The following is a 57,671-nucleotide window of genomic DNA, read 5'->3' on the forward strand; positions in this document are numbered from 1 at the left end:
GCATGTGACTTCTGATTCCAGGACATAAAATCACTCATGTAATCCTTATATTGACGTTGGAGTTTCTTCCCGTTTACGCCATAGAAAAATCCAATAGTATGGAAGTCTGAAGCCTTAGTATCGACTAATTTCTTTTAAAAAAGCAGCAAACTCCTTTGTCATACGAGTGCCCTGCGCTACCAAATTCCAATCTCTTTCAATTACATTTCCACTATCCTGATCCAACCATCTCCTGCGCTTAACATGTAAAAAAACACGATGTCCTCGTAAGGGAAAATCTTGGATGGTAATCTCTTTATGGAAGCCCTTAGACATTAATCGACCGAAAGAGTTCTCTTTTGGAGGGGTGTTGCGCTCCTCAAAATAAAGATGCATTACTTCACCATGCTTTTCGCTTTTTATCAAATCAAAGTGGTCAACCAGAAAAGAGGGCAAGACCATTTTTATAAAGTCAAGATAATTGTCCAAGGTGTGTGTTTTTGCAAAGATCGAACCTTTACGCCAATTTCCCCACAACTTTTGAGATTGATCCAGATAAAGCCTACCTGGAGAAGGGTAAGGCTACAAATCCTCCAACCTTCTTTGTAAAATATTATATTGATTTTTCACTAATTTCTATTATGGGAATACATAAACAAAAGCTATATGTAAGGGAGGTTGTAATTTAGGTTCTTTCTAGTTACTTTATTTTGTATTATTTTATGATAAAAATTGCGTTATATTTCATTAATTATGTAGTTGTTAATTTTGCTATTAAAATATGAAAATGATTTTTTAATACCAATTTAAGTGTTGTTTTGATATTTTATAAAGTATATTATGTTGATATGTTTAATTTTTTATGAAATTAAATCAAATATACTAAATCGTTTTAGTATATTCGTTAAATGTTAAAAATATATTAACTAATCAAAACCACACTTTAATGAGAAAATTTAATATTTTGAATTCTGCATACGAAAAATGCAGAAGGAAAACTGCATGTCATCGCAAAAGGACTTTTCAGTGTTTATTGATCTTTGTTCTTTTTTTGTTAGGCAATAGCAAAAACGTTTTAGCAAGCAGCTTTCAACAAGATTCTAGGACTGTTACAGGTACAGTTAAAGACAGTAATGGAGTGCTCCTACTCGGTGTTTCCGTAAGGGAAAAAAACACGACTAATGGAGTGCAGACCGATTTTGATGGAGAGTATACGATAGAAGTGGATGGAGAGAGTTCGGTCCTGATATTTTCCTATGTGGGGATGCGTACTCAGGAAGTGACCGTAGGTAACCAAACGGAGATCGACATTCAAATGGAAGACGATGTTCAGTCGCTTGATGAGGTTGTACTCGTAGGGTATGGAACACAAAAGAAAATCAGCGTGGTAGGAGCTCAGTCTTCCGTCAAAGCAGAAGAACTGGAACAGCCGGTAGCTAATATAGGCACCATGCTTGCCGGTAGGGTAGCAGGTTTAACCGGTGTACAACGTGACGGCTTGCCTGGGTATGATGGAGCCGATATTTGGATAAGGGGTATTTCAACTTTTACGAATGCGGGGCCGTTAATACTCGTAGACGGGGTACAACGTTCCTTGGATAATTTAGATCCACGGGATATCGCCTCCTTCACAATTCTTAAGGATGCTTCGGCAACTGCTGTCTATGGTATCCGGGGAGCAAACGGCGTGATTCTTATTGAGACAAAAAGGGGCAAAATAGGAAAACCGGAAGTCTCAGTCGATTATAATGAAGGATGGACCTCGTTTACCAATATGCCCGATCTGGCCGATGGAGAAACGTATATGCACCTGGCCAATGAAGCCTTGATAACAAGGGGACAGGAGCCCAGATATTCTGAAACCTATATAGAGAATACAGTAAATAAAACTGACAAGTTTCTCTATCCTGATGTCGATTGGATGGATGCGGTTTTTAAGGACTTCGGACGGAACCGCAGAGCATCGGTAAATGTAACGGGAGGCGCTGAGGATGCAGTGTATTATGTTTCATTGGGATATTATGATGAAACCGGATTGTTTGTCACTGACGGACTGGAAAGCTATGATTCCGATACCCGGTTTAAGCGATATAACTTTACTTCCAATTTAACCCTGGACATTACCAAAACTACTAAAGTAAATGTTGGAATCCAGGGCTATCTCTCGGAAGGAACCTATCCGGGGGCGGGGGTAGGGAGTGTTTTCAGTGCTGCAATGGAAGCCCCGCCCGTGGAGTATCCAGTTTTATATCCGGGCGGTTATGTTCCCGGGAAAAGTTCAAACGGCGGACTCAGAAACCCCTATGCCGACGTTGCAAAACGAGGATACAGAAATGAAAATAAAAACCAGATCTATTCAAATCTTCGAATCGATCAGCAATTAAGTTTTATTACCGAAGGATTATCCTGGTCCGGGATGTTCGCCTTTGATTCTTATAATGAGCAGTTTATTACACGATCAAAAAGAGAAAATACATATTTTGTAGACCAGAACTTTCCATATACTGAAGATGGGGAACTTTTATTGAATGAAACCTATACAGGTCAAAATTTCCTTGGATATGGCAGAGATAATGGAGGAAATCGCAGGTTCTATCTGGAAACGAGTTTTAATTACAATCGCGATTTCGGGAAGCACAGCGTAAGTGGACTACTGCTTTTCAACCGCTCAGACTATGTAAATGCTTTTGCAGATGATTTCACGGAGTCAATACCATTCAGAAATCAAGGACTGGCCGGGCGTGCAACTTATAGTTATGATAACCGCTATTTTTTTGAGGTAAACGCCGGTTATAACGGTTCCGAAAACTTTGCTCCTGAAAATCGTTATGGATTTTTCCCTTCAATTGCAGTGGGATGGGTAGTTTCTAATGAAAAGTTTTTTGAACCTTTAACTAAATCGATTGACTATCTTAAAATCCGATATTCTGATGGTTTAGTAGGGGCTGATTCAGGAGCAGGAAGATTTTCCTATTTGAATCGGGTAGAAAGAAATAATGACTATGGATTTGATTATGGCGAAAGTATTCAATTTACTCCTGGGATACGAGAAACTTATTATGGAGTAGATGTAACCTGGGCCGAATCCAGAAAACAGGATCTTGGTTTTGAATTGAATATGTTCAAAAGTAAGCTCCAGATTATTTTTGACCTCTTTAAAGAACGCACCGAAGGAGCATTTCTTCAGAGAGGGGATCTTCCGAATTATATAGGCTTGACAACGGATCCTTATGGAAATCTTGGCATAGTTGAAAATAAGGGGTTTGACGGTTCCGTAACTTACAATCAGAACTTCGGGAAATTCCGGTTGGGTTTTCGAGGAAATTTTTCTTATAACCGGAATGAGATTATTGAAAACGGTCAGCCAGAACAATTATATGAATGGCAGAACCGACGGGGTACACCATTACTTGCGAGGTTTGGGTATGTAGCCGAACGTTTGTATACACTGGCAGATGATACAAATAATGATGGCTTCATTACGCCTGATGACAATGACTTCCCCGATCAGTTCGGACAGATCATGCCCGGAGATGTTAAGTATAAGGACCTGAATGGGGATGGACAAATCGATTCTTATGATCAGAGAGAGATCGGTCAGGGAGATGTTCCCGCCCTGACCTATGGTTTCGGAATCACCGGTGAGTATAAAGGATTTGATGTTAGTGTTTTCTTTCAGGGCCAGGCCGAGGCTGATATTATGCTAGGTAGATCTGGAATCCATCCGTTTGTCGGTGGTGGAGGTACTGGAAATCTTTATACCGTTGCAGTTAACCGGTGGACACCCGAAAACGATGATCCATATGCATTATATCCAAGATTATCCTATGGAGATACGGGATTAGGGCAGAACAACAACACCCAGGAAAGTACCTGGTGGATTAGAGATATAGATTTTTTAAGGTTAAAAACTGCCGAAATCGGATATACGCTACCTAAGAATATTGCGGATAAGATCAGTCTTGAAAATATCCGCTTTTACCTTAGAGGAACCAACCTTCTCACTTTTAGCAGTTTTGATTTGTGGGACCCGGAATTAAATTCCTCCGGGGATAATTCACCAAAATCAAACGGTGGTGTATATCCCAATATTTCTGTTATATCTATAGGTGTTAATGTTTTATTCTAAAAGGTAGATCATGAAAACAGCGCAAATAAAAACAACACGAATGAATACTTTAAATGATAAAGCAATGAAAAAAATAATAATACTATTGCTGGCGGTAATTACTGTATCGTGTAACGATGATTATCTGGACCAGGTTCCCGATGACCGTCTTACATTCGAAGAGACTTTCTCCAAGAGAAGTACGGTAGAAGAATATCTGACTGCTATTTACGATCACATACCCAGTGAGATGGATCAAAGATATACCGCCAGTAATTCAGGTCCATGGACAGGAGGGTCTGATGAAGCAGAATATGTATGGTCTTTCCATTTGGGAAATGCCCTGAATATTGGAGACTGGAATCCTACTACGGGACATGTGAGTTCTTTGTGGTCTAATTTTTACAGGGCCATTCGATCAGCTTCTACGTTTATGCAAAATATCGATCAATGTCAGGATTGTACGGAGGAAATTATAAAACGATTGGTAGCAGAGGCCAGGGTATTAAGGGCATTTTATTATTACAATCTCATCCGAATCTATGGCCCTGTGATCCTGATGGGAGAAGAACCTATTGCTCCGGACGCAAATCTGGCGGAACTTGGACTTCAGCGGAATACCATAGAGGAATGTGTAAATTATATTGTTAGTGAGCTAGATAAAGGAGCAGAAGAACTTCGAGGAGTTGCTTTTAGTGGAGATAGAGCTGGTAGGATGAGTCGTCCTTTTGCCATGGCTATTAAGGCAAAGATCTTACTTTTTTATGCAAGTCCTTTATTTAATGGCAATCAGGATTACGCCACCTTGCAGAATGGCGAAGGACAAAATCTTGTTCCACAAAGTTATGACGTAAACAAATGGCAGATAGCAGCTAATGCGGCCAAAACTTTTATCGATGAATTTACTCCCAATACATTCAGACTCTATAAAGTTTATAATAACGACGGATCTTATAATCCGTATTTATCCTGCCGGGAAGTTATGTATGATGATTTTAATGAAGAAATGATCTATTCAAGGCCTCGTGGTGGTATTGCTTATCATTACGATTGTACACCATATCACCTAGGGTATCCGACAGAAGTTCGCGGTGCCGGTGGACTTAGTGTTACTCAGGAAATGGTTGATGCTTATTTTATGAATAATGGAAAATCGATAGATGATCCTGGGTCCGGATACCTGGAAACCGGATTTTCAGATTTTCAGGCACCTTTTGACTTTCAGACAAGATCAACTTTTAATCAATGGATAAATCGTGAACCGAGGTTCTATGTCGGAGTTACATATAACAACAGTTTGTGGATCACCCGGAACTTTGGAGATGTCATAACTACTACCTGGTACGGAGGTAATTCAGGCAGGCAGGCAGGGGCAAATGATTATCCCCCTACCGGCTATATTGTAAGAAAGAATGTTCCCCCCAGAGATTGGAGAAACAGCGAACGCAGTATTCCATATATGAGGCTAGCCGAAATTTACCTGGATTATGCCGAGGCATTGAATGAATACGATCCGGGAAACCCGGATATCCTGGAATATGTAAATCTTATCAGGGAAAGAGCAGGTATTCCCGAATATGGCTCTGCAGACCTTGAAGTGCCTTCGAACCAGGAGGCTATGAGGGAGGCTATTCGCAAGGAAAGAAGAATTGAATTTGCCTTTGAAAGTATAAGGTATTTCGATGTACGAAGATGGAAAATAGCAGAAGAAACCTTTGCAGGATCATTCCATAGTATGGATATCAATGCCCCGGACGAAGCTGATTTTTACAATAAAGTAATTTTCGAAGAGCGTGTATTCAATAAAAGACATTACCTGTGGCCTATACCTCAGGATGAGCTTAATAGTAATCCGGATCTGATACAGAATACAGGTTGGTGAGATTTTGATTTGATATAGTTTGATTTGGTTCTTCATCTGAAAAGGGAAGGCCTCTTTTAAACTAAAATATTTTGATGAGAGAAAAATAAAATTGAAAATTAAGGTCTTTTATAACACTATTAAACAAAAACGATATCATGAAAAAATATATATACATGGTTATTGCTATAGGACTGTTTTCATTACCGTTTTCGTGTGCAGACGATAATGTTTTGGATATGGAAGGACGACCCGATTCTGTAGTAAACAATGATCCGCCGGGAGCTCCTATCAGAGGAATATCCGAAGAATGGAATGACCATGATTCGGATCTTAAACGACAATATTTTGATAGTTATGTGGCTATTTATTACAGTGGCGAAGTTGACAGGGAGATCACCTGGCCTTTTGATTTCATAAGTAAATCTTGGGAATATATACTTAACACTTATGGGACATTTGGAGATAATGACAGCAGATTGTTTGTTGCAGTTCATAAGGATCTTTACGCGGATAATTATTATGCCACATTTTTAGATGACGTACTGGATTTTGAAAGTCTGATTGATTTTTCCCTGGAAGGTGAAGAAATGAACACGATCAATACTGATAAGATAATACTAATTATGGAAGAACTTGTAGAAAATTCCGTTTACGGTGTAAAAGGAGCACCGGTAAGTGAAGTATGGCAGGATCAGTTCGTTTATATTTTCCTATACGACCTTTATAGAATTCTGGAAATGGAAGGTGATGCCCAGAGAATTTATGACAAGGCTATGGCAGCTTCGGTTTCGTATCCTTCCGAAGATACCTATTGGTTCAGAGACTGGTTTTATCCTCTTTATGAAGATTATGAAGGAGTGCGTATATTTAGTAATTTCTTTAGACTCCTCTCGGAGAAATATCCGATAAATGGAGATTCTTATGCCAGGAACCTTAATTTGGGAGAACTAATCCATTTTTTTAGTGGAGCAACAGGTAAGGATCTCCAATCCATGGCAGAAGCGGCTTTCGGTTGGACAGATGAGACTGAAATAGAACTACTCCGGGCACGTGCGGATTTTCCTGATCTCAACTATCCTTTCGACCCTGCCTCAGAAACAATAGACCTGACGGATGAGGCTACATTAACTGTTAGTCATGAAAATGGTGGAGGCTCCGATGGATCGGAAGGATCCTCAAAGTTGGTAGATGGTGATACGAACACAAAATTTCTTGTTGGTGGATTTCACGGAGACATAGATTTCTGGATGCAACAGGAATTTGTTATCCCTATGGTTATAAATAAATACTCTTTTACATCCGGGAATGATGCACCGGATCGTGATCCTAAGAATTGGAGACTCGTTGCTTCAAATGATATGGAAAATTGGGTCATACTTGACACACGTACCAATCACACCTTTGGGGAAAGAAACCAGACGAGGGAATTCAGTTTTGAAAATGAAACAGCATATCAATATTATCGCATTCATATTGAGGAAAATTATGGCAGTGATGCGATGCAGTTAAGCGAATGGAGATTGCTTGTAGTCCAAGCAATCATTCCTTCAGGGCCTGAAGATTTTACCGAAGATTCTAGCCTTAAAGTAAGCAAGGACAATAATGATGGGCCAAATGGTGAGGAAGGTTCGTTTAAAGTTATTGATGGGAATGTCAATACTAAATTTCTTGTAGGAGGCTTTTCTCCAGATATCAATTTTTGGATGCAACAGGAATTTACAGAAGCAAAGGCAGTGACGGAGTATACAATGACATCAGCCAACGATGCACAGGAAAGAGATCCTAAAAACTGGGAACTTGCCGGTTCGGATGACGAAGAAAACTGGACTGCCATAGATGTCAGAGAAAATCAAAGCTTTGGCGAAAGGTACCAGACCAAAACATTTACTATATCCAATGAAACCACATATAGGTTTTATAGATTGTATATCAAGGAAAATAATGGAAGTGATGGCTTACAACTGGCAGAATGGCGTTTGTTAGGAGAATAATTATGATTTTCGGTCCGTCGGGATATAATCCAAAATCCGGCGGACCCTTTTTACGATTAAATCAAACCAATTGATAAAAGCTACAGAACTTTGACCTCAGCTTTAAGATTAAACGAAAGGAATATATTCGAAAATATTCTGATGGTTAATATCTATTCCATTGATGGGTGGATGTGACATTGAAGACAACAAATCTAAAACACCATCTATAGAAAACCTGAAGAAGAAACAGGAATCGAATTGTTTACTTTGACCGATGTAGCGGTGATGTTTAATACTTTTAACAAAATGTTTATGGCCTTCCAACCTGATAAAAATTTATAGATCAGGTCCAGACCAGCCTGTACCACACGGGAATGAATGCTTATTTAAGAATTAAAAAGTTAGGATTATCGTTGATATTTTTCATAAAAATACCAGCTTCAAGCCGATGAATCAAAATAGTGTAAAAAAGTAATTCAAATGTTTATAAAAAAAATACTTACAACAGTTTTCTTTTGTCTTAATAGTTTTTTAGGTTCAGTTTTGGCGCAGAATGCTATTATTGGACAAGACAGTAATGAAAGGGAAAAAACTGTTTTTCAAACCGCCAGTCCCTGGATGCCAGAAATTGACATCCGGTCAGACGTGGCTATAATTTACGGAGTAAACGGAAATCCGTCGGATAAAACACAGAAACCCGCCTTTGAAGATCGTGTAAAATCCTGGCGTGTAAAAGGATATAACACCCATTTCATGACCGGAATTGCTTGGGGCGCCTATCAGGATTATTTTATGGGCCGGTGGGATGGTCATAAACATTTTGACGAAGGCCAGGTGGAAATTGATGGGGATACCATTTGGCATGGACATAACGTGCCTTATATTGTTCCACAGAAGAGTTTTATAAATTATATAAAGGAACAGGTGATTGAAAGGGTTATAGATGCTGGAATAACTTCCATTTATTTGGAGGAACCCGAATTTTGGGCCAGAGGAGGGTATAGTACAGCATTTAGAGAAGAATGGAGGGATTTTTATGGTTTTAACTGGAGGGCTCAGCATAAGTCTGCGGAAAATACCTGGTTGTCCAATAAGCTGAAATATCATTTATATTACAAAACCATAGATGAAGTTTCACAATACGCAAAAAAATATGGAAGGGAAAAAGGAATGGATGTTAAAGTCTACATTCCAACACATTCGCTGGTCAATTATTCGTCATGGAATATTGTCAGTCCGGAAGCCAGCCTGGCATCCTTACCCGGTATAGATGGTTATATCGCGCAGGTGTGGACAGGTACCTCTCGGGAACCTACTTATTTTAACGGAATACTTAAAGAAAGAACCTTTGAGAACGCTTTCCTGGAATACGGTTCTATGGTTTCCATGACGGTCCCCACAGGTAGGAAGATATTTTTCCTAACAGACCCCATTGAAGACCGTAGAAAAGATTGGGACGATTATAAAAAGAACTATCAAGCTACTTTTATCGCGCAATTGCTTTATCCAGGGGTGAATAATTACGAGGTAATGCCATGGCCCGAACGTATTTACACGAGACCCTATCGGGTAGCATATACCGATGAGCAAGTGTTAATTCCTCACGAGTACTCCACACAAATGCAGGTCATGATCAATGCTTTGACTAAGATGCCTGTATCCGGTAACAAGATAAATGGTACCAATAGTATTGGTGTGCTAATGGGCAATTCCATGATGTTCCAGAGGTTCCCGACTCATAAAGGTTTTGATGATCCCCAGTTTTCGAATTTCTACGGACAGACCCTGCCTTTGTTAAAACGGGGCATTCCTGTTCAAATCGTACATATGGAGAACCTTGGCTACAAAGAAACATTGGAGGATATCAAAGTTCTTGTGATGAGTTACTCCAATATGAAACCTCATTCCGAAGACGTTCATAAAAACCTGAATAAATGGGTAAGGAATGGAGGATTAATAATCTATACCGGGAGAGATGATGACCCTTATCAGGAAGTAATGGAATGGTGGAATCGTAACAACCTAAAGTTTAATACTCCTTCGGAAAACCTGTTCAAACATCTGGGGATTCCGGAACAAGCCGGTGAAGGGGGGTATAAAGTTGGTAAAGGTGCTGTTTTCGTGATCCGGAAAAATCCCAGTGAGTTTGTTATGGAAAAAGGCGGGGATGAAAATTTTGTGGAAACCATAAAGCATGCCTTTGAAAAAGATGGCGAAAAACTGTTGTTAAAGAACAATATGGCTCTTCAAAGAGGACCATACAGAATTATTGCGGTGATGGATGAGGGGGTAAATGAAGCAATGTATTTTTCTGATGGTCCGGTGGTAGATCTATTTGATCCGTTGTTGCCTGTGCTTACGGAAAAAACAGTTGTTCCCGGAGAACAGGCATTTCTGTACGATCTTAATTATGTCTATGATAAAAAGCAACCTGCAGTAGTGGCTTCGGCAGCCCGTATATCCGACGAACAATCGGGAAATGGGATATATACATTTACCTGTAAAGGCCCGGTAAACACGGTAAACAGCATACGTGTCTTTCTTCCATCAAAACCTCAAAGAGTGGTATTGGAAAAATCGGAGGGCAAGGAGATTTCTCCTGTAGGCTCAAGTTGGGACAGTTATTCGAAAACGTATTATCTACAATTTGATAATACCCCTGAAGGGATACATGTGAAGTTCAGCTTATGAAAATCACCCAAAAAAGTTTGATGAAATAGAGAAAAGTAGTTTACTATTTTTAATTGCCTGTATCTCATAGGTATGTAGTTTTCAAAGGTAAGTTGGCATTTATTATGGATTACAAACCAAATAAAAATAGAGGGGCAACACAAAATGACAAACCTTTTTCACTTATCGAAAATCCTCTTGAAAACAGATGGTTAAAACTTACTTTATAACTTAAGGAATAATAAAACGACAAGGAATCACAAAATGCCAGTAACTATTGGAGTAGATATAGGAGGAAGTCATATTAGCAGTGCTGCAGTTGATATGGAAAGATCAGAAATCATTCCCGGAACTTATTTTCGTGGGGATGTTAACAGTAAGGCCACCAAGAAAGAAATTTTTCTAAAATGGGCTTATGTGATTAATAAGAGCTTGGAATCTTTGAAAAATGAACAGCCTTTAGGTGTGGGGATAGCTATACCTGGTCCATTCCATTATAAGGAAGGCATAGCCCTCTTTAAAAGGAATGACAAGTATGAATCACTTTATGGTGTATCTGTGTTAAACGAATTACCGTCGTTTTTAAACCAGGAATTACCAATTCGTTTTCTGAATGATGCTACTTCTTTTGGTATTGGGGCGATCTACATAAATAAAGGCGCAAACAGGCAGCGGATAGTGGCTGTAACCTTTGGGACCGGTTTCGGGGCTACTTTTCTTAAGAATGGTCTTCCAATGGTTCATGAAAAAAATGTTCCCGAAGGTGGCTACCTGTGGGATAAGGATTTTCTTGATGGGATAGCAGACGATTATTTTTCCACGAGATGGTTTCTTTCTCGATATAAAGAACTTTCCGGGAAAAATGAAATTATTGGAGTCAAAGAACTTCTAGAATTGAAGGATATAGATCCTACGGGAATTTTTGAAGAATTCGCAGAAAATGTAAATGTGTTTCTAATGCCGTATCTGAAAAAGTTCGGAGCTGATTTGTTGGTGATAGGAGGAAGTATAGCAAAGGCTCATCACTATTTTTTGCCTGCCATCTATAAAAAATGGCTACATCAGAATGTCTCTGTGACTGTTATAGAAAACACTGAGGAAGCCAGTATTATAGGCTCAGCATATCTTTTTGATAATGTATTCTGGAATCAGGTCAAAGACGAATTACCTGTGATATAAAATTATTTTAAAAATAATATGTTCAAACTTTTTTTGAATGTTCTATTTTAGATTTGTTTAATTATTGCTCCCCTCCCCTTAAATGTAAGCTTTCCTTTTTTTACAACATTCACTTTTATCATTAGTTTATGGATTAATGCTTCACGAGCTTAAGACAACTAGGGGAAACTTTATTGTAGGCTTCCCTACATTTTTAGGGAAGCCTACAGAATGACCATCAAGGAAATGTAAACCTGCAAAAGGAAACCTTAAAGTCATCCGGTTTCAATTTTTTTTAGGATATTCCCATGTAAAGGACAAAGTTCAAGATGGAAAATAGGGGATCGATAACTAAAAAAATAGTACTTATTTTCAACTTCCAAAAATTACCAGTATTTTTGTATAGCATATGCAGCAAACGTCCGAATAAATGTGGTGAGTAATCCGGTGAGTAGGGAAAAGACGTGAATATAAAAAATGGATTATAAGATTGTTATAAGCTTGGTTCGAGTCCCGTCCGGACCGCTTTTTGAAAAAACAAAATCACTTAAAAATCTGTAAATCATGGGTTTGCGGACTTTTTTGATTTTAGATCAACTCCAAAATATTTATGATGCGTTGCAAAACCAACACCATAGCCATACCTTACAGGAAAAACACAACCTGCGGGACAGCACCCATACCCGGGAAGCCCGGCAGTACGAAGCCAGGGCCGTACAGCGTACCGGTGCTACCAGCCCACGATGGTGGTTGATCGCCATAGCGGTCCTGGTCTTTATCGTCCTTGCCCGGGTCATCCGGAAGCATTTCCGGTGGCGGAAACTGCTGAGACTTTTATTCCCCGGCAAGCCCGGATAGGGCCATTTAAGGGAATGCGTCAACACCGAACCGGTTTGGGTTAGCGGCTAAAGCAACCCGGTTAGCGGCGAACTTGATTAAGTTCGCCGCTTTTGCATTTGTGTACACGGCACAGGCAATTGGTTTGACCGCTCAACCAACTACTTCCGCGGTCAACGTATTTGGTTAAGCGGTCCACCTGAATGGTTACGCCGTCAAAGTAACCGGTTAAGCGGCTCAAGGGAATGGTTAAGCCGTCAAACCAACTACTTCTGCGGTTAACGTATTTGGTTAAGCGGTCCACCTGAATGGTTACGCCGTCAAAGTAACCGGTTAAGCGGCTCAAGGGAATAGTTAAGCCGCTCAACCAACTACTTCTGCGGTTAACGTATTTGGTTAAGCGGTCCACCTGAATGGTTACGCCGTCAAAGCAACCGGTTAAGCGGCTCAAGGGAATGGTTAGGCCGCTAAACCAACTGGTTATGCGGTTAACGTATTTGGTTAAGCGGTCCACCTAATCAGTTTAGCCGTCAAAGTAACCTGTTTAGCGGCTCAAGGGAATGGGTTAGCCGCTAAACCAACTACTTCCGGTGTCAAAGGGATTGCTTTAATGGCCGTTTTTCCCGCTCTTTAGTCCCGATTGTCCCGGTCTCCCGGGGGCTTGTCTTTTTTGAGACAGTCCGAAGGATACAGCTCCCGAACCCATTTTTGGAAGATTCGGAACTTTTATGTGAACTTTCGGAGTAACATTAATTTGAATTGATATGTGATATAAAGGATATTTGGTGATTACCTCCTAACCCTACCGAATGCCTATCATCAATAACCTATTGATAACGCTATATGGATAGTAAGTGTTTCAAGCTGAATTTCCATTACGATCCCGGATTCCTGCGTTTATTTAAAGCTCACCATAGCTTTTATGGTCCCGGAGCTGGGATCTGTCCATTGATCAAAATGCGTAGGGATGTCCAGGTAAGGAACCTCGTGTGTGACAAAAGCATCCGTAGGGAATTCACGGATATGATCAATCACGAACTGAAAATCTTCTAATATAGCATTTCTGCTGCACATCGGGGTTGTTTCTCTGGCATGTATTTCCGGGTGGTTATAGACCAGATTTCCTTTAGACAGTCCTGCAAGAGCATATTTTTCGCCATGCGCCGTATCATTTAATTCACTCAATAATTACCGAACGTTTGGTAAAATATAAAATTTGTTTTATATTTGCCCCATGAGACCACAAAAAGTATTAGACATAGAAGTAATAAACGGTTTGGCCAAAGTGTTTCGTTCTGTGGGATATGAGGGCGCCAGTCTAAAAGAATTGTCCGAAGAAACAGGCTTGAAGAAGGCAAGCCTTTACCATAGGTTTCCTGACGGGAAACAGGAGATGGCAGCATCGGTTTTAATGTATCTGGATAGATGGGTTCGGGAAAATGTTTTTCACGCATTAAGAAATACGGCAGATAAACCGTCTATACGACTTAAAAACGGATTATTGCAAATCAGAAAATTGTATGGAGAAGGGGAGGAAACATGTATCCTGAATGCCTTTTCCATGAAAACCGGGCTGCATTTGTTCCGGCAGAATATTTATGAAGGTATGAAAGAATGGCTGGATACTTTTACCGAACTGGGGATCGCCTTTCAATTATCCCCGGAAACTGCCCGGGAATATGCGATGCAAACATTGATTGAGATACAGGGGAGCCTTATTCTTACCAGGACATTAGACGATACTAAAGTCTTTGGAAAGACGTTGCAGAATATCGAAAATCGATACTTAGAGATATAAATTTTTTGTCGTCATTATTTACCGAACTTTCGGTAAATAATATTATTAAACATTTTTTGAGTCAAAATCGACACGAGTATTAACTTAAATCATGGAGAAAATGAAATTTAGAGAAATTAAAATTGATGGCCTTAGAATAGCGTACAGAGAAGCGGGAAATCCGGATAACCCTACTATTGTATTATTACACGGCTATCCGGCTTCCTCCCACCAATACAGAAAAGTATTGAATGAATTAGCGGATGAGTATCATTTGGTTGCGCCAGATTATCCGGGATATGGAAATAGTGATTTTCCTTCTCCTGAAGAATATGAATATACCTTTGATAATTTAGCCGATACCATGGATGCTTTCTTAGAAAAAATGGGCTTGGATTCTTATGCAATTATGATCCAGGATTATGGGGCACCTATAGGATTCAGGATAGCAACAAAACATCCGGAAAGGATTACCGCTATTATAAATCAAAACGGGAATGCTTATGACGAAGGTCTGGGAGAAGAATGGAAACCTATTAGAGACCTTTGGGCCAATAGAAGTGAAGCAACTGAAAAAGTATTGTTACCTGCATTTACATTAGATGGCTTAAAGTGGCAATACACCCACGGAACCAAAAATGCGGAAAACGTAAATCCTGATACCTGGCATTTGGATTACCTCAGAATGTCCCGCCCGGGGGCGCATAAGGTAAATCTTGACCTGTGGTATGATTATCAGAACAATGTGAAACTATATCCTAAATGGCAACAATACCTTAGGGATCATCAACCGCCGCTTTTGATTGTATGGGGCAAAAATGACGCATACTTCCCGGAAAGCGGGGCAGCTGCCTTTAAAAAGGATGTAAAAGTAATAGACTACAATATCTACGACACAGGGCATTTTGCCCTGGAAGAAGAAGGGGAAGCGATTATTAAAAAAATCAGATCATTTATGAAGTCAGTAGTAAAATAGATTGTGCTATTTGTCTTACTATTGCGATGAGTTGAGTTCTAGGTGCCATTTCGGATAAACCTTTGAAAAAAGCTGTCCTAAAATTTTTGAGGCGGCTTTTTTTCTTACTGAGAATCAATGATGAATAAGGTTCAACGTATTAATCAATCTGGTGATGCTTTTAAACCAACATGTTTTTCAATGCCCAAACGTTTCATTTTGGCAAATAGGGTTTTGTCCTTCATCTTTAATATTTTTGCGGCTCCATTCGGCCCGCTGACACGCCAGTTGGTATGATCGAGCACTTCAATAATATAATTTCTTTGAATGGCCTCAAAGGATTTAAAGTCATTGGTTGAAGCTACAATATCTTTTTCAGGTATCCAGCTTCCCGGCTTTAAAGTTGGACCATTCTCCACTATTACAGCACGCTCAATTATATTTTCAAGTTCCCTGATGTTGCCGGGAAAATTATAGTTCATGAGCTTGTCAATGGTATCTTTTGATAAACGCTTAAAGGGTTTTCCGGCTTTAGCGGAATATTTTTCTAAAAAAAATTGTGCTAGTAAGGGGATGTCATTTTTTCTGGCCCGTAGTGGAATATTGTGGATAGGGAATACATTCAAGCGGTAATAAAGATCCTCCCTGAATTGACCTTCACGTATCATTTCCTTTAAATCCCTGTTGGTTGCAGCAATGATCCGGACATCGACTTTTATGGTTTTTGTGCCGCCCAACTCATCATATTCACCTTCCTGCAATACCCGTAGGAGTTTAGGTTGCAATTCCAGCGGCAGTTCTCCTATTTCATCCAGAAAAATGGTCCCGCCATCGGCAAGAGTGAATTTACCTGGCTTATTGGTAATCGCTCCTGTAAAAGCTCCTTTTTTATGACCGAACAATTCACTTTCAATAAGGTCTTTCGGCAGTGTGGCACAGTTGATTTTAATTAGGGGATGTTCTTTCCTTTTACTATTGCTGTGGATGGCTCGGGCTAATAATTCTTTTCCTGTACCGGATTCTCCTGTAACTAGTACCGTCGTTTCGGTAAGGGCTACCTGATCTACTTTTTTCAGTACGCTCCTATAGGCTTCGCTTTGACATATGATACTGTTAAAATTGATTTTATTACTTATTTCTTCTTTTAAATATTCGTTCTCATCTTCCAGACGTTCCTTTAAGGATTTGATTTCTTCTAAAGCCTCATATAACTGCAAGTCACGCATTTTTTTTCTAGTAATATCACGTACTACAGCGCAACTGAAATCTTCATTGTTATACTTTATATGGCTTGCTGTTATATCAGCTGTAAACTTGGTGCCGTCTTTTCTGGAAATTATCCATTCAAATCGATGTAACCCCTTTTCTATGAGCTCCTTAAAATGTGATTCAAAAAATTCTTTCGTAATAGATTTATCCACTTCAAACATACTCATTTGATTGAGCTCTTTCTTACTAAATCCCAGCTTGTCAATTAATGATTCACTATAGTGCAACAAATCCCCTTTTTCATTATAGACATAAATTAAATCCTGTGCATTGTCAATTACAGCTTTATAAAGTTTTAAATCATTTTCCTTGTGCTTGATCTCGGTCACATCCTGATAAACCCCCAGTATCTTATAAATTTTATCCCCTTTTAAAATAGGCTTGCCGGCCGCCCGGATATACCGGGGCGGTGAATCCCTGGTTTCCAGTAATTCGTCGAAAGTAATCCCTTTTCTGATGACCTGCCCGAGTAAGAACCTGACCCTGTCGCTGTCTTTAAACCTGGTGGTGACTTTTGACGGGATTAAATCTTCCGGGGTTTCGGCATTTAAAATAGTTAGGGCACAAGTAGTGGCTATAATGGACCCATCCTGTAGGTTTAACTCCCATCCACCTACATTGGCCAGCGAATGGGTATTGTCAATTAAGTTTTTATAAAAACTGGACTCCTTTAATTCATAGACCACCCCGCACAAATAACTTTTTCCATCATATGAGAAATGTTGAACATAAACCTCCACTTCATAAAATTTACCTGCTTTGGTTTTATGTGTGGCTTGAAAATTAACACTCCCTTTTTCGATGACCTCGTCCCAATGGTTTTTCCAGCTTTCCGGGGTAACTGTGATGTTGATGTCCGAGACAAGTAAGCCGGTACACTCTTTTCGGCTATATCCCAGTTTCTTACAAAACTTGGCGTTGGCATAAAGGATTTTGCTGTCCGAACCTATCCATACGACCTCATAGGGTAATTGGTCAACCAGCCATCCTTTTATATGCAAATCATCGAAACTATAGTTCATTCTCTGAGTTTTTAAAACGGGGTGAAAATTCAAATATAATAGAAATTTATGAAAAAACGGAATTAAATACATTGCCACCCTTCTAATTAATTATTTGATTTACAGTTAATTAAGTTTGTGGCACAAAAGTAGCTTACTGATACCTGGAAATAGCCGTTCCGAACTTTAAAACTATCGTGTTAAGGGACGGTTATAATTTAACAAAACATTTAAAAATTTAAACATCATGAACAAAACGCCAAAAGCCGGACTCGAAGGACTTCTTCGGCCCGAAGACAGTTTCCTTGTATTAATCGATCACCAACCGTTTCAGTTTACCAATCTGAACAGTCATGAACCTACCCTAATAATAAATAACACGATTGGACTTGCAAAAGCTGCAAAAGCCTTTGATGTACCTACCATTTTAACTACTGTTATCGAAGAACGCGGAGGTTATATTATTAAAGGGCTTCAGGATGTATTTCCAGAACAAAAGCCTATCAACAGGACCTTCATTAATACCTGGGAAGATCCGAAGGTTACCGATATCGTCAAGGAAAGTGGACGTAAACAACTGATTATTGCAGGGTTGTGGACAGAAGTATGTGTGGCCATGCCTGCAATTCAGGCAGTAGCTGAAGATTATGATGTATTTGTAGTTACAGATGCATGCGGTTCCACCTCAGCAGAAGCTCATGATATGGCAGTACGCCGTATGGTACAGGCCGGTATAGTACCTATTAACTGGCTGGCTGTAGCTTCTGAATGGCAGCGCGACTGGGCTCGTTTAGAAACGGCAGGAAAAATATCTGAGGTTCTTTTAGAACATGGCGGAGCAAGTGGTGTTGCTTTAGCCTGGGAATTACAGCTACTGGCAACTCCCGTACCCCAGGACAACCAATAATCTGAAAATACCGGTCTTAACCTGTTTAAGACCGGTTGATTTATAGACTTAAAAATTACAAGTATGGCTAATATAGTAGTGCAGGCTTCAATGATGGAAAAAAATTTGAAGTATGTCTGGAGCGAGCGTAATAGCACATTAAGACTTAAAGCAATTGAAAATCTTTATGCAGACAATAGTGGCTTATTTCATGTGGGGCACCAGGCACATGGGCATAAGGCTATAAATGAAAGTGTTAGCGAAGTTTTACAACAGATGCCCGAAAGTTTTGTGTTCAGTCTCCTGAAGCCGGTGGTTATTAACAATGATATCGGGAGATTGCTATGGGGTGTGGGTCCGGAAGGAAAACCACCTGTTCAAAAAGGGATGGATATCGTTGTTTTTGAACATGACAAAATAAAAGCGCTTTATGTGTTTCTCGATTAATTACAGATACCAGACATGAAAAAAAGAAGCAGTTTTTCCACAAAAGGACAGCGGGCAGATATAGGTGACCTCGCCATTTATAGAATATTACCCAATCGATATGCCGGCGCTGTAGGGCCATTTGTATTTCTGGACCATATCATTCCCAGTTTTCACCCGGCTGTGATGGACAGCGGTACGGGTGCACACCCCCATCGGGGCATTGCCACATTGAGTTATATCATAGAAGGCGAAGACGAGCATTTTGACAGTGCCGGAAATTATGCCAAAGTACATTCCGGTGGGGTTCAATGGATGAAGGCGGGTCATGGGATTATCCATGATGAAACCTTAAATGTGGATTCTCAGACAGGAAGAAATCGTACGCATGCCTTTCAGTTCTGGATCAACCTTCCGGCCAAGAACAAGGCCGAAAAGCCGGAATATCTGGCAATCCAGGCCAGTGAGGTCCCTCGAAAAGTATTACCTGATGATGGAGGCTGGATCAAGGTGATCGTGGGCGGATATGAAGATCTGCATTCGGCCATACCTAATTATTCCACTCAATTCTTATATCATATCAGATTAGAACCCGGCAAGGATTTTACGATACCCATGGAGGAAAACACAGAGGTTGCTGCCTTTTTGCCCGCAAAGAACGCCATGCTTAACGGCGCTGAGTTCCAGGCAGGGGAATTTGTAGAATTTGATAGGAATGCGGGGGAAATAACTGTTGAAAATAAGCTTCAGGGAGCCATTGATGTTATTTTATTTGGTGGAGAACCTTATACGGAACCCATTGTGGCTGAAGGGCCGTTCGTGATGAACAGTCGGTCTGAGATTGCAGATGCATACCGGGATTTTTATGCCGGAAAGTACGGTAACATAAGATATCAAAAACAAGCTTAACACAAAAACAACAAATCATGAAAAAACTAATCGTCCTGGTGACGGTACTTATCTTTACTGTAAGCGTTAGTGCACAATCCAATGAACAATTCATCGGTGCCGATATGATTGTATTTAATGCAAAAATCAGCACCGGAAGCCTGACCAAGCCCGAAGCTTCTGCACTGGCAGTAAAAAGGGGTAGAATTTATGCTGTAGGCACGGATTCTGAGATACTAAAGTTGAAAGACAGCAGTACCAAACTTATCGATGCAGATGGGCGACGCCTGATCCCCGGTATTAATGATGCTCATACACATATACTAAATGAAAGAAGCTATAATTACAACGTAAGGTGGGAAGGTGTGCCTACATTGGAGCGTGCTTTGGAAATGTTGAGTGAGCAGGCAAAGCGAACTCCCGAAGGCCAATGGGTGAAAGTGATCGGTGGCTGGTCGCCGTACCAGTTTAAAGAAAATCGATTGCCAACTATCCAGGAAATCAGGAAAGCAGTACCAAACAGACCTGTCATTGTACAGTATGCTTACAACCGTGCGTATTTAAATGAATTGGCGATGGAAGCTTTTGGAGTGGGTACGGATCGCTTTCCGGCTTCACCGGATACTGTATTCGAAAAGGACGAAAATGGCAACTACACAGGTGTGGTGCACGCGTATACATTTACATTTGCTTCACTGGAATTAATGGTGCCGCAGCCTTCAGAGGAAGAACAGCTTAGTTCAATTACCAACGCTATAAACGATATGAACCGTTTCGGAGTTACTACGGCCGTTGACGCAGCCAGTATTTATGGTTATCCGCATGGACATGCGCCAATACAGCAGCTGGCAAAGGAAAACCGTCTGAACATTCGGATGCCATTCATTGACCTTCAGTTTGGTGACACCAACAGTCCCAGTTTGGTGGATGCAGAAATTAACACCGTAACAAGAAAATTTCCCGTTAGTCCGGGAGAAAACCTACATCCAACCCTGGCACATGGCCATGAATATGAAGGTACAGGTGAAATACTCAGATTAGAAATACATGACCACGAAAATTTTGACAGACCGGCAGTAATTATCGATGAGGAAATCATGCACCGTTATATCCGGGAAGATATTACAAAGCTTGTTGAGAATGGAATTCCCTTTCGATTACATATTAGTTACAATGAAAATATCACATCTTTTCTGGATGTCTTGGAAACTATAAATGATAAGACACCATTAGACGGCTTACGATGGAGCATTGAACATGCTGAAACGATTACCCCCGAGAATATTGCCAGGGTAAAAAAACTGGGGGGCGGTATTGCTTTGGATATGAAAATGGCCATGCACGGTGATGGATTTATAAAGACGTATAATGTTGAGAAAGCACAGCAAACCCCAAGATTACGACGGTTGGTTGACAGCGGAATTCCACTTGCGATCACTACAGATGCATTTAGAGCTTCATCCTATAACCCATGGATTGGTATTAGCTGGATGACTACAGGAAAGTCGGTATCGGGTTCTGAAATACTTGCAAAAAATAACCGGTTAACAAGGAAGGAAGCATTGAAATTAGTTACAGTCGGACCTACCTGGTTTGAGAACCAGGAGGGCGAAATGGGCAAAATCATTCCGGGGCATTTTGCAGATTTTGCATTGCTCGATAAAGATTACTTCACCATACCGGATGAAGAGATAAAAACCATTTCATCCGTATTGACCGTGGTTGATGGAAGAGTGGTCTTTGGTGCGGCGGAGTACAGTGAACTGTCTCCGAAATTGCCCAAAACACTTCCCGAATGGTCCCCTTTCAACTCTTTCGGGGGCTATTACGATACGAAGAACTAGAGATTGCTATGCCCGAAATAGGCTTTTGGGCAATGCAAATAGGAGTCGGACGAGATAATTAATAAACAAAAATCCATATATCATGGAAAAACAAGCAACAGCCGTGTGGAACGGCACAATCAAACAAGGCAAAGGACATTTGACCTCACAAAGCGGAGCTTTAAAACAAACACCTTATACGTTTGTATCCCGTTTTGAAAACGGAACGGATACCAATCCCGAAGAACTGATGGCTGCAGCGCATGCCGGTTGTTTCACCATGAAATTGAGTGCAGATCTCACCACTGCGGGCTACGATCCCGAAGAACTGACAACAACATCAACGATCACATTGGATAAAGGGGTCATCACAAAATCAGATTTGGTCTTGACCGCAAAAATTTCTGGGATTACGGAAGAAGAGTTTCAAAAAATAGCAAAATCGGCTGAGGAGACCTGCCCGGTAAGCAATGCTCTCAAATTGGAAATTACTTTGGATGCAACTTTAGTGTAAGAAAAAAAGAAAAAAGGGATTCCAGCCATAAAATCCACTAATGGACATGAAAAAAAACAAGATCATTTTAATTCTCTTAGTTTTTAGCATTTGTTCATGTGCTAAACAAGAACCTTTCATGGACTATGTGCTCAGCTGGGACGGACACTCCCCCATAGTAGAGGTCGAACTGACATATGCTGCATCCCAAAAGGACAGTACCGTATTTATATTCGGAGATCCTAATTTTGGAGGGCAGAACGATATATTTAAAGTCATCAAAAATATTCGTGCTACCCCGCCTGAAGTGGTCAAGATTGACGAAGTGGACAGACGGATCACCATATACCACAACGGCGCTAAAGAACACCGGATCAGTTATGAAATAGACGGTTCGCTTCCCGTGGATAAACCAACTTCAGCTTCTCAAATGGAACTGTTCAGACCTGTTATCACAAAAAGCGTATTGACGTTGGTAAATAAGCAGTTTGCCTTGGCCATAACCGATGAAAGTAATCCTTTGGTATCCTTCAGCTGGTATGATTATCCCGAGAATTTCAGCTATTTCAATTCCGTCGTTCCATCCCAAGGAAATCCATCGGAAAAGCATTCAGCCTATTACTACTCCGTTTCCGAAATGGTGTACTTTGTTATGGGGGATAATATAGACGTGAGGGAATATAATGTTATGGGCATTCCTTACTATTGTGTGACCACGAAAGACGACAACTATGGGAATGACTTGCAGGGGAGTCTCAGTCCTTTTTTTGAAAGCTATTTCCCGGGCATCCACAGGTTTTGGAACGATACGGATTTTCCGTTCTACTTTTTGGCCGCAACAGCACTGCAAAACAATCAAAAAGAAATAGGAGGAGGTGGTTTTGGGATCAAAAACGGCTTTGTCATGAAGTTGGGGAGACCGTTTGGCACCTGGGAAAAGTACGTAACGGCACACGAAACCGCCCACACTTGGGTAGGGATCAAGCTCATGTTAGGGAAGGGTAGTTTTGACCATCAATGGTTCGGGGAAGGGTTTAACGATTATACCACCCTCATTAATTTGGCAAACAGCAAAATTTACGGGGAAGAGGATTTTCTGAATTACCTGAATGAAGAGACTTTAAAACCGCATTACGAGAGTGAGGTCAAAGCGGCACATAATGATTCCATCGCCGCAAATTACTGGACGGATTATGCCAATTATGGAAAACTTCCCTACAGACGGGGCCTTATCTATGCTTTTTACCTTGATAACCAGATCAGGTTGGGGTCAAATGGAAAATTCACCCTCAGGAATATGTTGCTCGACCTGTACGCAATTGGAAAGGCAAAAAAGAAGGATGGAATTTTAACGGTTGATGATTTTATCGAGGTAGGTGCTGACTATGTGGAAAAAAAAGAACTGGAAGGACAGGTAGCTCGCCACATGATAGCGGGACACCCCATTGATTTTAACAACATAAAACTTATTGAGGAATTTGAGATCGAAGTCAACGACAGTATACCAAAGGTAAACTTGGCAGAGGGGGCAGAGCTGACCTCAATATATCAGTGGTAATGATAATAGTAGACCACTTTCGCAGTTAAAAATTTACCAAATATTGTTTTAAAAAAACTAAAATAATAATAAAGAGTATGGAAATAGGAATTGATAGTTTTGCATCGGCCATGTATGGCAGCAATCTTAGTAGTGCAGATGCCATGGAACAGTTACTGGATCGGATAGTCATTGCCGACGAAGCAGGCCTTGATGTTTTTGGTATCGGAGAGCATCATAAAAAAGAATTTTTAGATTCGGCACCGGCGGTAATTCTTTCTGCTGCGGCTGCCAGGACCAAAAATATTATTCTAGGGAGTGCAGTTAAGGTTTTAAGTACGGATGATCCTGTACGGGTATATCAGAGTTTTGCAACACTGGATCTCATTTCAAAAGGAAGGGCAGAACTGGTTGTAGGCCGTGGTTCGGCCATCGAAGCATACCCTCTCTTTGGGTATGACCTTAAGGATTATGATGCGCTCTTTGCGGAAAAACTGGAATTATTTCTCCAAATACGAGAGCAGGAATATGTAACATGGTCAGGAAAATTCAGACCGACTTTAAATAACCAACCCGTTTACCCAAGAGCCTTTCAGGAAAAGCTCCCGGTATGGCTGGGTGTAGGTGGTACACCGGCTTCCTTTATACGGGCAGGTTCTTTAGGACTTCCCTTAATGGTGGCTGTCATCGGCGGGGAAACGGAACGATTTCGCCCCCTGATAGACCTTTACCGCGAAGCAGGAGTCCAAGCAGGGTTTTCGCCCGGGCAGTTAAAAGTCGGGTTACACTCACCAGGCTATGTGGCACATACAAGTGAGCAGGCCGTTGCAGACTACTATCCGGGTTATGCCGAACTATGGACCAAAGCAGGTAAGGAGCGTGGCTGGCCTCCGGTTACGAAAGCCGGCTTCGATGCATTAATTGCGCCTAAAGGTGTGTTGGTGGTTGGTGGCCCGGAAGAAGTTGCCGAAAAATTATTACGGCACAGTGAAGCGCTTGGTGGTATTGACCGGTTTACTTTTCAGATGGATAATGCGGGGCTATCTCACCGGCAATTGTTAGAATCCATTGAGTTGATTGGCAAAAAGGTTATTCCGTTTATTAAAAAATCAAAATAATAAAAATGTAAAATCTCTGAGTTTCCACGGAGGTTTTACATTCTTCCATAAGGTAAAAATTAATAATGCGCATTTTGCTAATAGTACTTTTATGCAATTCCTTCCTTGTAACCGCCCAGCAAATTCCCAAATTTCAACAAATGCGGTATAACGAAGATTACTCCGGTCTCGAAAAAGATACCGTAAGGGATTGGTACCATCGATTGAAATATAAAAGGATCAGTAAAGATGCTTATGTTAGTTTTGGAGGCGATTTCAGAACACAATACCTGATTATGGATAACGAAAATTGGAATCCGGATACACAGGATAACGATGGTTTTATGCTGACCCGATGGATGTTTCACGCAGATCTGCACCTTTCTAAAAAAATTCGTATTTATGGAGAATTGCAGAGTGCCATGGCAAATAGCAGGGAAATGCTTATCCCTGTAGAAGAAAACCCGTTAAAACTCCATCAACTTTTTATGGATTATAAACCATTCCTGAAAACTCCTCTCACATTCCGCTTGGGGAGGCAGGAAGTAAGCTATGGCTCTACACGCTTAATTTCTTTAAGAGATTCTCCCAACACCCGCCGTTCATTTGACGGGATTAAAGCGCTTTTTAGTGAAGGTAATATAAAAACCGATATTTTCTATTTGCATGCCGTGGTTGACAAAACCGGTATTTTTGACGATACTTCTTCTCCCGATTTACGGCTTTGGGGAGCATTTTCAGATATTACCACAGCAAAAAAAGAATTGCATTTTAATTTCTATTTCTTGGGTTTTTATAACAAGAATGCGCTGTTCTATGACGGTGCCGGTACAGAAAAAAGGCATACCATCGCTTCCCGGGTTTTTAAAAACAGTGGTAGATGGTGGTATGATTTGGAAGGTGGGTACCAATTCGGTTCGATAGGCAGCAGGAGAATATCAGCGTGGAGTATTGCTTTAGCTACTTCGTATCATTTTACTTCAATAAAATATACTCCGGAAATCGGACTCAAAGCTGATCTTATCAGTGGCGACAAAGACAATACAGACCATACGCAACAAAGCCTGAATACCATGTTTGGTCCCGGAGCCTACTTTGGTATGGCAGCACCATTGGCACCAAGTAACTTAATGGATATACATCCCAGTTTGAAACTCCGTTTTAATAAAAAAATAACACTTTCCTGTGATTATGCTTTTTTGTGGAGATATAGCAGAGGTGAGGGAATTTATCGTCCCAATATGGTGCCGTTTTTTGAACATAATAATACTTCTTCCCGTTATATAGGGAGTCAGGTTTCCGGTCTTTTTTCCTATAAAGCCAACAAGCATATCTCTTTGCTTGCAGGGTTAAGTTGGTTCCATACCGGGGAATACCTCAGGGAAGTCTCCCCCGGTAAAAATATAGCATTCGGATTTGCCAGTGCACAACTAAAATTCTGACGCCTTTTCAGGAAGATAGATAAGGCATTTAAATAATAACCCCATTCTTTTTACGTATGTTTAATTGTCTGCAGAACGTAATTCCTTTATTTTTTCAATACCTGTTTCATTCATCCACTGTTCAAAGCCTGTCAGCTTTGGCATCCAGGTAGCTATAAATTCGTAATCGATAGGATCATAGCCTTCTTTGTCGATCATTTCAACCAATTTTGCAAATGTTTCGCTTTGTTGATAAAGCACTTCTAACGGTACCTGTACAAAATCGATGGGTTGCTTCAACTTCTCTTCCAATAGTTTTAAAACTTGTTCAGGGGTATAAAGTTCCCCTCCGAAATCAACTGTTTTACCGTTGAACGCCTTATAATTCTGAAATATTATTCGCGCAAACGTGCCAATGTCATTTGTAGTTACCCAGGGGATTGCCCTGTCTCCGGGTAAGGGGTTGATAAACTTGCCTTCTCCCAGTCCGAAACTTGGTAAAAGTAAATTTTCCATAAAAGTAGCGGGCCTTATTACGGCTCCTTGTAAATCACTTTCTAACAAATATTTTTCGATGGTAAACTTAAATTTGGGTCTGAATAAAGCCTGCTTATCCGAAGCAAGAACAGATGAATAAAGAACAAATTTAACGCCTTGTTCTTCTGCTAATTTGATGGTCTGTATTCCGAGTTCCGCTTCTTTCTCATCCGTTTCTTTGCTGGAAACCCATACGGGAGGAAGGACCAGATAAAGCCCGTCTACTTTTTTAAATAGGTCACTTAAAGCTTCGATATTTTCTAAATCGCCTTTTACCGGGACTGCTCCTGCATTTTTTAAATTACTGGCTTCCGAAGATTGCGGATTTCTGGTCAGCGCAAAAACCTCAAAATTATTTTTTAGTAATTCATATACTGCGGCACTACCTTGTTTTCCGGTTGCACCTGTAACTAAGATTCTTTTCATGTGTTTTTTTTATTGTTTTTTCAATGGTCATATGGAACTTCCATCTGACTGTCACTCAACTTCGACGATTAAAACAATCATGCGTGTTTGTGCTTTAATGATTAGTTTAATCATGTCGGTTTCATTTTAAAATTATTTTAAGCAAAATTACTTTTAGTATTCAGTAAATTTGTGTTTAGTAACCTCCAGGAAAGTAAGATGGAAAAAAAAATAAAACCTTGTACGGAAAATGAGGAAATCTTAAAACAAAGATTTTTGGCCTTGAGAGATACCTTGGATTTATTAAGCGGTAAATGGCGTTTCTGTATTCTTTTAAATTTACATTATTATGAGAAATTAAGGTTTAAGGATTTTTTTGAAGTATCTGAAGGCATCTCGCCTAAAGTGCTAAGTTCAGAACTTACGACCCTGGAAGCTCATCAACTGATCAAGAAAAAACTGGAACATACACCCACACAGGATATAACGTACTATATGCTGACGGAGCATGCCCGGGAAATCTGGACTGTCTTGAATACATTAATTGAATTCGGACTGTCCAATCGTAAAGAAGTGATCAAGGCACTGTCTTAGATTAAATTCACACTGTTCCTGTGTTATGTGGTAATGATTAGTTTTCCAACGGTTCTGCCGGTCTCTTGCTGTACATGAGCTTCTGGTATCTGATCAAAACCATATGTTTTGTAAATATGTGGTTTTAGGATTCCTTTTTCCAAAAATGACGCCATTTTTTCCATATCCCCACCATTGGATTGCACCAGAATAAAATAGCCTTTTACCCCTTTGGAGGCAGCCTTTGAGGTGACTTCCTCATTCAGGCCGGTAGGAATACTGATGATACTTCCGCCTTCCCTGGTCACTTCAAGAGAGTGGTCGATGTTGTCGCCTCCAATGGTATCAAGGACAAAATCAAATTCCCTTGGGTGGGCAGTCCAGTCATAGTCGTGGTAATCAATGTGTGCATCAGCTCCAAGGCCCAACACAAAATCCCTGTTTTTTGCAGAGGATGTTCCGACCACGGTAGCCCCTAAATATTTGGCAATTTGGACCGCAATATGACCCACTCCTCCCGAAGCCGCATGGATAAGAACTTTTTGACCTTTCCGGACATTGGCGTTTGTGACAAGGGCTTGCCAGGCGGTCAGGGCAACCAATGTTGCTGCGGCCGCTTCTTCATGGGAAATATTTTGAGGTTTAAGAGCCAGTTGCGATGCCGGGGCCGCTACGTATTCTGCATACGCCTTTCCATGCCCGGGAAAGTTAACCATCCCGAATACCTCGTCGCCAATTTGAAATTTGGCATCAAGGCTCTCAACAACCGTACCCGAGATATCCCATCCTAAAACAAGAGGGTTTTCATCCTTTATCCGTCCATATACTCCTTTACCAGATCTCGATTTTACATCCACAGGATTGATACTTATCGCTTTGACCCGGACCAATACTTCGCCTGTCGTGATGGCCGGTTTGTCCATATCTTGAATGGCTAAGTTTTCTACACCTCCTGGTGCTTGTAATACAATTGCTTTCATATACTGTTGTTTTAATCTGGTGGTTGTTCACCAAGTATTCTTAAATAACAAAGGAAGTTACTTGATGGATCAAGCCATCCTTAAATTTCCAAACGTCACAAAAGGAACTTTTCTTTGGTGCGCCGTCCTTTTCAAATACTATATGGCCAAGCTCCACAACGAAATCTTTTTCCGTGATATAATTATCTGTGTTAAATACCACTCCATCATACGTGGAACCTATGTACTCAAGTACTTCAACCTTTCCTTGGAAGGTACGCTCACCGACGTTTTCCCATTTGATATCTTCACTGCAGTAGGTGATGAATTCTTCATAGTTTCCCTCTCCCAATACTTTGTTCGCTTTTTTAAAAATATCCAGATTACTCATATTCGATCTTAGTTTAGTCACTGTTTTAATCGTTTATTTGTACACCTATTTTACCATAGAAGTTTTCATCCCCTGTTCTGTATTCCAATAAGCTATGGGCTTTGCCTATCTCCGACAATGGAAAGACCTTGTTTAAAACCGGCTTTAGCTTGTTGCTTTCTACCAGTTTGGTCAATTCGTCCAGTTTGTTTCTATTCTGCCGGGTAAAGACAAAGTGATAGGTCGCATTTTTCCCCCAGGCCTCGATGAGGTTCTGCGGTTTTTCGATATCGACAATGGTGACCACTTGCCCCATCTGTGCGAGCACCTTTCCACTGTCGGAAAGGGTATTGCCCCCTATGGTGTCGATTACCACATTGACGCCCTTGCCCTCTGTGAGGTTGAGGATGGCATCGATGTAGTTTTCGTTTTCATAGTCGATGACATGGTCGGCTCCCAGTTCGAGGAGGAATTCGTGATGGGCCTTTCTTGCCGTTGTAAATACGGTCGCCCCCATGGCCTTGGCGATTTGGATGGTGGGGATGCCCACACCACCGGCACCGCCGTGGACCAGGATGGCCTGGTTGACCTTGAGCTGTGCCCTGGCCACGAGCATCTCCCATGCCGTTCCCGCGGCCAGTGGGAGGGTAGCGGCCTCCAGATGGCTGAGATTCTTGGGCTTCAGACCGATGATGGCCTGGTTTGCCACATGGAACTGGGCATAGCTTCCGGGTCCTTTGAAGATCTCCGGGGTATAATACACTTCATCACCGACCTTGAAGTTCTCCACTCCGGGACCTACCTCCACGATCTCACCGGAGACATCGTGACCTGTAATAACGGGAAGCTCCAGTTCGCTTTTATAGTCCCCTCGCCGTACCTGGTAGTCCAGAGGGTTGACCGAGGTCGCAAATACCTTGACCAAGACCTCCCTGAACCCGGGCTTGGGGATTGGGATGTCCGTGATCTCGAAATTCTCAATAGAGCCGAACTCTTTTAATACTGCTGCTTTCATAATTGTTGTTTTTTAATTGATTTCTTTGTCCTTCCCGGTATTCATGGCTACCAGCAAATCATTACTTTTTAATGCCGTTAGGTCATTTCTTCTTTTTTTCTCCCGTTCCATTTTGGAATCCTCTATTTTCATACATACCAGCAGGAACGGCATGGTCAATAAAAAGAGAATAAACTTGATATTTTTCATTTCAATTTTCATTGGATTAAAAAGTTACTTGGTGTTTATAATTCTTGATCGATCAAGAAACCGTACCATGAATTTGGTTTTACCCTTTAGAATTTAGGTGTCTTTATCAGTGCTTTAATGCATAAAATTTATTGCATTGCAATTCAGACACGCTTCATGGATGACCATTTCTATGCCAAAAACGCAAGTATTTGTATGTCAGTTTTTTATATCTAAAATAAGAATGATTGTATTTCTTATTTGTTATATTTTTCCATTATTTGGGAAATGTAATTGTGTTTTTTGTGTTGATTTAAAATAGAACCTGTTTTTGTTTTTGTCGGAAACGATGTTTTCCAATTCCACTGTACGTGAAATGATCGTTATCATAGTTTTAACCTGAATACCTTGTAGGGTAGTTTGGTTTTGTTTTCCCCTTGGTGAAACCAGGGCATCAACTGGATTTGGGAAGCTGTGATGTACAAATATTCATCTTTGGAAATACTATAACTATCAGGCCAGATCAGTTTATCGTTATCCCGTACCAATTCCTGCATTTGAAGTTCTGGTGTGATCCTGATGATGCTGTTTTTCTCCAGATCACCAAAATAGAGGTTGCCCTTGGTGTCGAAGATCATTCCGTCAGTGGTGGTAAATGTCCCCAAATCCTGTACACTTTCTTCAATGGTGTTCTTGGGTGTTTCAAAATCCCTTAATATTGAAGTGGATATACGGTATAATTTTGCATCGGTGAGCGGTTTGAAGTAGAGCCATTTCCTGTCAGGACTAAGGGCTATCCCATCGCTGTTTACCTTTAAAGGCTTACCGTCAGAAGTGGTGAGTTCCTTGCCCAGTGGACTGAAGGTATAGTTTTTATCGGACAGGACCGCAGGATTCTTTTCCAGAACATATCTTGATTCCCCTGATGCTATATTTAATACGACCAAACCACCGGAGGAAGAATCTGTCATATATGCAAAACCACTATGGTTATCTACCCTGATATCATTGAGATACACTTGGTCATGAATGATTTCCTTCGGAAACCTGTAGATCCGTTCGATGGCATCTGTAGCCAAATTGATTTTGATGACCTTGTTGCTCCTTTGGTATATGGGCCCCAAACCAATCCCGGCTGCATCCACTATCCACAGGTAGTTTTGATCATCGGCATAAACTGCCTGTACAGTGACAAATTTGTTTTGACCGTCTTCTCCTTTTTTGAAGCTGTTCCAGGCTTCATCGGGATAAGGCACGGCCTTACCTTGCTTTACCTCAACTACAGCGTATTGATGCTTATCCAACCAATAGGGATAATTCACAAATAAGCGGTCACTTTTTGACACGGCCACTCCTGTAAATTGATAGATACTGTCCGTATACACTGTTTCCAACTTTTTGGTATCAGAACCGGTCTTTGACCGTGCTGCATTTGAATTGTCCTTACATGCGATCATGGCAAGTAAGACGGTGGTCATGATAATATATCCGATTGTTTTCATAGTAAATTTGTTTTTGTTTGGAATAAGCTGTGTTAAAGATAGTTTTTTAGTGGTAATGCTTTGATTAACTTTTGTTTATGATATGTAAGCAGTCAAATCGTAGCCACAGTTACATACCTTTCAAAGAATGACCTCCTCTCAAATTTAGGTGCCGATTATGGCTCGAGGAGGTCATTGTTGTGTATTGAAAACTTGTTATGCTTCTTTTTCAACTTCTATTCCTATTTTGCCATAGAAGTTTTTATCACCTGTTCTGTATTCCAATAAACTATGGGCTTTACCAATCTCCGACAATGGAAAGACCTTATTTAAAACTGGCTTTAGCTTTTTGCTTTCTACCAATTTGGTCAATTCGTCCAATTTATTTCTATTCTGCCGGGTAAAGACAAAGTGATAGGTCGCATTTTTCCCCCAGGCCTCAATAAGATTTTGAGGTTTTTCTATATCTACCAATGTAACTACCTGCCCCAGCTGACTGAGTATCTTTCCGCTATCGGAAAGTGTATTACCTCCTATGGTGTCGATGATCACATCAACGCCTTTATTGTCCGTCAATTGATTAATCACCTGAAGGTAGTCTTCATTTTCATAATCAATGACATGGTCAGCACCCAGTTCAAGAAGAAACTCATGATGGGCTTTTCTGGCTGTTGTAAATACAGTTGCCCCCATTGCTTTAGCAATTTGAATAGTTGGTATTCCCACTCCACCTGCACCACCATGGATCAAAATGGACTGGTTGATTTTGAGTTGCGCCCTGGTAACCAGCATCTCCCAGGCTGTGCCTGCTGCTAAGGGAAGTGTTGCGGCTTCCAGATGGCTCAGGTTTTTTGGTTTTAAACCCATGATAGACTCGTGGGCAACGTGGAATTGAACATAACTCCCGGGGCCATTAAAAATCTCCGGGGTATAATACACTTCATCACCGACTTTAAAGTTTTCTACTCCGGGTCCGAGTGCTACTATTTCACCTGAGATATCGTGACCTGTAATAACAGGTAGCTCCAATTCATTTTTATAATCCCCTCGACGTACCTGGTAGTCCAAAGGATTAACAGAAGTTGCAAAGACCTTGACCAAAACTTCCTTGAATCCGGGTTTAGGTGTTGGTATATCTACAATTTCAAAATTTTCAATAGAGCCGAACTCTTTTAACATTGCTGCTTTCATATTTGTATAATTATATAATTAGGTAAAAACCTAAAAGTTGAACAAAATTTTTTATAATTTATCTTTAATATGCGTTGCCAAATCCTGAATTGATTTTTCGTTTCTTTTATAATAAGTCCACTGTCCCTTTCGGGTAGCGATCAGAATATTCGCGGCGGACATTGTTTTTAAATAATCTGAAACAGTAGGAACGGACATTCCGGCCTTTTTGGCAATATCGGACACACATACACCCAATTCCGCTGTGTCTTTACTCAATTCCTCTTCCGGAAAATGGGCAAAGGGGTCCTTTAACCATTTAAGAATATTTAAACGTGTTTCGTTTGATAATGACTTTATAACCTCTAATAATTCCATGGGACAAATTTAGGAAATTACCTAAATACCTACATGATGTTTAACAAAATTTTATGAAAGCCCATAATTGACATTTAGTAAAAATACCCAAATATCAACCGATATACCTGCCTGGCCGGCAGGCAGGAACAATGCCAAACCAATAGCTTGTGAATTTTTGTATAGATGAAATGAATTTATACTACTCTATTTTCTCTTCTTTCTCTTCACAAGTAATTTAGCACGTACAAAACCCAATAACTATTCTGAAAAATACTATTTTATCCCGGCCGATCTCTCGCGAGCAGAAAGTTTTGATTGAATAACAAAAGAAATCATTGGCAAATACCGAAAGATTGACATTATAGTAAATAATGCCGGGGCAAATTTAACGCCAAAAAGAGGTGATAATGCGCTTTCAGAAGACTGGCATAAGGAGTTACAGTTTGCGGATAAACGGTTCAGAAACTCCGGTATTGCGAAGAAGCTTATCACCCATTGTCTTACGACTTTAAACCTACCCGTTTCTCAATACCCAGACGCTTTATTTTGGCAAAGAGGGTTTTTTCATTCATCCCTAAAATTTTTGCGGCTCCTTTAGGGCCGCTTACGCGCCAGTTGGTATGATCGAGTACTTCGATGATATACTCTTTCTGTTTGCTTTCAAATGTTTTAAAATCATCATTAGAAGCAATCCATCCATTTTCGGGCATCCAGTTACCCGGGTTTAATGTTGTTCCGTTTTCTACGATCATTGCCCTTTCCATTAAGTTTTCTAATTCCCGGATATTTCCCGGAAAATCATATTGTAAGAGGGCATCAACCGTTTTTTCAGATAAACCCGTAAAATATTTACCCGTCCCGTCAGCGTATTTTTCCAAGAAAAATTGGGCTAAAACAGGGATATCCTCCTTTCGCTCTCTTAACGGGGGAGCGTAAACAGGAAAAACATGTAACCTGTAATACAGATCCAATCGGAAATTACCCGTTTCAACCTCGTGTTCGAGGTTTTTATTTGTGGCTGCAATGACCCTTACATCCAAAGGTATTGTTTTGGTATCCCCAATGCGCTCTATTTCATTCTCCTGTAGTACTCTTAAGAGCCGTACCTGCATTTCAAGAGGCATTTCACCTATTTCATCTAAAAATATTGTTCCCCCGTTGGCCTGCTCGAATTTTCCTATACTATTGGTTGAAGCCCCTGTAAAGGCTCCTTTTACATGTCCGAATAAGGTCGATTCTATCAGGTTTTCAGGGATAGCGCCACAATTGATAACCACAAAAGGAGCTTCGGAACGTGGTGAAAGCTGATGAATACATTTGGCAAATAATTCCTTTCCCGTACCACTCTCTCCCATAATTAAAACCGAAGTTTTCATGGGGGCTACACGCTCAATGTCGTGTAATACATTTAAAAGTTTCGGACTTTTCCCTATTATACATTTAAACAGTTCCGGGTTTTTATGACTTGTAGCATGTCCTTTTACCGAAGTGGCGCCAGAATTTTTTTGACGGACCTTGTTTTCTAATATATCAGAAAAAACAGTATCCAGGCTTTGTATAAGATCTGATCTCGTCTTGTTAAAGACGCCTTTACGCTTGGCATAAAATGAAAAACTGAGCCTTTTTTCATGTCCCGGATTTGTGCTAAGGGCCATACAGGATTGTAGTTTGAATGGTGTGCTCACCATTTTTTCGAACCGGGAAAGGTCCTTCAACCGGTCAAATTCTGTACCCTCGTATATTCCCTGCACCTTCAGCAGGCTTCTTTCCGCAATAATCCTTTCTACCTCACTGATGGACAATCCCAGGATATTGGAAAACTCATTGACTCCTATGATCTGATATTTTTTAATTCCGACCCTATGGATTCCCAAACTCAAAGTATACGTATCACGGACCAAATTACAGAACAAGAAATCAAAAGGAATTCCTGGCTGCAAAACCTTTGCTATTTCTTCAAACCATTCTTCCTCTTTATCATCCGTCGGAATACTGCTTAATTTTTCAAAAAGTTGTTTCTCCAACTGCGTGTTGCTATCCGCATTATGTTCTATATGATATGCGGCAATTTCTAAAGCAATGCGTAAGTCTTTCTCCCTGAAAGGTTTTACCAGAAAACCATAAGGATTTGTCTTTTTCGCCTGCTCCAGGATCAATTTGTTGGAGTAAGCAGAAAGATAAATAAAAGGTATGTTCAACTGTTGAAGCCTTTTAGCCAGATCTATACCGGACAATTTTCCCTTTAAATGAATATCCAGCAATACGATATAGGGAGGCTGTTTATTTATAAACCGAAGCGCTTCCTCAACAGTAGAAGCGATGCCTGAAACAACAAAGTTCTGTTCTTCAAGAAAGCAAGACAAATCATTGGCCACAATAAATTCATCTTCTACGATAAGAATGCGTTTCTTCATCTTCTTAATATTAAGTGTTTTGAGCGTATATATCCGAAATGGTGATGTGCCTGAACATAACCTGGATCAAAGTACCATTATTATTTTCAATCTTCAAAGATCCGTTTAATTGTTTGCTTAGCCCTTTTATTAAGGTCATTCCCATAGAAGGAGGAACATCCTTCGAATATTCCTTCTGTATTCCTGTCCCATTATCCTGTATACCTAATAAATAATAATCTTTTTCACTCTTCATGGTTACCTTAATTACCCCTCTCCTGTCCTGTTCCGGAAAAGCATATTTGATCGCATTGGTGATAGCTTCATTTAAAATTAAACCTACGGGAATGGCTTGATCTTCCTGAAGCATTATCCGGTCTACATCCAGTTCATATCTGATTCCCGAACCTTCATCCAGACTTTCTCTTAAATACCGAAGCAGATTTTCTATATACGAATTTATATCTATTAAATTGGAATTGTCCGACTTATATAGTTTTTGATGAATCAGAGAAATTGCAAATAAACGAGACTGACTCTTTTTTATAGCAGAATATATTTCAGGATTTTTGATATACCTGGATTGGGTATTAAGTAAACTCATTACTATTTGCAGATTGTTCTTCACCCGATGATGAATTTCCTTAATCAGCCATTCTTTTTCAGACAAAAGTTCCTGTAGCGCATTATTCTGTTGTGCAATTTCCTCCTTTTGGCTCAATAACACCCTGTTAATCCGCTTTTTGTCCATATGCCCTTTATACAGAAAAAGGCTGGTGGTAAAAAGAAGGACAAGCCCTCCCAAAATTAATTTTTTGATCAGGTTAGCCCGGTCCAGTTCCATGCTTTTAACTACGTTTTCATTTTGCAGATCTCTAATCCTGTTTTCTTTCTTAACCGTTTCATACTTAATTTTTATTTCTTGTATCTGCCTGCTTTTCTCCGCATTAAAGATAGAGTCATTAAGTCTTTTATAGGTCTGATAGTAGGGTATGGCATTCCTGTAATTGCCTGTAGCAGAGTCTGCTTTAAATAACATTAGGTTCGCCTTGGCCTTATTGGATACACTGGAAAGCGGAAAAGAACGCAACAAGTAATCTTTGGCCTTCTGATACTGTTCCCGGGCTACATAGTAGCTACCCAACTTAAGATACGCCAATGATTTTTTTCGTATTAATTCATGACTTTTGGATTCGTTGTCATACAATCTCAACATCTCGGCAAAATGCTTATTTGCTAAATTCTGTTTACCCAATGCACTATACGTATACCCCTTGGCTTCTTCCAACTCTGCTATTCCTGAAGATTCTTCAAAAGGAGCTACCTCCAGGATTAAATCCAGGGCCTGCTGTTTTCTATTCAGAAGAAGTAATTCTTTACTGGTGACATTTACAATGTGATACAACAATGTTGTATCCAGGCTGTTTTTTATCTTCAACGCTTTATCATACCATTCCAGGCTTTTTTCATGATCGCCCAAAGCACTGTAGTTTTCTCCTACAAAATGATAATATAACCCGGCATGAACGGTATTTTTAGTCCGGGCCATGCTTTTTATATTCTCAAGAGAATAATACAGGCTTTTTTCCAGTTCACCCCGGATGTTGTGTACCAATTGCAATAGGTGATAGGTGTTGTGTATATTTTCATGTCCGGTAGATTTGAATACTTGTAATGCTTTCTGCAAATTGTCATTAGCCGTTATTAAATTGCCCTCATTAAGATAGCATTCAGACAAATAGTTTAGCACATCAGCTTGCTTGTTTTTATCATCCAGTTCCATGTAAATGTTTAAAGATCTATTAAACAGATCTATGATATCAGCATATTTTTTTTCTGCCTTATCCTGGAGCAATAAATTTTTTCCTAATTGCAGTAACCTGTTTGCTTCTGCTTCCATTTGACTAGCCTTTTCCTCGGTAGAAATCCGAAGACGATTCGTCGGTAATGTAGTATCATGCCTCCCGGAATTATTCGAGTAATCACGCTTATTCCCTGATAGTAAGTCCGTTTTATACGCCATCGAAGTATCACCCGCAACATTTTCAGCAGTGCGGTACTGTTGTTTATTGCAGGCAGCAAGTACGAATAAGATGAATAGTATGGCTCTCATGAACTTTAAAAAATGGCATTTTTGGCGAAGTTAAATAAAAAAATCACCGTAAATATATATCAGGTTTTTCTTAAGTACGGAACCCGATAATCGTCATTGTTCTAAGAGTTGGGGTAAACTGAATTTCCGGACAATTCATATTTCAATCTATCCGGAGCCACTTTAGTGAAGAAGCATCTGCTATACGCCAACCCATACTGAAAATCCGGATATAAACATACAGCATATGGCCTCCTGTTGATCTGCCTTTCCTGAACAGCATATCGTTAACCTGCTGAACCAATAGCGATACTTAAGTTAAAGATAATATTTTTAAAACACAAATTATTGAATTCCAGCGGCGTAAAATATAGAAGATCACAGGGCATGCCGTTAAAGCTGCTCTTTTTAGCGGGTTATAAAAAGCTTTTATAACCAAAGAAAATGTTTGTAATGTATCCTTATGATACATAAAAACCGAGCGCAATGTTCCGGGGTTATCGAACGAATAGAGTGTAATCAGTCTCTTAAGCGCTGAATGAATCCTGCAACAAGCTGAAAACCCCTTAAAATTTCCAATATAAGAGAATAGTACTAAAAAAAAGAAATAAAAAACACATAGAACATTTTTAATATGCTGTAATTCAATGTGTTAAAATATTGGCATAAAATTAGTCAATAAGAATACAATCAATCGTACAAATTCCGAATTGCAAATATTTCAGAAAAAACGATAGAAGTACCAATGGCTCATGACTAAAAGGAAAATGACATATAAAGCATCTTTAGCCCAAATCATTACAGGCAGCACAATTCCCGCTGGGAGTTTGAGTGCTTTAGCTACAATCAGTCCTGGTAAGATATACATCGGGATAGCACGAAAAATCCGGCTATAATCATATATCAAATAACGAATTTAAAACTATGCACACTGTACTTCACAAAGCAGAAACAAGAGGAGATGCCAATCATGGGTGGTTACACTCCAGGCATACCTTTAGTTTTGCCAATTATCACGACCCGGATCGCATGCACTTCGGGGCACTCCGCGTATTAAATGATGACAGAGTCTCTGCCGGGATGGGTTTCGGTACCCATCCGCATCAAAATATGGAAATCATTTCCATTCCCCTGAAAGGTGATTTGGAACATAAAGACAGCATGGGTAATGTAGCCGTAATAAAATCGGGAGACATACAGGTGTTAAGTGCCGGAACCGGGATAACTCACTCTGAGTATAACAAAAATAAGGACAAAGAGGTAAAGTTTCTTCAAATCTGGGTATTTCCGAACAAGCAGAATGTCACCCCCCGCTACGATCAGATAACCTTAAAGGCAGAAGACCGCGCCAACCGTTTTCAGCAGGTATTATCACCCAGCCCGGATGACGCAGGAGTTTGGATACACCAGGACGCCTGGTTTTATATGACCCGCCTCGAAAAGGGAAGAGAACTTTCCTATAGCCTGAAAAACCCGGAAAACAACGGGGTCTATGTATTTGTCCTTAGCGGTAATGTTACCGTAAACAACCAATCCCTGAACCACAGAGACGGGCTTGGTGTCTGGGATGTACGTGAATTGGCAATAAAAGCCGATTCCGGTACCGAACTACTTCTAATGGAAGTTCCTATGCGAATATAAATAAGAATCAAAATATGTATAACCGTCCACATGATGACACAAATTAAATCAACAATGAAAAAGACAATTTTATTTATCGCATTCGGAATCTCCGGTTTGTTGGGATTTGCACAAGAACCCAGTCCGGAATTATTAAATCCGACAAACCATTCCTTACTATTGATAGATCATGAAGGCCAGATGGCCTTTGCAACACATAGTATTTCTACGACGGAATTAAGGAACAACACAGGGCTCGTGGCCGGGGCTTCTAAAATCTTTAAAATCCCGACGGTTGTTACTACGGTTGCAGAAAAATCATTTAGCGGTCCTGTCTTTCCCGAAATCCAGGAATTTTATCCCGAATCAACTTCCGGTTACGTAGATAGAACTACGATGAACACCTGGGAAGATGAAAGTGCGCATAAAGCGATAACTGGTAAAGGCAAAAAGAAAATCGTTATGGCCGGCTTATGGACGAGTGTTTGTATTGTCGGGCCTGTTTTATCTGCACTAAGCGAAGGATATGATGTGTATGTTATAACCGATGCTTCCGGGGACGTTTCCAAAGAAGCGCATGACCAGGCAGTAACACGTATGGTTCAGGCCGGCGCAAAACCCATTACTTCCCTGCAATACTTATTGGAATTACAACGCGATTGGGCAAGGCAAGAAACCTATAAGCCTGTAAATGACCTCGTCGTTAAATACGGTGGCGCATACGGAATAGGTGTTCAATACGCAAGAGAAATGCTTAAACATTAATCAATACAAAAACGCTCTGCTTCTATGAATCAGAGCGTTCTTATCCACAGTAATGATGAAACAATTTATATTGGTTTTAACTATTGTCCTGGCATTTGTTTCCTGTAAAGAAAAGGAGAGCAAAAACATCGCGTTTGCCGACCTGATTGTTCATAATGCAAAAGTTGCTGTTATGGATACTGACAGAACAATTACAGAAGCTATTGCTATAAAGGATGGAAAAGTTTTGGAGACGGGAGCTAATGAAGAGATCTTAAAGCTGAAAAACGAAGGTACCAAAACCATTGATGCCGATGGAAAGACCTTAATCCCCGGCCTTAATGATTCGCATCTGCATCTGACAAGAGGCGGGCGTTTTTTTAATGCCGAACTCCGTTGGGATGGCGTGAAGTCCCTGAAGAAAGCCTTACAGATGTTAAAAGAACAGGCAGAGAAGACCCCTGAAGGGCAATGGGTACGTGTAATAGGGGGGTGGAGCCCTTTTCAATTTGAAGAAAAGCGCTTTCCTACACCCGAAGAAATTAATGAAGCTACCGGAGATGTACCCGCCTTTGTTCTTTTCTTATATAGCCGGGGATGGCTTAATCAGGCAGGACTTGATGCCCTGGGCATAAATGAAAATACAAAAGCCCCGGAAGGCAGCAGTTTTGAAAAAGGTCCGGATGGTAAATTAACAGGGGTTCTATTGGCAGAACCCAACCCTGGCATTTTATATGCCCGTATAGGTGCATTGCCGCCTTTGTCTGACGAAGAAATGGTAAACTCTACCAGGCAATTCTATCGGGAACTGAACAGCTTTGGCATTACCAGTGGTATTGATGCCGGTGGTGGTGGGCATAAATTTCCGACAGATTATGCAGGTACAAAACTTTTGGCTGAATCCGGTGAAATGCCTATCCGTCTTTCCTATTATTTGTTTCCGCAAAACAAGGGGAAAGAGTATGCTGAATTTCAGGAATGGATGGCAAAGAACGAAGTAGGCCATAATGGCGAAATACATTTGGACCACGGGTATGAACTGGAAGGTGGCGGAGAGTTTCTGGCCTGGAGTGCCGGTGACTTCGAGAACTTTTTGGCACCCCAGCCTATGCTCGAAGACAGGCCCACATGGAGAGAAGATCTAAAGACAATTATACGTCTTCACGTGGACAATGGCTGGCCATTCCGAATACATGCCACTTATGGTGAAACCATAACCAATATGCTGGATGTTATTGAAGAGGTAAACCGGGAAACTAATGGAAAACTGGCGTCCGGCCGATGGCTGTTTGACCATGCAGAAACAGTTAAAGAAAAAGATTTGCAACGTATTAAGGCTTTAAACGGTGGCATTGCGATTCAGGCGCGAATGGCTTATGCCGGTGAGTTTTTTGTCGAACGCTATGGGGCCGATAAGGCAAAACAAGCACCACCCGTTCGTAAAATGATAGACCTGGGACTTCCTGTAGGAGCCGGAACCGACGGTACCCGGGTAGCAAGCTACAATCCATGGCCGGCTTTATATTGGTTGATTACGGGTAAAACCGTAGGCGATCTTCAACTGGCCGAACCGGCTAACCAATTATCAAGAGAAGAAGCTTTGCATTTATACACTAAAGGCAGTGCCTGGATTTCTGACGAAGAAAACGTTAAAGGAACTTTGGAAAACGGCATGTATGCAGACTTTGCATTATTGTCCGGGGATTACTTTTCCATACCGGAAAAAGAAATCAATAATTTAAAATCAGTACTGACCGTAGTAGGAGGTAATGTAGTTTTTGCATCGGGTGAATACCAGAATATGAACCCAAAACTACCAGAAGTAATCCCCGACTGGTCTCCCGTAAAATATTACGGAGGTTATCAAAGCAAATAAATGTGTACTAATTTTTAAAAAGTAAATAACATGAGCATAACAGAAAAAACAAAGTGGAAAATTGACACGGTACATTCCGAAATCAGTTTTAAAGTAAAGCATATGATGATTTCTACCGTAACGGGTCACTTTGAAGATTTTAATGCAACCGTAGAAACTGATAATGATGGTTTCATTAATGCAGATTTTTACTTCACTTCAAAAACCAGTTCTGTCAACACAAAAAATGGTGATAGGGACAAACACTTAAGGTCAGATGATTTTTTCAATGCGGAAACCTATCCAGAGATCATATTTATGTCCAAATCATTTGATGGAAGCACTTTGGTAGGAGATTTAACAATTCGGGATGTCGTCAAGGAAATTAAATTAGATGTTGATTTCAATGGAATAGCCGTGGATCCCTATGGGCAAACCAAAGCTGGCTTTGAAATGTCAGGTATCATTAATAGAAAGGATTTCAACCTGGCCTGGAGTGCTATTACCGAGGCGGGGAGCATAGTGGTAAGTGATACTGTGAAACTGAGTGCAGATCTACAGTTTACAAAAGAATAGGCAGTGGTTAATTGTTTTAAAATCAATCTATAATAAAAACCAAAAGATACTGAAGATTGTTGCAATTGCTTCACCAAATGTGAGAAGTACTACCAACCAGGGTTTAATTATGAAACTTACAAATTGTGTCATATTGTTCATTACTTTTCACTGCTCTGCCTATGGTCAGGAATTTAGCCTTTTACGCCAGAATGATAATGTGAGGTCAATAGATTCCGTAGCAGATAAAACCTTATTTCAGCATCTGAAAATAGTTAACATATCACAAAATACCACACTTTCCTTGGGGGGGAGCTGGCGTTTTCAAGCAGAATCATTTATTAATGGTGAATTTGACCGCAATGGGTCCCAGGATAATATCTGGTACTTAAATAGATTTTTAGCACACGCTCATTTAAAAGTAGGTAAGAATTTTGAGCTGTTTACAGAATTGGGTAGCAGTTTGGCTACAAACAAAAATGACATTAGTCCGGTAGACAAAGACGAGCTTTATGTGAACCAGTTGTTTGCCGGATACAGATTTACATCAAATTGGGACATAGCAGCAGGAAGGCATAATATCCGTTTAGGATCGGGAAGATTAGTAGATATACGCGAAGGCCCCAATGTCAGAAGACTATTTGACTTTGTAGCGTTGAATTATCAATCCGGCAATTTTAAGGCAAAAGTATTTTTTTCCATTCCCGTACAACCGGCCCAGGAAGTATTCGATAATGATTACTTAACTTTTGATGAAACCTTTTCGGGTATTTATACGACAACGAACATATCTGTTGCTACTAATCTGGACGTCTATGTGTTTTATCAAAAAGATGATGAAGCTGCTTATGACAGCGGGATAGAAAATGAGAGAAGGGTATCCGTTGGAATCAGGCATTTTGGCAAGCACAAGGGGTTTACATTTAACAATGAAGTAGTCTATCAATTTGGAGAATTCGGAAATCAGGATATTTCAGCCTGGACGCTTTCCCTGCATGTAGAAAGACAAATACTCCTGCTGGGAAGAGACTTCGGATTAGGCATAAAAACGGAAGCGATAAGTGGCGACAGGGATGCTACAGACAACAAAATGAACACCTTTGATGCTTTGTACCCCAGAGGAGCATATTTCGGGCGGGTTGCCCGGTTTGGCCCTTCCAACCTGATCGATGTTCATCCTTACATAAACACAACCTTCAACAAATGGCAGGCAGAAATAGATTATGACGCCTTTTGGCGCTATTCGACAGAAGACGGTGTATATGGCGCACCGATGACCCTGGATTACCCCGGTACGAACAATAAAAGGTTTATAGCCCATCAAATAGGTGCCAATATCTCGTTTGAACCCAGTGGTTTTATAAACATGCAACTGGAATCCAATATTGTATTCCCGGGAGCTTTTTTAAAAGAGAGTAGCCTGCCGGATACACTTTATCATTTTGTATTGACAACAGAATTCAGGTTTTAGAAAGATGAAAAAGATAGCATTAATTTTAAGCTTTGTCGGTGGTGCCACAGATACACTGGGGTTTTCTCTGCTCTATCAGATTTTTACGGCCCATGTAACAGGGAACTTTGTGCTTATAGGTAGTTCTTTTGCGAGGTCGGGAGAAAGTGACCAACTGCTGTGGGCGCAATTATCCGTATTACCTGTTTTCTTTATTACGGTCACCACAGCGACAGTAGTAATTCCAAAAAAAATCACATTAAAAACAACTCGTTTTTTTTTAGGGACACAAGCATGCTTTTTAAGCCTGTTTTTTATTGTCGGTGCCCTTTTCAATAACGATATAAACAATTTAAAAGCAATGCTTATAGCAGCCCCTGCCGTGATTGCCATGGCTTTACAAAATATGTATTCGAAAACCTTATTTACAAAATTGCCATTCACCACCGTAATGACAGGAAATGTCACCAAAATAGCCATGGATATAGGATACATTTTAAAAAAAGAAAAATCACAGGAACAAAAAAGCCTGATGACACTACAAATGTTTGCCGTGATAGGGTTTATTTCAGGTGCTCTGCTCATTGCAGTGATTGCAAATTATTTTGCATTTATGAGTGCCTTATTACCCGTGTTATTGATCCTTTACATAACCCTGTCAATAAAAGAAGAACACATACAATAATTAATTATACAATCATGGAAATACAACTAAAGGAACACGAAACAAAAGGCTTTGCCATGGCCCGGGAAAATAATAAACGGGCAGGGATGATGACCTATTCCGTTGCCGGAGAAAAATTAATAATCATAGACCACACCGATGTGGAGCCGGAACATAAAGGGAAAGGGGTAGGCAAGCAGATGCTGTACAAAATTGTAGAAATGGCAAGGAGCAAAAACATAAAAATCATTCCCCTATGTCCTTTTGCAGCTACCATGTTTAAAAAAACAGAAGCTATCAGGGATGTACTAAAATCATAAAAACAACGACTATGGAAACCATCAAAGAGTATCAAAAAGACGATTTAACGGTGATGTGGAATCCCAAAAAATGTATTCACGCCGGGGTGTGTGTAAAAACCCTGCCAAAGGTCTATGACCCTAAAGCAAAGCCCTGGATAACGCCGGAGAACGCTTCGAAAGAAGCTATAAAACACCAGATTGACAATTGCCCTTCCGGAGCACTGAGCTATCGGGAGTCCTAAAACAAATTGTATGGAACATCACATTCTATTAAATATCTGTGCCATATTTGGCGTCGCCACGGCGGTGGTCATTATATGCCGGTTCCTTAAAATCAGATATATCATCGGATACCTGATCACAGGAGTATTGCTCAGTCCGAATACCTCCGGTTATTTTACCAAAATGGAGGAGGTTGATGTATATGCTGAAATAGGGGTAATACTCCTGTTGTTTACCATTGGACTTGAGTTTTCGTTCGATAAACTCAAAAAGATCAAAAATTATGTATTGGGTGGGGGAAGCGCACAAGTGTTCTTTACCATCATAATTACGGCAGGACTTATCTGGCTGACCATGCGGCCCAGTTGGGAAGAAAGTGTTTTTTGGGGATTTCTGTACGCCTTGAGCAGTACTGCTATCGTTATTAAAACATTACAGGACTCCAATAAAATAGTAACGCCCCATGGTAAATTTATATTGGCGGTATTGCTGTTCCAGGATATTATGATCGTACCCCTTATGCTGTTCACACCTATTATCGCCGGAGTAGGCGGTGATTCATTTGCAGCATTCGGTTGGTTATTGGGCAAACTGATATTGATGGGTGGGATTGCCTATGTACTGGCCCGTTTTGTGATTCCTTATTTTTTAAAAAACGTCATGAAGATCCAGAGCCAGGAAGTGTTCTTGATAGCCCTGATCTTTATCGTTACAGGCATTGCCCTGCTTACCGAGCAATTGGGCCTATCACTCGCGTTAGGCGCCTTTATCGCAGGCCTGATCATAGCTGAAACCGATTATGACCACATGGCGATAACCTGTTTTTTACCCTTTCGATATGTGTTCATGAGCTTCTTTTTTATCTCCATGGGGATGTTACTCAACTATGAGATATTCCTGACCGATTTCGGATGGATCGTGTTCTGGATCTTGTTCGCCTTTGCCGTGAAGGCCATTGCCGGGATTTTGGCGGTTAAAGTGTTGGGACTGGAATGGAAAACCGCGTTCGCCGTAGGGTTCTCGATTGCACAAATCGGTGAGTTTTCCTTTGTCCTTGCACAGAGCGGGTTAAAGTATGAGTTGATCAGTGCCAACAATTACCAGATATTCCTGGCGGTATCCATCATATTGATGTCCGTGACCCCGTTTATTGTGACCAACGCAGAAAAGATTCACCCCACACTTAAAAAATTGACTTTAAAGAATGGATAGTCCAAAAGTACAGCTATATGGGACCGATTGGTGCCCAAAATCTGCATCACTGCGCAATTTCATGCAGAGCAGATGGATCACATTTGAAGATTTTAATGTGGAGACCGATACGGCCGCAGGTGCTAAAATACGTGCTCTTTATGATGGGGAGCTAAAGTTTCCCACGGTAATGGTTGGCGATGATTTTATAAAAAACCCAAAGGTGCCCGAGCTTATTGATTTTTTAAAAAAGCACAACATCGACCATTGAGTAAATGGATTAAAATATGAACTCGATAAAACAAGATTTAAAATGACCGATCCACGATTTCCCGTATTGACCCAAAAACAAATAAATACCCTTAAGGAATTTGGCAGTATTATAACCTTTGATCAGGAAACCCTTGTTTTTGAAGTTGGGGATAACACCTATGATTTTTATGTGATCCTGGATGGAGAAATACAGATTAAAGATCCAATTCGGGATGAAGTTGTGGGAACCCATGGTGTCCATGAGTTTTCAGGGGATAGCAGTATGCTGTCCAACCGTAGGATACCCTTTAGTGCCCATGCCCCGAAAGGCACCACGGTCCTCTGTATAAAGCCTGATGTTCTGAAGGAAGTAATATCCAGGCATAGCGACATCAGTGATGTTCTCCTGGGGGCATTCATCCAAAGACAGGAGACCATGCTAAGGGAATTTACCGGGGGCATAAAAGTGATTGGTTCCGAAAAATCCAAAGAAACCTATGGTTTGCGCGATTTCATGGAGAAGAACCATATCTGGCATACCTTCCTGAATACCGATGTCTCCGAAGAGGGCCAAGCACTATTGGATAGCTTTAATCTGACCCATGAAGATCTCCCTATCCTAATAAACATCACAGGTGAACTATTCAAAAAACCTACGCTTGCCGAACTGGCAAAACAAACGGGTGTACTTACGGAATTCGGAGATGAAATATTTGATGTGTTGGTCGTAGGGGCTGGCCCATCCGGACTTGCAGCAAGTGTATATGCAGCTTCAGAAGGATTGTCCGTTGTGACCATTGATGGCAACGCTCCGGGGGGACAAGCGGGAAAAAGCACAAAAATCGAAAATTATCTGGGCTTTCCAACGGGTATATCCGGGACCGACCTTGCCAACAAGGCCTATCTCCAGGCGCAGAAATTCGGTTGCCATATTTCCATTCCGCATAAGGCGGAAAAAGTGGAATATAACGGAAGCTATTTCACCTTATGTGCCTCCAATGACAGGCATATCAAAGCCCGGTCTGTTATTGCCGCCACCGGCGCAAACTACAGGCGCCTGCCTATCGGGAATATCGAAAAATTTGAGGGCAGCGGCGTTTTCTACTCGGCCACAGGAATGAATGCTTCGGCCTGTAAAAATGAACTGGTCGGTGTTGTAGGGGGTGGTAACTCGGCGGGACAGGCAGCATTGTTTCTCGCAGATCATGCCGCCGAGGTCCACGTTATTATCAGGGGTGACGATCTCGGGGCCAAGATGAGCGATTATCTCGTACAGCGAATTTATGCCACTCCTAATATCATCGTGCAAAAAAACAGCAATGTGGTTCAACTCAATGGAGCTCATCACTTGGAGTCCTTAGTACTGGATACAGAAGGCAGTGAACAAACCATAGGGATTTCCAATCTATTCACCTTTATTGGTGCGAAACCATGCACCGAGTGGTTGAATAGCATTGTGGCCATGGACGACAAGGGATTTATTTATACAGGTCAGGATGTAATCGAGGCTGCCATGACCAAATGTTCCATCTTCGAGCAACGAAAACCCCAATCCCTGGAGTCGAGCATACCGGGCTTTTTTGCCGTCGGCGACGTCAGAAAAGGTTCTGTAAAAAGGGTGGCCTCGGCAGTAGGTGAAGGCTCCATGGCCATTAGCCAGGTCCATCAATTTTTGGCCGAACTAAAAATGAACAAATAGAACAGTGCTGGGTATGGAGGACGTAAAGGAATATTGTGGGCATTTGAACGGAAAGGATTTCAAAACGACCCAAATAAAGGTGTGTGAGGAATGTGTCAAGACTGGCAGCAAATGGAACCATTTGCGTCTCTGCCAAACATGCGGGACCGTTTTGTGCTGCAACTCTTCTCCAAACCAGCACGCACAAAAACATTTTGAAGCAACAGGCCACCCCGTGGTCACTTCCATCTTGCCCAGGCCATGGTCCAGATTTGCCTGGTGCTATGTGGACAAGATCAAGAGACCTTTAAAACAGTATAAATAATACAATTAACCAAAAAAGAAAACACTATGAACCAGGTCAAATTAGCAGCTACAACGATTTTTTTCATTTTAATCAATTTAAATTCAAACATCATGTCACAAACAATTCCCGGGGAAAAAGACCCCAATATTTCAAAGGGCACCCGTGCATTCCTGGCGGTTCTGAACAGTGGTGATGGACCACCATTGGAGGAATTATCCCCTAAGGATGCCCGGCAAGTGCTTGTGGATGCCCAAAATTCGGTATCCTACGACTATAGCGATATCGAAGAATCAGAAAGAAAAATAACCCAAGACGGGCAGACCATCACCATTCATATTGTAAAGCCCAAAGGTGCCAAGGACAACTTGCCCGTGTTCATGTTCTTCCATGGCGGGGGATGGGTACTGGGGGATTACCCGACCCACAAACGTCTGGTGAGGGATTTGGTTGTGGGCAGTGGAGCAGCGGCCGTCTTTCCCGATTATACGCCCACCCCAGATGCACAATTTCCCGTGGCCATCAATCAGGCCTATGCGGCTACGACATGGGTAGCGGAACACGGTAACGAAATCGGTGTGGACGGTTCCCGCTTGGCCGTTGCCGGAAACAGTGTGGGCGGAAACATGTCGACGGTGGTCGCCTTGATGGCCAAGGAAAACAAGGGGCCAAAACTGGCGTTCCAACTATTGTTATGGCCACTGGTGGATTCCGATACCAATCGTCCGTCCTACAAGAAGTATGCGCAGGGACGGTTCCTGACCACGCCGATCATGGAATGGATGTGGGATATGTACATCCCCAATCCCGAAGAACGTCTGCAAAAATATGTTTCCCCGGTCAATGCCACTCTCGAAGAATTGAAAGGTTTGCCCCCTGCCTTGATCCAGGTGGCCGAAAACGACATCCTTTATGATGAAGGCGTGGCTTATGGTCGCAAACTGGATGAGGCCGGCATTCCCACCACGATTACCGTGTACAAGGGGATGATACACGACTATGGCATGTTGAACCCATTGTCACATATTCCAGGTGTACAGGATGCATTGACTCAAGCTTCAGCCGTATTGCGAGAAGCCTTGTTTACCGAATAAAACATGATTAAATAGAAATCAAACTTTCTCATAAAGTTTAAATACAAAAAAAATGAAAACACCAAAAGAAACTATCGAACTTTTTTTAGCAAACACCACTAATCCTGATGTTATTAAATCGGTTGTAGATCCAAACGCTACTTATATCTCATTAAATTTTAATAACCCGGAGTTGCAAAAAATTATGCCTTGGGCAGGAACCCATCATGAGGGGGCAAAAGGTTTCATCGATACGTTTGCCGGCGTTAATGAATTTTGGACAATTCAAGCTTTTGAAGTGCAGGATATCTTTTCAGAAGATGAAAAGGTAGCTGTCTTTGGTAGTTTTACTTACACTTCAATAACACTTAACAAACAGGTCACTTCTCCTTTTTCAATACTTGCCAAAGTGAAAGATGGAAGGATTTATCACTTCATGTTCATGGAAGACACTTTTGCGACAGCTGGTAGTTTTAGAATTACGCCGGCCGGTATGTTCCATAGTGATCCAAAAAGAGCTGAATTTAGTTTATAGTTTAAACGATATTCAATCGACAGAATGATTTAGGGGACATTTCAAGAACCGGTTATCAAAAAGCCAATCCAGGAAATAATTTAAACGAGAACCAATAAAATATTTATAATGAAAAAAATCGGAATCAATGGCTTTGGCCGAATTGGGAGGGCAGCCCTTAAAATTATATCAGATACCCCAAAGCTTGAAGTTGTGGGGATAAATGATCTCATGACCATTGAAAATGCAGTCTACCTTTTAAAATATGATAGTATATATGGGAGATTTGACAAAGAGATAACTATTCAGGATGATCACATAGTTATCAATGGCAAGCCTATCAGATATACAATGATAAAAGACCCGGCTGCATTGAAATGGGACGAATTGGATGTCGATATTGCCATTGAAAGTACAGGTTTTTTTACGAACAAACTGGATGCCGAAAAACACATTTCAGCCGGAGCCAAATTTGTTGTTATTTCAGGTCCTACAAAGGATACCCCTACCGTAATTCATGGTGTAAACACAGAAGAAGGAAAAGTATCGGTCTTTTCGTGTGCCAGTTGTACCACAAATAATACAGGACCCATTATTGAAATTATTGGTCGTAGAATAGGAATTAAAAAGGCCATTCTAAATACAACACATGCCTATACAGCATCACAGACATTAGTAGACGCCCCATCAAAGAAAGAATCACGAATGGGACGCGGAGCCGCTATTAACTCTGCACCAGCATCGACAGGAGCTGCAATAGCGGTGACCAAAGCACTTCCGCAATATGCAGGCAAATTTGATGGAATAGCAGTTCGCGTACCAGTGCCTATAGGGTCTATTTCAGATATTACATTTATCACAGAGCGTCCAACTTCTGCTGAGGAAATAAACATGATTTTAACAAATGAAGCGGAGACTCCACGCTATAAGAAAGTCATTGATGTGAGCAATGAGCCCTTGGTTTCTTCTGATATGATAAAAAATACATTTGCTGCGACTGTGGATCTTGAAATGACACGAGTAGTAGACGGAGACCTTGTGAAAGTAATGGCCTGGTATGATAATGAGTGGGGATTTACCAGCCAAATGATCAGACAAATTCAAGAATTATAAATAGTGTTAAAAGAAATTAAATTACGGTAACAACAAAATGAGTTCAATGGAAAAAGGGATCTGTCAAATTCAGAAATAGGCCTTTAAGTCCAAATCTTATACCAAAGAATCATAAAGGGGATGAATACCAGTCTTGCGAGATTCCTCCGATAGCTGGATAAACATTTAGATTTAAAATAGTAAAACATGAAATCAATATTTAAGGAGGTTCCTTTGATAAAAAATGAGGAAAAGAGACGTTTCGAAATAGAAATCGGAGGCCATTATGCGTTCACTAATTATGGTGAATTTGGCAGCCAGATAGCCTTGGTCCACACCGAGACCGAACCGGAGTTGTCGGGACAGGGAGCGGCAAGTGCCCTTGTTGAGAAAACACTGCACTATCTGGAAGATAAGCAACTGCAATTGCTCCCCTTCTGCCCGTTTGTGTTTGCCTATATAAAACGACATCCTGACTGGAAGCGTATTGTGAGCAAAAACTTTAAGGGCTACGACAAACTTTAGCCGAAATAATAATCATATCTGAAATAAGATGAAAACAATAATGGTCACAATTGGGAAACAACGATATAAGACCGAAATACAGGGTGGAAACCATATTATTATGGCAGATGAACCGGAAGAGCTGGGTGGTGGTAATTTGGGATTTACACCTACAGAACTTCTTGAATCCTCCTTGGCTGCATGTACGGCAATGACCATACGAATGTATGCCGACAGAAAAGGATGGGACTTGGAAAAGGTGGAGATCAAAGTCGGATTCAAAAGAAACATGGCTACAGGTGAAGTGACTTTTAAAAAAGAAATCCAACTGTTTGGAAATCTCCAAAGCGAAGAACGGGAAAGATTATTGGAAATGGGATCAAAATGCCCAATTGAAAGAATGATTACGGGAAATATTACGGTGGAATCCAATCTAATATGAAATATAAAAAAATGATAAAATCATTTTAACGGTTCTTGTAATCCATTCAGTAACTGCGATTTATTCGCAAAATAAAAATCAAGAAAAATGGAAAAACGTATAATCAATCCTTGGACCTGGCAAAACGAACGTAGTTACAACCAAGCGGTGGAGGTAACCAATACAGAGGGTACACTTTATGTTTCCGGGCAAACGGCCATCAATGATAAAGGCGAATCAAGTACCGCTGACATGAAAACCCAATTGGAGTTGGCGATTAAGAATTTGGAGCATGTAATTACCGAGGCTGGTTATGATTGCAAAAATATTGTCCGCCTTAATATTTATACGACGTCCACTGAAGATCTTTGGCCTCATTTTAATATACTGCAAAATTGGGTGGAAAAACATGGTATGAAACAGGCTTTGACGCTATTGGAGGTAGTAAGCCTTTTTGAAACCTTAACCGTTGAGCTCGAAGCAACTGTAGTGAAATAAACTGATAAATCACATGATGTTGTGAAAAAGGAGGACTGCTAAATTATTTACGGCTTACCTCTTTAATTGTTGATTGAATTTTGAAGTTCTTTTAATTGGACAATAACTGAATTAAAATAAAAAACCGAATATAATCATGAACAGAGATTTTGATACGTTGAGCCAAGCAATGAATGTGTTAAGGGAAGAAGGCTATGTGGAAGACTTTAACTTAAAACAGAATTGTTTAGAGTGCCGAAATGGTGAATATAAAATATTCCATAACGAATTTGAGGTTGATGAATACTTCCGTTTTGAAGGTATGAGCGACCCTGGAGATTCCAGTATTCTATATGCTATTTCTTCGGATAAATACAAACTAAAGGGGCAACTGGTGAATGGCTATGGGATTTATTCCGAAAGTATTACCGATGAAATGTTGGAAAAAATTAAGGTGTGACCCAAAAGGCACAAATAGCTTCACAAATTCAGGGTTCTTAGGTATTGAACACAAAACATGTTTGTTTTAAGAATGGCCTTTTGCCGTTTTTGAAAGTTTGGATCGGATTTCCGACGGAAATAAAGGCTTGTGGATGCGAAGGGAACAGGAAGAACAATAATAATAGAAAGCATAAATTGGATGAATGTGGATATGAACGGCACCAATACGATTGCAGTAAGGGTGCAAAAAACTGCCTTGTTGCGATTCAGGGATGATGTGTTGAACGGTTTGCACTCTTCCCCAAAACAATTACCCCCAAAATATTTTTACGATAAAAAAGGGTCGGTATTGTTCAGGGAAATTATGGATCTGCCTGAATATTACCTGACCGATTGTGAACTGGACATATTCAAGAACAAAACCAGTGAACTGAGCAAGTTGATCAACAAGTACGGTACACCGTTCGACTTGATCGAACTAGGGGCAGGGGATGGGTTTAAATCAAAGCATTTGCTTCGGGAGCTTTACCAGGGAAATGCGAGATTTAACTATATGCCTATTGACATTTCTGGCTCCATTCTTGATTTCCTGGGCAGTACATTGCAATCGGAATTCCCCGAACTGGAAGTACAGGGCTTTGAGGGTGAATACATGGAAATGTTGGGCGAGGCATGTTCCCGTTCAAATCACCGGAAAGTGGTACTTTTTTTAGGGGCCAATATCGGTAATATGGAATATGATGAATGTAGAGACTTTTGTAGCCAATTGCAAAGCTTACTCTCTCCCGATGATTTGGTACTGATCGGGTTTGACCTGAAGAAAAACCCAAAGCAAATACTTCGGGCTTATAATGACGCATCCGGGGTGACTTCGAAGTTTAATTTGAACCTATTGGAACGTATCAATAGGGAACTTCGGGCCAATTTTGTTCTGGATCAATTTGAACATTATCCTACCTATGACCCCATTAGCGGGGCATGCAGGAGTTTCTTGGTCAGTATAAGGGAACAGGAGGTTCATATCGATGGACATACCATCAGATTTGATAAACATGAAGTGATTTCTACAGAGATATCACAAAAGTACGACCTGACAGAAATTAAAAACTTAGCGGAGCAGACCGGATTCGATACTGTCGGAATGATTTATGACGCCAAGGAGTGGTTTATGGATGCCGTTTGGAAAATCAAAGGAAACGATTAAAGAAGAAGACTTATGGAATCAATGCCCAAAGAGAAGAACAAAGGCCAAGTGGTATTGGGAAACTATGGATTGGTCAGAAAACATACGGAGGCCATATGTTCCCCACTGCAAATTGAGGATTATGTGGTGCAGCCTATAGGGGATGTGAGCCCCCCAAAATGGCACTTGGGGCATACGACATGGTTTTTTGAAACCTTTGTCCTGGTTCCCAACTTGGTTGGCTATAAGATGTACGATCCCAATTTCAACTATGTGTTCAATAGTTATTATGAAACGGTAGGGGCACGGGTGATCCGAACGGATAGGGGAAATCTGAGCCGACCCACAGTATCTGAAATATATCAGTATCGACAGTATGTGGACAGCCATGTCGAACAACTGTTTGGGAGTACAGGCATCGACAAAGAACTGTGGGACATTTTGGAATTGGGGATCCATCACGAACAACAACACCAGGAACTGTTGTTTATGGATATCAAATATATATTAGGGCATAATCCCTTGTTCCCTGTCTATTCCCATGAAACGGTTTTTGATGAAATCGAGGTTTTACGGGAAAGGTCAGTTGCATTTTCTGAAGGGGCCTATTGGATCGGGCACAAAGGCAAAGGCTTTTGTTTTGACAATGAGATGGGAAGACATTTGGTTTATCTGGATGCGTTCGAGATCGCTTCCTACCCCGTTAGTAATGGTGAGTATTTGGAATTTATACAGGATGGGGGTTATGCGGATTTTAGATTTTGGCATTCGGCAGGATGGGATTGGGTGAACAAGAACAATATCAAGGCTCCATTGTACTGGCATTTGATGGAGGGACATTGGATGCACTATGGACTCAGGGGCATACAGGAAATAGCCCCTAACGAAGCAGTTTGTCATATCAGCTATTATGAGGCAGCAGCATTTGCATCATGGAGGGGTAAAAGATTGCCCACGGAAGCGGAATGGGAGGTAGCCTCCGAACAGATCAAGTGGGGCCATCGTTGGGAATGGACGGAAAGTGCCTATCTTCCCTACCCAAAATTCAGGAAAGCCAAAGGCGCCATAGGGGAATATAATGGGAAGTTCATGGTCGATCAAATGGTTTTGCGAGGGGCTTCAGTGGCCACCCCTAAAGGGCATAGTCGCAAAACATATCGAAATTTTTTCCAAACAGATCGTCGCTGGCAATTTTCCGGAATGAGATTATCCAAATCAGTATAGAGATATTTAAAGATGCTCGGTCATATCAAGTGCTAATGATTTCCGGACAGATCAGAAATTTCTTTCCGGTGTTGTTTGCCCCATGCAATCAAAGTTTCCACCAAAGGATATAAAGATTCGCAATAATCGGTTAGCCGATATTCTACATCTTTAGGGAAATCCGGATCCTGTGTCCTGGTAACCAAATTGTTAAGTTCCATAAACTTTAATTCCTTGGATAGCATACTAAAGGTGATTCCCGGAATATTTTGTGCAATCTTACGGTAATGATGTGTACCATTATAGATGGCAATAATTACCTGCATTCGCCATTTGCCGTTCAACACGTATAAGGTGTCTTGTGCATACTTGACCTCTTCTTGATCTTGTATCGTACAAATGTACGACCGATCTTCCTTTTCATTTACTGTTCCCATGTGCTATGGTTTAGTATAGCATCCCCATAAAAGAGGAATACCTGTATTAGTTTTACTGGTGTTAAACAAAGGTATAACGATTAAATTTTTTAAAATGACAAATAACGGAATATCCAAATTTAATGGAAAAGGCTACAACCTGCTTCGTATTTCCACAGAAGACGGTGTTGCAACAATTACTTTGGACAATGCCCCTGTAAATGCCTTAAGTGGCAGAATGATGAAGGAACTGAAACAGTTGTTGGATGGCCTATCCACTGACAAAGGCATCAAAGTTATTGTTTTTGACAGTGCCGACCCGAACTTTTTTATCGCCCATGTGGATATCAACATTTTGGGGGAACAGGATATATTGGAAGAATTGAGTGCGGTGGCCCCGGACGGATTTAATGTTTTCCAGGCAGTAGGAGAAATGTTAAGAGGACAGCCCCAGGTGACCCTTGTAAAATTAAAGGGAATTGCAAGGGGAGGAGGTGCTGAATTCGTAACAGCAGCCGATATGAGTTTTGCTTCACTGGAAAAAGGGAAGCTGGCCCAATGTGAAGCCCTGATGGGAATCATTCCCGGGGGAGGGGGCACACAGTACCTTTCTTCAAAGATGTCCCGTAACCGTATACTGGAGATAATTTTAGGGGCCGGTTTATTCGATGCTGCTACCGCCGAACGCTATGGTTGGATCAACCGGGCCATACCCCATGCTGAAATAGATGGATTTGTACATACACTGGCACACAATATTGCTGCTCTACCGGATTGTGTCATCGAGGCCACCAAAAAAGTATTGGCTCCCGGCATTGACCGTAAGGGGTTTGAAATGGAAAATGAAGAATGGGCAACATTAGCCTACAATTCGAAAACAGCTGAAATTATGACCGAGGCTATGGAAAATGGTGCACAAACCGTGGAGGGGGAACTTGAGTTAGAAAAATTGCTCAGGAAATTGATCTAATATCCAAAAAAAAAGGATTTTGAAAGCACATCTAAAAATATATAGCGTAAGATGCCTTGTCTTACGCTTTATATTAACCTAAGTGATTATCTAAAGTCTTGGGAACTTTACTTTTTAAAGGCTGATGATTGAAAAGGATATCTATGAATTCTACAGCTCATTATTTTTCAAAGATTTATCCTCACTTTTTTCTCTCATGACTTTTTCAAAAAACTGCAAAAGGAGTATAAATTGTTCGATTAGGTTCCTTTCATCCCGAAGTCATTTTATACGTATCCCGATACATAGAACAACATTTATGATGGGATATATTGAGTACGGTCAAACGTTACTTCCGGATTCCAAACGATCTCATATGAAAACCAAGGCTGTGATGATTAAAAAAAGTATTTACTTTCAACTTCCAAATATTACTCGTATATTTATATAGCATCTGCAGCAAACGTCTGAATAATTATGGTGAGTAGGGAAAAGACATGAATATGAAAAGTTCATCATAAGATTATTATAAGCTTGGTTCGACTCCCGTCCGGACCGCTTTTTGAAAAAACAAAATCACTTAAAAGTCTGAAAATCATGGGTTTGCAGACTTTTTTGATTTTAGGCGTTTTTTCTTTAGTATTTATTTGGGATCCGATATTAAGGATCATTCCCATTTGTTGTGGACTACGCAAAAATTCTGGATAGTCTAAATAAGAAAAACTGGGTATTCTTCACACCTCTAAATTGAGGGGAAGCAGATTGTTTTATCCACACATGATGAGAACTTTCATAATCTGTTGAAGAAGAAAATGTCTTCTGATCTTTTTGAGTCTAAATTTTTAGAACTGGAATCCTTTGGAAAGGTCAAGCTTG

At 40.7% G+C, this 57,671-nt stretch carries 53 protein-coding genes; 39 read left to right on the plus strand and 14 right to left on the minus strand.

All coding sequences use genetic code 11. From position 1 onward, the window contains the following. Positions 1-114 precede the first annotated feature (114 nt). Positions 115-468 (minus strand): ISAon1 family transposase N-terminal region protein, encoded by a 354-nt coding sequence (locus ACVBDY_RS01475; RefSeq protein WP_447173692.1) that lies wholly within the window; start codon positions 466-468, stop codon positions 115-117. A 457-nt stretch (positions 469-925) separates the two neighbouring features. On the opposite strand from ACVBDY_RS01475, the gene ACVBDY_RS01480 reads away from it, so the two are divergent. The 6 genes from ACVBDY_RS01480 to ACVBDY_RS01505 all read left to right on the plus strand — a co-directional run bounded on the left by ACVBDY_RS01480 (position 926) and on the right by ACVBDY_RS01505 (position 12,610). Further along, complete coding sequence (locus tag ACVBDY_RS01480) at positions 926-4,108, plus strand: SusC/RagA family TonB-linked outer membrane protein (protein WP_447173693.1); 3,183 nt, start codon at positions 926-928, stop codon at positions 4,106-4,108. Between the two features lie 64 nt (positions 4,109-4,172). Beyond that, positions 4,173-5,969: a RagB/SusD family nutrient uptake outer membrane protein gene (locus tag ACVBDY_RS01485; RefSeq protein ID WP_447173694.1), complete on the plus strand. Its 1,797-nt coding sequence runs from the start codon at positions 4,173-4,175 to the stop codon at positions 5,967-5,969. Between the two features lie 137 nt (positions 5,970-6,106). Beyond that, the gene (locus ACVBDY_RS01490; protein ID WP_447173695.1) at positions 6,107-7,942 is read left to right on the plus strand and encodes a discoidin domain-containing protein; all 1,836 of its coding nucleotides are present in this window, start codon (positions 6,107-6,109) and stop codon (positions 7,940-7,942) included. A gap of 600 nt (positions 7,943-8,542) precedes the next feature. Next, complete coding sequence (locus ACVBDY_RS01495; RefSeq protein WP_447173696.1) at positions 8,543-10,615, plus strand: type 1 glutamine amidotransferase family protein; 2,073 nt, start codon at positions 8,543-8,545, stop codon at positions 10,613-10,615. 243 nt (positions 10,616-10,858) lie between these two features. Further along, positions 10,859-11,773, plus strand: a complete 915-nt coding sequence (locus ACVBDY_RS01500) for an ROK family protein (RefSeq protein ID WP_447173697.1) — start codon at positions 10,859-10,861, stop codon at positions 11,771-11,773. Positions 11,774-12,316: 543 nt separating this feature from the next. Continuing rightward, positions 12,317-12,610 (plus strand): hypothetical protein, encoded by a 294-nt coding sequence (locus tag ACVBDY_RS01505; RefSeq protein ID WP_447173698.1) that lies wholly within the window; start codon positions 12,317-12,319, stop codon positions 12,608-12,610. 876 nt (positions 12,611-13,486) lie between these two features. On the opposite strand, the gene ACVBDY_RS01510 is transcribed toward ACVBDY_RS01505, so the two are convergent. Next, positions 13,487-13,774 (minus strand): MDR/zinc-dependent alcohol dehydrogenase-like family protein, encoded by a 288-nt coding sequence (locus ACVBDY_RS01510; protein ID WP_447173699.1) that lies wholly within the window; start codon positions 13,772-13,774, stop codon positions 13,487-13,489. Between the two features lie 49 nt (positions 13,775-13,823). Between ACVBDY_RS01510 and ACVBDY_RS01515 the strand changes: the two genes are divergently transcribed. Further along, positions 13,824-14,387 carry a TetR/AcrR family transcriptional regulator gene (locus tag ACVBDY_RS01515; protein ID WP_447173700.1) on the plus strand — a complete coding sequence of 188 codons (564 nt, stop codon included), beginning with the start codon at positions 13,824-13,826 and terminating at the stop codon, positions 14,385-14,387. 100 nt (positions 14,388-14,487) lie between these two features. Beyond that, positions 14,488-15,342 (plus strand): alpha/beta fold hydrolase, encoded by an 855-nt coding sequence (locus ACVBDY_RS01520; protein WP_447173701.1) that lies wholly within the window; start codon positions 14,488-14,490, stop codon positions 15,340-15,342. Between the two features lie 143 nt (positions 15,343-15,485). Here the strand turns inward: ACVBDY_RS01520 and ACVBDY_RS01525 are convergent, their stop codons facing one another. Beyond that, entirely contained in the window at positions 15,486-17,612 is a 2,127-nt protein-coding gene (locus ACVBDY_RS01525) for a sigma 54-interacting transcriptional regulator (RefSeq protein WP_447173702.1), read from the minus strand. Positions 17,613-17,838: 226 nt separating this feature from the next. On the opposite strand from ACVBDY_RS01525, the gene ACVBDY_RS01530 reads away from it, so the two are divergent. The 8 genes from ACVBDY_RS01530 (at position 17,839) to ACVBDY_RS01565 (ending at position 26,183) form a co-directional block, all read left to right on the plus strand. Beyond that, positions 17,839-18,498, plus strand: coding sequence for a hydrolase (locus tag ACVBDY_RS01530; RefSeq protein ID WP_447173703.1), 660 nt, complete (start codon positions 17,839-17,841; stop codon positions 18,496-18,498). A 63-nt stretch (positions 18,499-18,561) separates the two neighbouring features. After that, a complete protein-coding gene (locus ACVBDY_RS01535) occupies positions 18,562-18,924 on the plus strand; it encodes a nuclear transport factor 2 family protein (RefSeq protein WP_447173704.1) in 363 nt (120 codons plus the stop codon). 15 nt (positions 18,925-18,939) lie between these two features. Further along, entirely contained in the window at positions 18,940-19,812 is an 873-nt protein-coding gene (locus ACVBDY_RS01540; RefSeq protein WP_447173705.1) for a pirin family protein, read from the plus strand. A 17-nt stretch (positions 19,813-19,829) separates the two neighbouring features. Continuing rightward, positions 19,830-21,635 carry an amidohydrolase gene (locus ACVBDY_RS01545; RefSeq protein WP_447173706.1) on the plus strand — a complete coding sequence of 602 codons (1,806 nt, stop codon included), beginning with the start codon at positions 19,830-19,832 and terminating at the stop codon, positions 21,633-21,635. 82 nt (positions 21,636-21,717) lie between these two features. Continuing rightward, a complete protein-coding gene (locus tag ACVBDY_RS01550) occupies positions 21,718-22,128 on the plus strand; it encodes an OsmC family protein (RefSeq protein WP_447173707.1) in 411 nt (136 codons plus the stop codon). 118 nt (positions 22,129-22,246) lie between these two features. Beyond that, on the plus strand, positions 22,247-23,665 hold the full coding sequence (locus ACVBDY_RS01555; protein WP_447173708.1) for a hypothetical protein: 1,419 nt from the start codon (positions 22,247-22,249) through the stop codon (positions 23,663-23,665). A 77-nt stretch (positions 23,666-23,742) separates the two neighbouring features. After that, the gene (locus tag ACVBDY_RS01560) at positions 23,743-24,762 is read left to right on the plus strand and encodes an LLM class flavin-dependent oxidoreductase (protein ID WP_447173709.1); all 1,020 of its coding nucleotides are present in this window, start codon (positions 23,743-23,745) and stop codon (positions 24,760-24,762) included. 65 nt (positions 24,763-24,827) lie between these two features. Next, a complete protein-coding gene (locus ACVBDY_RS01565) occupies positions 24,828-26,183 on the plus strand; it encodes an alginate export family protein (protein WP_447173710.1) in 1,356 nt (451 codons plus the stop codon). Positions 26,184-26,243: 60 nt separating this feature from the next. On the opposite strand, the gene ACVBDY_RS01570 is transcribed toward ACVBDY_RS01565, so the two are convergent. Continuing rightward, on the minus strand, positions 26,244-27,125 hold the full coding sequence (locus ACVBDY_RS01570) for an NmrA family NAD(P)-binding protein (protein WP_447173711.1): 882 nt from the start codon (positions 27,123-27,125) through the stop codon (positions 26,244-26,246). A gap of 261 nt (positions 27,126-27,386) precedes the next feature. On the opposite strand from ACVBDY_RS01570, the gene ACVBDY_RS01575 reads away from it, so the two are divergent. Continuing rightward, positions 27,387-27,698, plus strand: a complete 312-nt coding sequence (locus tag ACVBDY_RS01575) for a winged helix-turn-helix transcriptional regulator (RefSeq protein WP_447173712.1) — start codon at positions 27,387-27,389, stop codon at positions 27,696-27,698. Positions 27,699-27,721: 23 nt separating this feature from the next. On the opposite strand, the gene ACVBDY_RS01580 is transcribed toward ACVBDY_RS01575, so the two are convergent. From ACVBDY_RS01580 to ACVBDY_RS01620, 9 genes are all read right to left on the minus strand, one after another. Beyond that, on the minus strand, positions 27,722-28,657 hold the full coding sequence (locus ACVBDY_RS01580; protein ID WP_447173713.1) for an NADP-dependent oxidoreductase: 936 nt from the start codon (positions 28,655-28,657) through the stop codon (positions 27,722-27,724). A gap of 40 nt (positions 28,658-28,697) precedes the next feature. After that, a complete protein-coding gene (locus ACVBDY_RS01585) occupies positions 28,698-29,027 on the minus strand; it encodes a nuclear transport factor 2 family protein (RefSeq protein WP_447173714.1) in 330 nt (109 codons plus the stop codon). Positions 29,028-29,052: 25 nt separating this feature from the next. Beyond that, positions 29,053-30,021 (minus strand): zinc-dependent alcohol dehydrogenase family protein, encoded by a 969-nt coding sequence (locus ACVBDY_RS01590; protein WP_447173715.1) that lies wholly within the window; start codon positions 30,019-30,021, stop codon positions 29,053-29,055. A 12-nt stretch (positions 30,022-30,033) separates the two neighbouring features. Next, entirely contained in the window at positions 30,034-30,210 is a 177-nt protein-coding gene (locus tag ACVBDY_RS01595) for a hypothetical protein (protein ID WP_447173716.1), read from the minus strand. A gap of 365 nt (positions 30,211-30,575) precedes the next feature. Further along, positions 30,576-31,691: an L-dopachrome tautomerase-related protein gene (locus ACVBDY_RS01600; protein ID WP_447173717.1), complete on the minus strand. Its 1,116-nt coding sequence runs from the start codon at positions 31,689-31,691 to the stop codon at positions 30,576-30,578. Positions 31,692-31,886: 195 nt separating this feature from the next. Further along, positions 31,887-32,861, minus strand: a complete 975-nt coding sequence (locus ACVBDY_RS01605; protein ID WP_447173718.1) for a zinc-dependent alcohol dehydrogenase family protein — start codon at positions 32,859-32,861, stop codon at positions 31,887-31,889. A gap of 51 nt (positions 32,862-32,912) precedes the next feature. Continuing rightward, positions 32,913-33,218: an ArsR/SmtB family transcription factor gene (locus ACVBDY_RS01610; protein ID WP_447173719.1), complete on the minus strand. Its 306-nt coding sequence runs from the start codon at positions 33,216-33,218 to the stop codon at positions 32,913-32,915. A gap of 482 nt (positions 33,219-33,700) precedes the next feature. After that, entirely contained in the window at positions 33,701-35,614 is a 1,914-nt protein-coding gene (locus ACVBDY_RS01615) for a sigma 54-interacting transcriptional regulator (RefSeq protein WP_447173720.1), read from the minus strand. A 10-nt stretch (positions 35,615-35,624) separates the two neighbouring features. Further along, positions 35,625-37,493 carry a tetratricopeptide repeat-containing sensor histidine kinase gene (locus tag ACVBDY_RS01620; RefSeq protein ID WP_447173721.1) on the minus strand — a complete coding sequence of 623 codons (1,869 nt, stop codon included), beginning with the start codon at positions 37,491-37,493 and terminating at the stop codon, positions 35,625-35,627. Between the two features lie 1,116 nt (positions 37,494-38,609). On the opposite strand from ACVBDY_RS01620, the gene ACVBDY_RS01625 reads away from it, so the two are divergent. The 21 genes from ACVBDY_RS01625 to egtB all read left to right on the plus strand — a co-directional run bounded on the left by ACVBDY_RS01625 (position 38,610) and on the right by egtB (position 55,451). Next, on the plus strand, positions 38,610-39,326 hold the full coding sequence (locus tag ACVBDY_RS01625) for a pirin family protein (RefSeq protein ID WP_447173722.1): 717 nt from the start codon (positions 38,610-38,612) through the stop codon (positions 39,324-39,326). Between the two features lie 54 nt (positions 39,327-39,380). Further along, positions 39,381-40,070, plus strand: coding sequence for a hydrolase (locus ACVBDY_RS01630; protein ID WP_447173723.1), 690 nt, complete (start codon positions 39,381-39,383; stop codon positions 40,068-40,070). 52 nt (positions 40,071-40,122) lie between these two features. Then, positions 40,123-41,925, plus strand: coding sequence for an amidohydrolase (locus ACVBDY_RS01635; protein ID WP_447173724.1), 1,803 nt, complete (start codon positions 40,123-40,125; stop codon positions 41,923-41,925). 30 nt (positions 41,926-41,955) lie between these two features. Further along, positions 41,956-42,480, plus strand: a complete 525-nt coding sequence (locus tag ACVBDY_RS01640; protein ID WP_447173725.1) for a YceI family protein — start codon at positions 41,956-41,958, stop codon at positions 42,478-42,480. A 109-nt stretch (positions 42,481-42,589) separates the two neighbouring features. Then, positions 42,590-43,930 carry an alginate export family protein gene (locus ACVBDY_RS01645; protein WP_447173726.1) on the plus strand — a complete coding sequence of 447 codons (1,341 nt, stop codon included), beginning with the start codon at positions 42,590-42,592 and terminating at the stop codon, positions 43,928-43,930. 4 nt (positions 43,931-43,934) lie between these two features. Next, positions 43,935-44,594, plus strand: coding sequence for a YoaK family protein (locus ACVBDY_RS01650; RefSeq protein WP_447173727.1), 660 nt, complete (start codon positions 43,935-43,937; stop codon positions 44,592-44,594). A gap of 14 nt (positions 44,595-44,608) precedes the next feature. Continuing rightward, positions 44,609-44,893 carry a GNAT family N-acetyltransferase gene (locus tag ACVBDY_RS01655; RefSeq protein WP_447173728.1) on the plus strand — a complete coding sequence of 95 codons (285 nt, stop codon included), beginning with the start codon at positions 44,609-44,611 and terminating at the stop codon, positions 44,891-44,893. Between the two features lie 11 nt (positions 44,894-44,904). After that, positions 44,905-45,117, plus strand: coding sequence for a (4Fe-4S)-binding protein (locus tag ACVBDY_RS01660; protein ID WP_447173729.1), 213 nt, complete (start codon positions 44,905-44,907; stop codon positions 45,115-45,117). 10 nt (positions 45,118-45,127) lie between these two features. After that, positions 45,128-46,309: a cation:proton antiporter gene (locus ACVBDY_RS01665; RefSeq protein WP_447173730.1), complete on the plus strand. Its 1,182-nt coding sequence runs from the start codon at positions 45,128-45,130 to the stop codon at positions 46,307-46,309. After that, entirely contained in the window at positions 46,302-46,559 is a 258-nt protein-coding gene (locus tag ACVBDY_RS01670; RefSeq protein WP_447173731.1) for a glutaredoxin family protein, read from the plus strand. The genes ACVBDY_RS01665 and ACVBDY_RS01670 overlap by 8 nt, the downstream gene beginning before the upstream one ends. Before the next feature lie 42 nt (positions 46,560-46,601). Further along, a complete protein-coding gene (locus tag ACVBDY_RS01675) occupies positions 46,602-48,239 on the plus strand; it encodes an FAD-dependent oxidoreductase (RefSeq protein ID WP_447173732.1) in 1,638 nt (545 codons plus the stop codon). 13 nt (positions 48,240-48,252) lie between these two features. After that, positions 48,253-48,543: a UBP-type zinc finger domain-containing protein gene (locus ACVBDY_RS01680; RefSeq protein ID WP_447173733.1), complete on the plus strand. Its 291-nt coding sequence runs from the start codon at positions 48,253-48,255 to the stop codon at positions 48,541-48,543. A gap of 26 nt (positions 48,544-48,569) precedes the next feature. Next, positions 48,570-49,616, plus strand: coding sequence for an alpha/beta hydrolase (locus ACVBDY_RS01685; protein WP_447173734.1), 1,047 nt, complete (start codon positions 48,570-48,572; stop codon positions 49,614-49,616). Positions 49,617-49,668: 52 nt separating this feature from the next. Continuing rightward, positions 49,669-50,130, plus strand: a complete 462-nt coding sequence (locus ACVBDY_RS01690; protein WP_447173735.1) for a nuclear transport factor 2 family protein — start codon at positions 49,669-49,671, stop codon at positions 50,128-50,130. Positions 50,131-50,238: 108 nt separating this feature from the next. Then, complete coding sequence (locus ACVBDY_RS01695) at positions 50,239-51,222, plus strand: type I glyceraldehyde-3-phosphate dehydrogenase (RefSeq protein WP_447173736.1); 984 nt, start codon at positions 50,239-50,241, stop codon at positions 51,220-51,222. Positions 51,223-51,408: 186 nt separating this feature from the next. Beyond that, on the plus strand, positions 51,409-51,726 hold the full coding sequence (locus ACVBDY_RS01700) for a GNAT family N-acetyltransferase (protein WP_447173737.1): 318 nt from the start codon (positions 51,409-51,411) through the stop codon (positions 51,724-51,726). 28 nt (positions 51,727-51,754) lie between these two features. Continuing rightward, on the plus strand, positions 51,755-52,147 hold the full coding sequence (locus ACVBDY_RS01705; RefSeq protein WP_447173738.1) for an OsmC family protein: 393 nt from the start codon (positions 51,755-51,757) through the stop codon (positions 52,145-52,147). A gap of 87 nt (positions 52,148-52,234) precedes the next feature. Then, entirely contained in the window at positions 52,235-52,624 is a 390-nt protein-coding gene (locus ACVBDY_RS01710) for a RidA family protein (protein ID WP_447173739.1), read from the plus strand. A gap of 136 nt (positions 52,625-52,760) precedes the next feature. Continuing rightward, positions 52,761-53,063 (plus strand): phosphoribosylpyrophosphate synthetase, encoded by a 303-nt coding sequence (locus tag ACVBDY_RS01715; protein ID WP_447173740.1) that lies wholly within the window; start codon positions 52,761-52,763, stop codon positions 53,061-53,063. Positions 53,064-53,243: 180 nt separating this feature from the next. Next, positions 53,244-54,248: an L-histidine N(alpha)-methyltransferase gene (gene egtD / locus ACVBDY_RS01720; RefSeq protein WP_447173741.1), complete on the plus strand. Its 1,005-nt coding sequence runs from the start codon at positions 53,244-53,246 to the stop codon at positions 54,246-54,248. Positions 54,249-54,269: 21 nt separating this feature from the next. Beyond that, positions 54,270-55,451 (plus strand): ergothioneine biosynthesis protein EgtB, encoded by a 1,182-nt coding sequence (gene egtB / locus ACVBDY_RS01725; protein ID WP_447173801.1) that lies wholly within the window; start codon positions 54,270-54,272, stop codon positions 55,449-55,451. 32 nt (positions 55,452-55,483) lie between these two features. On the opposite strand, the gene ACVBDY_RS01730 is transcribed toward egtB, so the two are convergent. Then, positions 55,484-55,867 carry a winged helix-turn-helix transcriptional regulator gene (locus ACVBDY_RS01730; protein ID WP_447173742.1) on the minus strand — a complete coding sequence of 128 codons (384 nt, stop codon included), beginning with the start codon at positions 55,865-55,867 and terminating at the stop codon, positions 55,484-55,486. 94 nt (positions 55,868-55,961) lie between these two features. Here ACVBDY_RS01730 and ACVBDY_RS01735 point away from each other — a divergent pair, with 94 nt between their 5' ends. After that, positions 55,962-56,816: an enoyl-CoA hydratase/isomerase family protein gene (locus ACVBDY_RS01735; RefSeq protein WP_447173743.1), complete on the plus strand. Its 855-nt coding sequence runs from the start codon at positions 55,962-55,964 to the stop codon at positions 56,814-56,816. The last annotated feature ends 855 nt before the right edge of the window (positions 56,817-57,671 follow it).

The sequence above is a fragment of the Sinomicrobium halophytocola genome (genome assembly GCF_052983395.1).

Bases quoted from the DNA above. Each gene is read 5' to 3' on its own strand.
- ACVBDY_RS01480 (WP_447173693.1), top strand. From the start codon at position 926: ATGAGAAAATTTAATATTTTGAATTCTGCATACGAAAAATGCAGAAGG.
- ACVBDY_RS01485 (WP_447173694.1), top strand. From the start codon at position 4,173: ATGAAAAAAATAATAATACTATTGCTGGCGGTAATTACTGTATCGTGT.
- ACVBDY_RS01490 (WP_447173695.1), top strand. From the start codon at position 6,107: ATGAAAAAATATATATACATGGTTATTGCTATAGGACTGTTTTCATTA.
- ACVBDY_RS01495 (WP_447173696.1), top strand. From the start codon at position 8,543: ATGCCAGAAATTGACATCCGGTCAGACGTGGCTATAATTTACGGAGTA.
- ACVBDY_RS01500 (WP_447173697.1), top strand. From the start codon at position 10,859: ATGCCAGTAACTATTGGAGTAGATATAGGAGGAAGTCATATTAGCAGT.
- ACVBDY_RS01505 (WP_447173698.1), top strand. From the start codon at position 12,317: ATGGGTTTGCGGACTTTTTTGATTTTAGATCAACTCCAAAATATTTAT.
- ACVBDY_RS01515 (WP_447173700.1), top strand. From the start codon at position 13,824: ATGAGACCACAAAAAGTATTAGACATAGAAGTAATAAACGGTTTGGCC.
- ACVBDY_RS01520 (WP_447173701.1), top strand. From the start codon at position 14,488: ATGAAATTTAGAGAAATTAAAATTGATGGCCTTAGAATAGCGTACAGA.
- ACVBDY_RS01525 (WP_447173702.1), bottom strand. From the start codon at position 17,612: ATGAACTATAGTTTCGATGATTTGCATATAAAAGGATGGCTGGTTGAC.
- ACVBDY_RS01530 (WP_447173703.1), top strand. From the start codon at position 17,839: ATGAACAAAACGCCAAAAGCCGGACTCGAAGGACTTCTTCGGCCCGAA.
- ACVBDY_RS01535 (WP_447173704.1), top strand. From the start codon at position 18,562: ATGGCTAATATAGTAGTGCAGGCTTCAATGATGGAAAAAAATTTGAAG.
- ACVBDY_RS01540 (WP_447173705.1), top strand. From the start codon at position 18,940: ATGAAAAAAAGAAGCAGTTTTTCCACAAAAGGACAGCGGGCAGATATA.
- ACVBDY_RS01545 (WP_447173706.1), top strand. From the start codon at position 19,830: ATGAAAAAACTAATCGTCCTGGTGACGGTACTTATCTTTACTGTAAGC.
- ACVBDY_RS01550 (WP_447173707.1), top strand. From the start codon at position 21,718: ATGGAAAAACAAGCAACAGCCGTGTGGAACGGCACAATCAAACAAGGC.
- ACVBDY_RS01555 (WP_447173708.1), top strand. From the start codon at position 22,247: ATGGACTATGTGCTCAGCTGGGACGGACACTCCCCCATAGTAGAGGTC.
- ACVBDY_RS01560 (WP_447173709.1), top strand. From the start codon at position 23,743: ATGGAAATAGGAATTGATAGTTTTGCATCGGCCATGTATGGCAGCAAT.
- ACVBDY_RS01565 (WP_447173710.1), top strand. From the start codon at position 24,828: ATGCGCATTTTGCTAATAGTACTTTTATGCAATTCCTTCCTTGTAACC.
- ACVBDY_RS01570 (WP_447173711.1), bottom strand. From the start codon at position 27,125: ATGAAAAGAATCTTAGTTACAGGTGCAACCGGAAAACAAGGTAGTGCC.
- ACVBDY_RS01580 (WP_447173713.1), bottom strand. From the start codon at position 28,657: ATGAAAGCAATTGTATTACAAGCACCAGGAGGTGTAGAAAACTTAGCC.
- ACVBDY_RS01585 (WP_447173714.1), bottom strand. From the start codon at position 29,027: ATGAGTAATCTGGATATTTTTAAAAAAGCGAACAAAGTATTGGGAGAG.
- ACVBDY_RS01590 (WP_447173715.1), bottom strand. From the start codon at position 30,021: ATGAAAGCAGCAGTATTAAAAGAGTTCGGCTCTATTGAGAATTTCGAG.
- ACVBDY_RS01595 (WP_447173716.1), bottom strand. From the start codon at position 30,210: ATGAAAAATATCAAGTTTATTCTCTTTTTATTGACCATGCCGTTCCTG.
- ACVBDY_RS01600 (WP_447173717.1), bottom strand. From the start codon at position 31,691: ATGAAAACAATCGGATATATTATCATGACCACCGTCTTACTTGCCATG.
- ACVBDY_RS01605 (WP_447173718.1), bottom strand. From the start codon at position 32,861: ATGAAAGCAGCAATGTTAAAAGAGTTCGGCTCTATTGAAAATTTTGAA.
- ACVBDY_RS01610 (WP_447173719.1), bottom strand. From the start codon at position 33,218: ATGGAATTATTAGAGGTTATAAAGTCATTATCAAACGAAACACGTTTA.
- ACVBDY_RS01615 (WP_447173720.1), bottom strand. From the start codon at position 35,614: ATGAAGAAACGCATTCTTATCGTAGAAGATGAATTTATTGTGGCCAAT.
- ACVBDY_RS01620 (WP_447173721.1), bottom strand. From the start codon at position 37,493: ATGGAAGCAGAAGCAAACAGGTTACTGCAATTAGGAAAAAATTTATTG.
- ACVBDY_RS01625 (WP_447173722.1), top strand. From the start codon at position 38,610: ATGCACACTGTACTTCACAAAGCAGAAACAAGAGGAGATGCCAATCAT.
- ACVBDY_RS01630 (WP_447173723.1), top strand. From the start codon at position 39,381: ATGAAAAAGACAATTTTATTTATCGCATTCGGAATCTCCGGTTTGTTG.
- ACVBDY_RS01635 (WP_447173724.1), top strand. From the start codon at position 40,123: ATGATGAAACAATTTATATTGGTTTTAACTATTGTCCTGGCATTTGTT.
- ACVBDY_RS01640 (WP_447173725.1), top strand. From the start codon at position 41,956: ATGAGCATAACAGAAAAAACAAAGTGGAAAATTGACACGGTACATTCC.
- ACVBDY_RS01645 (WP_447173726.1), top strand. From the start codon at position 42,590: ATGAAACTTACAAATTGTGTCATATTGTTCATTACTTTTCACTGCTCT.
- ACVBDY_RS01650 (WP_447173727.1), top strand. From the start codon at position 43,935: ATGAAAAAGATAGCATTAATTTTAAGCTTTGTCGGTGGTGCCACAGAT.
- ACVBDY_RS01655 (WP_447173728.1), top strand. From the start codon at position 44,609: ATGGAAATACAACTAAAGGAACACGAAACAAAAGGCTTTGCCATGGCC.
- ACVBDY_RS01660 (WP_447173729.1), top strand. From the start codon at position 44,905: ATGGAAACCATCAAAGAGTATCAAAAAGACGATTTAACGGTGATGTGG.
- ACVBDY_RS01665 (WP_447173730.1), top strand. From the start codon at position 45,128: ATGGAACATCACATTCTATTAAATATCTGTGCCATATTTGGCGTCGCC.
- ACVBDY_RS01670 (WP_447173731.1), top strand. From the start codon at position 46,302: ATGGATAGTCCAAAAGTACAGCTATATGGGACCGATTGGTGCCCAAAA.
- ACVBDY_RS01675 (WP_447173732.1), top strand. From the start codon at position 46,602: ATGACCGATCCACGATTTCCCGTATTGACCCAAAAACAAATAAATACC.
- ACVBDY_RS01680 (WP_447173733.1), top strand. From the start codon at position 48,253: ATGGAGGACGTAAAGGAATATTGTGGGCATTTGAACGGAAAGGATTTC.
- ACVBDY_RS01685 (WP_447173734.1), top strand. From the start codon at position 48,570: ATGAACCAGGTCAAATTAGCAGCTACAACGATTTTTTTCATTTTAATC.
- ACVBDY_RS01690 (WP_447173735.1), top strand. From the start codon at position 49,669: ATGAAAACACCAAAAGAAACTATCGAACTTTTTTTAGCAAACACCACT.
- ACVBDY_RS01695 (WP_447173736.1), top strand. From the start codon at position 50,239: ATGAAAAAAATCGGAATCAATGGCTTTGGCCGAATTGGGAGGGCAGCC.
- ACVBDY_RS01700 (WP_447173737.1), top strand. From the start codon at position 51,409: ATGAAATCAATATTTAAGGAGGTTCCTTTGATAAAAAATGAGGAAAAG.
- ACVBDY_RS01705 (WP_447173738.1), top strand. From the start codon at position 51,755: ATGAAAACAATAATGGTCACAATTGGGAAACAACGATATAAGACCGAA.
- ACVBDY_RS01710 (WP_447173739.1), top strand. From the start codon at position 52,235: ATGGAAAAACGTATAATCAATCCTTGGACCTGGCAAAACGAACGTAGT.
- ACVBDY_RS01715 (WP_447173740.1), top strand. From the start codon at position 52,761: ATGAACAGAGATTTTGATACGTTGAGCCAAGCAATGAATGTGTTAAGG.
- egtD (WP_447173741.1), top strand. From the start codon at position 53,244: ATGAATGTGGATATGAACGGCACCAATACGATTGCAGTAAGGGTGCAA.
- egtB (WP_447173801.1), top strand. From the start codon at position 54,270: ATGCCCAAAGAGAAGAACAAAGGCCAAGTGGTATTGGGAAACTATGGA.
- ACVBDY_RS01730 (WP_447173742.1), bottom strand. From the start codon at position 55,867: ATGGGAACAGTAAATGAAAAGGAAGATCGGTCGTACATTTGTACGATA.
- ACVBDY_RS01735 (WP_447173743.1), top strand. From the start codon at position 55,962: ATGACAAATAACGGAATATCCAAATTTAATGGAAAAGGCTACAACCTG.